The organism is Polaromonas sp. P1_G1 (genome assembly GCF_056405595.1).
The window spans coordinates 1-56,499 of record NZ_JBFUBU010000023.1; the positions used below are offsets into that span (position 1 = coordinate 1).

Annotated in this window: 51 protein-coding genes (1 of these 51 only partly in view); 31 read left to right on the forward strand and 20 right to left on the reverse strand. The window is 64.1% G+C overall.

Features of this window, described 5'->3' with window-relative positions; all coding sequences use genetic code 11:
* Window positions 1-211: 211 nt before the first annotated feature.
* On the reverse strand, window positions 212-1,168 hold the full coding sequence (locus AC1D1Y_RS13055) for a DMT family transporter (RefSeq protein WP_477682696.1): 957 nt from the start codon (window positions 1,166-1,168) through the stop codon (window positions 212-214).
* Between the two features lie 127 nt (window positions 1,169-1,295).
* On the opposite strand from AC1D1Y_RS13055, the gene AC1D1Y_RS13060 reads away from it, so the two are divergent.
* From AC1D1Y_RS13060 to AC1D1Y_RS13075, 4 genes are all read left to right on the forward strand, one after another.
* The gene (locus AC1D1Y_RS13060; RefSeq protein WP_477682697.1) at window positions 1,296-2,222 is read left to right on the forward strand and encodes a LysR family transcriptional regulator; all 927 of its coding nucleotides are present in this window, start codon (window positions 1,296-1,298) and stop codon (window positions 2,220-2,222) included.
* A gap of 88 nt (window positions 2,223-2,310) precedes the next feature.
* A complete protein-coding gene (locus tag AC1D1Y_RS13065) occupies window positions 2,311-5,268 on the forward strand; it encodes a DUF2339 domain-containing protein (protein WP_477682698.1) in 2,958 nt (985 codons plus the stop codon).
* Entirely contained in the window at window positions 5,265-6,707 is a 1,443-nt protein-coding gene (locus AC1D1Y_RS13070) for a DUF3999 domain-containing protein (protein ID WP_477682699.1), read from the forward strand. The genes AC1D1Y_RS13065 and AC1D1Y_RS13070 overlap by 4 nt, the downstream gene beginning before the upstream one ends.
* 28 nt (window positions 6,708-6,735) lie before the next feature.
* Entirely contained in the window at window positions 6,736-7,392 is a 657-nt protein-coding gene (locus tag AC1D1Y_RS13075; RefSeq protein ID WP_477682700.1) for an FABP family protein, read from the forward strand.
* Here the strand turns inward: AC1D1Y_RS13075 and AC1D1Y_RS13080 are convergent.
* Window positions 7,389-7,874: an Lrp/AsnC family transcriptional regulator gene (locus tag AC1D1Y_RS13080; protein WP_477682701.1), complete on the reverse strand. Its 486-nt coding sequence runs from the start codon at window positions 7,872-7,874 to the stop codon at window positions 7,389-7,391. The two genes, AC1D1Y_RS13075 and AC1D1Y_RS13080, sit on opposite strands and share 4 nt — an antisense overlap.
* Window positions 7,875-8,007: 133 nt before the next feature.
* Between AC1D1Y_RS13080 and glmS the strand changes: the two genes are divergently transcribed.
* Window positions 8,008-9,858 (forward strand): glutamine--fructose-6-phosphate transaminase (isomerizing), encoded by a 1,851-nt coding sequence (gene glmS, locus AC1D1Y_RS13085; RefSeq protein WP_477682702.1) that lies wholly within the window; start codon window positions 8,008-8,010, stop codon window positions 9,856-9,858.
* Window positions 9,859-10,156: 298 nt separating this feature from the next.
* On the opposite strand, the gene AC1D1Y_RS13090 is transcribed toward glmS, so the two are convergent.
* Window positions 10,157-11,062: a LysR family transcriptional regulator gene (locus AC1D1Y_RS13090; protein WP_477676438.1), complete on the reverse strand. Its 906-nt coding sequence runs from the start codon at window positions 11,060-11,062 to the stop codon at window positions 10,157-10,159.
* 87 nt (window positions 11,063-11,149) lie between these two features.
* Between AC1D1Y_RS13090 and mdlC the strand changes: the two genes are divergently transcribed.
* From mdlC to AC1D1Y_RS13130, 8 genes are all read left to right on the forward strand, one after another.
* Window positions 11,150-12,781: a benzoylformate decarboxylase gene (gene mdlC / locus AC1D1Y_RS13095; protein ID WP_477682703.1), complete on the forward strand. Its 1,632-nt coding sequence runs from the start codon at window positions 11,150-11,152 to the stop codon at window positions 12,779-12,781.
* A gap of 43 nt (window positions 12,782-12,824) precedes the next feature.
* Entirely contained in the window at window positions 12,825-14,276 is a 1,452-nt protein-coding gene (locus tag AC1D1Y_RS13100) for an aldehyde dehydrogenase (RefSeq protein WP_477682704.1), read from the forward strand.
* A gap of 17 nt (window positions 14,277-14,293) precedes the next feature.
* Window positions 14,294-15,259, forward strand: a complete 966-nt coding sequence (locus AC1D1Y_RS13105) for a Bug family tripartite tricarboxylate transporter substrate binding protein (RefSeq protein WP_477682705.1) — start codon at window positions 14,294-14,296, stop codon at window positions 15,257-15,259.
* Window positions 15,260-15,389: 130 nt separating this feature from the next.
* Window positions 15,390-17,060, forward strand: coding sequence for an FAD-dependent oxidoreductase (locus tag AC1D1Y_RS13110; RefSeq protein WP_477682706.1), 1,671 nt, complete (start codon window positions 15,390-15,392; stop codon window positions 17,058-17,060).
* A gap of 34 nt (window positions 17,061-17,094) precedes the next feature.
* Entirely contained in the window at window positions 17,095-18,060 is a 966-nt protein-coding gene (locus tag AC1D1Y_RS13115; RefSeq protein WP_477682707.1) for a Bug family tripartite tricarboxylate transporter substrate binding protein, read from the forward strand.
* Window positions 18,061-18,077: 17 nt separating this feature from the next.
* Window positions 18,078-18,947 carry an intradiol ring-cleavage dioxygenase gene (locus tag AC1D1Y_RS13120; protein WP_477682708.1) on the forward strand — a complete coding sequence of 290 codons (870 nt, stop codon included), beginning with the start codon at window positions 18,078-18,080 and terminating at the stop codon, window positions 18,945-18,947.
* 10 nt (window positions 18,948-18,957) lie between these two features.
* Window positions 18,958-19,275, forward strand: a complete 318-nt coding sequence (locus AC1D1Y_RS13125) for a Dabb family protein (protein WP_477682709.1) — start codon at window positions 18,958-18,960, stop codon at window positions 19,273-19,275.
* Window positions 19,272-20,360 (forward strand): maleylacetate reductase, encoded by a 1,089-nt coding sequence (locus AC1D1Y_RS13130; protein ID WP_477682710.1) that lies wholly within the window; start codon window positions 19,272-19,274, stop codon window positions 20,358-20,360. The genes AC1D1Y_RS13125 and AC1D1Y_RS13130 overlap by 4 nt, the downstream gene beginning before the upstream one ends.
* 62 nt (window positions 20,361-20,422) lie before the next feature.
* Here the strand turns inward: AC1D1Y_RS13130 and AC1D1Y_RS13135 are convergent, their stop codons facing one another.
* Window positions 20,423-21,796, reverse strand: a complete 1,374-nt coding sequence (locus AC1D1Y_RS13135; RefSeq protein ID WP_477682711.1) for a sigma-54 interaction domain-containing protein — start codon at window positions 21,794-21,796, stop codon at window positions 20,423-20,425.
* Between the two features lie 214 nt (window positions 21,797-22,010).
* On the opposite strand from AC1D1Y_RS13135, the gene AC1D1Y_RS13140 reads away from it, so the two are divergent.
* From AC1D1Y_RS13140 to AC1D1Y_RS13170, 7 genes are all read left to right on the forward strand, one after another.
* On the forward strand, window positions 22,011-22,802 hold the full coding sequence (locus AC1D1Y_RS13140; protein ID WP_477682712.1) for an alpha/beta fold hydrolase: 792 nt from the start codon (window positions 22,011-22,013) through the stop codon (window positions 22,800-22,802).
* A 30-nt stretch (window positions 22,803-22,832) separates the two neighbouring features.
* Entirely contained in the window at window positions 22,833-24,521 is a 1,689-nt protein-coding gene (locus tag AC1D1Y_RS13145; RefSeq protein WP_477682713.1) for an MFS transporter, read from the forward strand.
* A complete protein-coding gene (locus AC1D1Y_RS13150; protein WP_477682714.1) occupies window positions 24,518-25,495 on the forward strand; it encodes a CobW family GTP-binding protein in 978 nt (325 codons plus the stop codon). The genes AC1D1Y_RS13145 and AC1D1Y_RS13150 overlap by 4 nt, the downstream gene beginning before the upstream one ends.
* Window positions 25,492-26,235 (forward strand): nitrile hydratase subunit beta, encoded by a 744-nt coding sequence (gene nthB, locus AC1D1Y_RS13155; protein ID WP_477678489.1) that lies wholly within the window; start codon window positions 25,492-25,494, stop codon window positions 26,233-26,235. The genes AC1D1Y_RS13150 and nthB overlap by 4 nt, the downstream gene beginning before the upstream one ends.
* Window positions 26,232-26,861: a nitrile hydratase subunit alpha gene (gene nthA / locus AC1D1Y_RS13160; RefSeq protein WP_477678490.1), complete on the forward strand. Its 630-nt coding sequence runs from the start codon at window positions 26,232-26,234 to the stop codon at window positions 26,859-26,861. The genes nthB and nthA overlap by 4 nt, the downstream gene beginning before the upstream one ends.
* A gap of 10 nt (window positions 26,862-26,871) precedes the next feature.
* Complete coding sequence (locus AC1D1Y_RS13165; protein WP_477682715.1) at window positions 26,872-27,198, forward strand: nitrile hydratase accessory protein; 327 nt, start codon at window positions 26,872-26,874, stop codon at window positions 27,196-27,198.
* Window positions 27,199-27,419: 221 nt separating this feature from the next.
* Window positions 27,420-28,097, forward strand: a complete 678-nt coding sequence (locus tag AC1D1Y_RS13170) for an energy-coupling factor ABC transporter permease (RefSeq protein ID WP_477682716.1) — start codon at window positions 27,420-27,422, stop codon at window positions 28,095-28,097.
* Between the two features lie 378 nt (window positions 28,098-28,475).
* Here the strand turns inward: AC1D1Y_RS13170 and AC1D1Y_RS13175 are convergent, their stop codons facing one another.
* On the reverse strand, window positions 28,476-29,135 hold the full coding sequence (locus tag AC1D1Y_RS13175; RefSeq protein WP_477682717.1) for an O-methyltransferase: 660 nt from the start codon (window positions 29,133-29,135) through the stop codon (window positions 28,476-28,478).
* A 129-nt stretch (window positions 29,136-29,264) separates the two neighbouring features.
* Between AC1D1Y_RS13175 and AC1D1Y_RS13180 the strand changes: the two genes are divergently transcribed.
* On the forward strand, window positions 29,265-29,909 hold the full coding sequence (locus AC1D1Y_RS13180) for a TetR/AcrR family transcriptional regulator (protein WP_477682718.1): 645 nt from the start codon (window positions 29,265-29,267) through the stop codon (window positions 29,907-29,909).
* Here AC1D1Y_RS13180 and AC1D1Y_RS13185 read toward each other — a convergent pair.
* Complete coding sequence (locus AC1D1Y_RS13185) at window positions 29,902-30,339, reverse strand: hypothetical protein (RefSeq protein ID WP_477682719.1); 438 nt, start codon at window positions 30,337-30,339, stop codon at window positions 29,902-29,904. The genes AC1D1Y_RS13180 and AC1D1Y_RS13185 overlap by 8 nt on opposite strands.
* Before the next feature lie 136 nt (window positions 30,340-30,475).
* Window positions 30,476-31,369: a sigma-70 family RNA polymerase sigma factor gene (locus AC1D1Y_RS13190; protein ID WP_477682720.1), complete on the reverse strand. Its 894-nt coding sequence runs from the start codon at window positions 31,367-31,369 to the stop codon at window positions 30,476-30,478.
* Between the two features lie 163 nt (window positions 31,370-31,532).
* On the opposite strand from AC1D1Y_RS13190, the gene AC1D1Y_RS13195 reads away from it, so the two are divergent.
* The 3 genes from AC1D1Y_RS13195 to AC1D1Y_RS13205 all read left to right on the forward strand — a co-directional run bounded on the left by AC1D1Y_RS13195 (window position 31,533) and on the right by AC1D1Y_RS13205 (window position 33,867).
* Entirely contained in the window at window positions 31,533-32,957 is a 1,425-nt protein-coding gene (locus AC1D1Y_RS13195; RefSeq protein ID WP_477682721.1) for an MFS transporter, read from the forward strand.
* Window positions 32,954-33,277: a hypothetical protein gene (locus tag AC1D1Y_RS13200; RefSeq protein WP_477682722.1), complete on the forward strand. Its 324-nt coding sequence runs from the start codon at window positions 32,954-32,956 to the stop codon at window positions 33,275-33,277. Before AC1D1Y_RS13195 ends, AC1D1Y_RS13200 begins: the two co-directional genes overlap by 4 nt.
* Window positions 33,278-33,426: 149 nt before the next feature.
* Complete coding sequence (locus AC1D1Y_RS13205; protein WP_477682723.1) at window positions 33,427-33,867, forward strand: nuclear transport factor 2 family protein; 441 nt, start codon at window positions 33,427-33,429, stop codon at window positions 33,865-33,867.
* Here AC1D1Y_RS13205 and AC1D1Y_RS13210 read toward each other — a convergent pair.
* Entirely contained in the window at window positions 33,824-34,399 is a 576-nt protein-coding gene (locus AC1D1Y_RS13210; RefSeq protein ID WP_477682724.1) for an RBBP9/YdeN family alpha/beta hydrolase, read from the reverse strand. The genes AC1D1Y_RS13205 and AC1D1Y_RS13210 overlap by 44 nt on opposite strands.
* 120 nt (window positions 34,400-34,519) lie before the next feature.
* Between AC1D1Y_RS13210 and AC1D1Y_RS13215 the strand changes: the two genes are divergently transcribed.
* Window positions 34,520-34,978 carry an Lrp/AsnC family transcriptional regulator gene (locus AC1D1Y_RS13215; protein ID WP_477655386.1) on the forward strand — a complete coding sequence of 153 codons (459 nt, stop codon included), beginning with the start codon at window positions 34,520-34,522 and terminating at the stop codon, window positions 34,976-34,978.
* A gap of 125 nt (window positions 34,979-35,103) precedes the next feature.
* Window positions 35,104-36,165 carry a GlxA family transcriptional regulator gene (locus tag AC1D1Y_RS13220; RefSeq protein ID WP_477682725.1) on the forward strand — a complete coding sequence of 354 codons (1,062 nt, stop codon included), beginning with the start codon at window positions 35,104-35,106 and terminating at the stop codon, window positions 36,163-36,165.
* Between the two features lie 36 nt (window positions 36,166-36,201).
* Here AC1D1Y_RS13220 and AC1D1Y_RS13225 read toward each other — a convergent pair whose 3' ends face one another.
* From AC1D1Y_RS13225 to AC1D1Y_RS13280, 12 genes are all read right to left on the reverse strand, one after another.
* Window positions 36,202-37,290 (reverse strand): GlxA family transcriptional regulator, encoded by a 1,089-nt coding sequence (locus tag AC1D1Y_RS13225; RefSeq protein ID WP_477682726.1) that lies wholly within the window; start codon window positions 37,288-37,290, stop codon window positions 36,202-36,204.
* Between the two features lie 15 nt (window positions 37,291-37,305).
* Complete coding sequence (locus tag AC1D1Y_RS13230) at window positions 37,306-38,136, reverse strand: ABC transporter permease (protein ID WP_477682747.1); 831 nt, start codon at window positions 38,134-38,136, stop codon at window positions 37,306-37,308.
* A 34-nt stretch (window positions 38,137-38,170) separates the two neighbouring features.
* Window positions 38,171-39,208, reverse strand: a complete 1,038-nt coding sequence (locus AC1D1Y_RS13235) for a quaternary amine ABC transporter ATP-binding protein (protein ID WP_477682727.1) — start codon at window positions 39,206-39,208, stop codon at window positions 38,171-38,173.
* A 217-nt stretch (window positions 39,209-39,425) separates the two neighbouring features.
* A complete protein-coding gene (locus AC1D1Y_RS13240; protein ID WP_477682728.1) occupies window positions 39,426-40,556 on the reverse strand; it encodes an FAD-binding oxidoreductase in 1,131 nt (376 codons plus the stop codon).
* Window positions 40,557-40,587: 31 nt separating this feature from the next.
* On the reverse strand, window positions 40,588-41,844 hold the full coding sequence (locus tag AC1D1Y_RS13245; RefSeq protein WP_477682729.1) for an aromatic ring-hydroxylating oxygenase subunit alpha: 1,257 nt from the start codon (window positions 41,842-41,844) through the stop codon (window positions 40,588-40,590).
* A gap of 10 nt (window positions 41,845-41,854) precedes the next feature.
* Window positions 41,855-42,631 carry an electron transfer flavoprotein subunit beta/FixA family protein gene (locus tag AC1D1Y_RS13250; protein WP_477682730.1) on the reverse strand — a complete coding sequence of 259 codons (777 nt, stop codon included), beginning with the start codon at window positions 42,629-42,631 and terminating at the stop codon, window positions 41,855-41,857.
* The gene (locus tag AC1D1Y_RS13255) at window positions 42,628-43,743 is read right to left on the reverse strand and encodes an electron transfer flavoprotein subunit alpha/FixB family protein (protein WP_477682731.1); all 1,116 of its coding nucleotides are present in this window, start codon (window positions 43,741-43,743) and stop codon (window positions 42,628-42,630) included. Before AC1D1Y_RS13255 ends, AC1D1Y_RS13250 begins: the two co-directional genes overlap by 4 nt.
* The gene (locus AC1D1Y_RS13260; protein ID WP_477682732.1) at window positions 43,740-45,623 is read right to left on the reverse strand and encodes a (Fe-S)-binding protein; all 1,884 of its coding nucleotides are present in this window, start codon (window positions 45,621-45,623) and stop codon (window positions 43,740-43,742) included. Before AC1D1Y_RS13260 ends, AC1D1Y_RS13255 begins: the two co-directional genes overlap by 4 nt.
* Before the next feature lies 1 nt (window position 45,624).
* Window positions 45,625-47,685: an oxidoreductase gene (locus tag AC1D1Y_RS13265; protein WP_477682733.1), complete on the reverse strand. Its 2,061-nt coding sequence runs from the start codon at window positions 47,683-47,685 to the stop codon at window positions 45,625-45,627.
* 28 nt (window positions 47,686-47,713) lie between these two features.
* Window positions 47,714-48,247 (reverse strand): DUF5943 domain-containing protein, encoded by a 534-nt coding sequence (locus AC1D1Y_RS13270; protein WP_477682734.1) that lies wholly within the window; start codon window positions 48,245-48,247, stop codon window positions 47,714-47,716.
* 37 nt (window positions 48,248-48,284) lie between these two features.
* Complete coding sequence (locus tag AC1D1Y_RS13275; protein ID WP_477655397.1) at window positions 48,285-49,154, reverse strand: glycine betaine ABC transporter substrate-binding protein; 870 nt, start codon at window positions 49,152-49,154, stop codon at window positions 48,285-48,287.
* An 89-nt stretch (window positions 49,155-49,243) separates the two neighbouring features.
* On the reverse strand, window positions 49,244-50,215 hold the full coding sequence (locus tag AC1D1Y_RS13280; protein ID WP_477655398.1) for a dipeptidase: 972 nt from the start codon (window positions 50,213-50,215) through the stop codon (window positions 49,244-49,246).
* A gap of 495 nt (window positions 50,216-50,710) precedes the next feature.
* Between AC1D1Y_RS13280 and fdhA the strand changes: the two genes are divergently transcribed.
* The 5 genes from fdhA to AC1D1Y_RS13305 form a co-directional block, all read left to right on the forward strand.
* Entirely contained in the window at window positions 50,711-51,910 is a 1,200-nt protein-coding gene (gene fdhA, locus AC1D1Y_RS13285) for a formaldehyde dehydrogenase, glutathione-independent (protein ID WP_477655399.1), read from the forward strand.
* Window positions 51,911-51,998: 88 nt separating this feature from the next.
* Complete coding sequence (locus AC1D1Y_RS13290; RefSeq protein ID WP_477682735.1) at window positions 51,999-52,763, forward strand: substrate-binding periplasmic protein; 765 nt, start codon at window positions 51,999-52,001, stop codon at window positions 52,761-52,763.
* Between the two features lie 188 nt (window positions 52,764-52,951).
* Entirely contained in the window at window positions 52,952-54,211 is a 1,260-nt protein-coding gene (gene glyA, locus AC1D1Y_RS13295; RefSeq protein WP_477682736.1) for a serine hydroxymethyltransferase, read from the forward strand.
* Window positions 54,212-54,225: 14 nt separating this feature from the next.
* Window positions 54,226-55,602: an L-serine ammonia-lyase gene (locus AC1D1Y_RS13300; RefSeq protein ID WP_477682737.1), complete on the forward strand. Its 1,377-nt coding sequence runs from the start codon at window positions 54,226-54,228 to the stop codon at window positions 55,600-55,602.
* A 148-nt stretch (window positions 55,603-55,750) separates the two neighbouring features.
* A protein-coding gene (locus AC1D1Y_RS13305; RefSeq protein ID WP_477655403.1) for a sarcosine oxidase subunit beta family protein crosses the window boundary here: on the forward strand, window positions 55,751-56,499 show its 5' portion. Its footprint extends 496 nt past the window's final position; 749 of the gene's 1,245 nt are visible here — the first part of the coding sequence; the start codon lies at window positions 55,751-55,753; its stop codon lies beyond the right edge, outside the window.

Below are 56,499 nucleotides of genomic sequence, written 5' to 3' on the forward strand. Positions count from 1 at the left end.
TATAGCGAGACCCCGTCTGGACCGAGCACCGCAGGTTGCCCGCAGCGAAGCGGAGGGACGCAGCAACCAGGGTCGCCTTTTCTTTTGCTTACTTTTCTTTTGGCGAAGCAAAAGAAAAGTGAGTAGCCGCCGGGCTACCCCCGGCCAGCAGAACATAGAAGAGAGAACAGAGGAAGCGCGGACAGCCGGCGCAAGACCCGGCGAGAAAACCCTACTTAACCCGATTCACCAAAAACACCCCAAATATCGCCAACCCCCCACCCGCCAGCAGGCTGACGCTCAAAGGCTCACCCAGAATCAACCACCCCAACAGCACCCCAAAAACCGGCACCAGGTTGTTGAACACCACAGTCCGCGCAGCGCCCAGCTGTCGCAGGCCCTCGTAGTACCAGACAAAGGCCACGGCCGTGCCGAGCACGCCCAGGAACACCAGGCCGGCCCAGACTTCGGGAGTGAACGACGCGGCATTCACGTGGGGGAGGTCGCGCAGCGCCAGCAGGCCTAAAAACAACGTGCCCCAGATCGCGGCCCACAGCGTGGCCAGCACAGGTGACAAGCCTTGCAGCAGCTTGCGGCCCACCAGGGTGTAGACGGCCCAGGCGCAGACCGCGCCGAACATCGCGAGTTCGCCCTTGCCCAGCGACTGCATGATCTGCGAGAGGTCGCCGCGGGTCACCACTACCCAGACGCCGAGCAGGGCCAGCGCCACGCCCAGCCAGCGTGTGGCCGACAGCCGGTCGCCCAGCAGCGCGGCGGCGATCAGCAGCGTGACCACCGGGTTGAGGGCGATGATCAGTGAGGTGCGGCCGGCCGGCAGCACCGACAGCGCGGTGAAGAACAGCAGGTTGTAGGCAAAGATGCCGGTCGCGCCCAGCGCCATGGTGCCCAGCAACTGGCGCCGCGTGATGCGCGTGATGGCGCGCAGGCCTTCGGTGAAATGCAGGGCCGCCAGCAGCGCCAGCGTGGCGAACACAAAGCGGATAAAACCCGCCGTGGCCGGCGGCAGATGGGCCGAGATCACGCGCCCCGCGATGAAGGTGCCGCCCCAGAGCACCGGCACGCAGGTCAGGCGCAGGTAAAGGCCCCAGAGCTTGCCGCCTGAGGGGCTGGGGGTATGCGAGAGGGATGTGGCGGAAGCCAGGGAGGCGGATGGGGTGGCAGTCGTCATTGGAGGCTAGGCGGGTGTTGGAAGGAAACCCGTAAATAAGGTAGATTGATGCATGAGATTAGTTGTTAAATCACTCACTATCAAATGAGTGTTTGCTCATGAATATCTGTAAAAGGATTGACACATCATGACCCTGGCCCAGCTCGAAGTGCTGATCACCCTGGACGAATGCCGCAGCTTTTCGCGCGCGGCCATGCGCCTGGGCACCACCCAGTCGGCCGTCAGCCATGCGCTGCGCGCGCTGGAAACCGAATTCGGCGTCAAGCTCGCGCTGCGCGATGCCTCGGGTGTTTCCATGACCGATGCCGGCGAGCGCCTGCTGCTGCGCGCCCGCGAAATGACGGCCCTGGCCGCCACCATGGCGCAGGAGCTCGGCGACGCCCGGGAACTGAAGACCGGCACGCTGCGCATAGGCTCCTTCGGCCCCACCTCCACCGTCAACCTGCTGCCGCCTTTGCTGGCCGCCTTCAAGCAAGGCCATCCCGGCGCGCAGGTGCGCATCGAGGAGGAAAGCGATGAGGTCGTCGACGACTGGCTGCTGCAAAAGCGCGTGGAGCTCGGTTTCGTCGTGGTGCCCGACGAGCGCTTTGAAGTGCTGCCGCTGGTGCAGGACGAGTTCGTCGCCATCCTGCCGGCCGGCCACGCGCTGGCCGCGCACGCCGCCGTGCCCATCAGCGCGCTCACCGGCCTGGACTTCGTGCTGACCGAGGCCGGCTGCGGCCCCGTCATCGTGCCCATCCTGCAAAAAAACATCACGCGGCCCAAGGTGCTGTACCACTTCACGCAAATCATCTCCATCCTGCAGTTCGTGCAGCGTGGCCTGGCGGTCTCCGTCGCCGCGCGGCTGGCGCTGCCCGATGCGCCCGAAGGCGTGGTCTACCGGCCGCTGCTGCCCGCGCAGCCGCGCACCGTCGGCCTGGCCTGCCTGGACGTGGCCAAACTTTCGCCGCTGGCGCGGGCCTTCTGGGAAACCGCGCGGGAGCAGGGCAGGTCAAAAACCGCGGCGGCCGGCAAGGTCCCGGCCAGGCCGCGCGCCGTGCCTGTCGTCGCCTGACACGCGCATACAGCCTTCTTCCCTCGGACGTCGTCACCAACCCCATCAAGTACTATCAGCCCATTCATAAAAGAGGGGGGCTGAAGCCATGATCGTCTGGAGCATTGTGTGGGGCATCGTTCTGGGATGGTTGTGGCCGGGCCATGGCGACGCCGGTCCTTTTGTGGGAGGCTTCCTCGGCTTCTTTGCCGGCCTGTCGCTGCGCTGGGCGGTGCGGGCCGAAGTGGAGGCCATGCGGAAAAAAGCGCCGCAACCGGTGACGCCCGCCGCTCGCCAGGCGACGGTCGCGCCTGTCGCTGCAAGTGCGCCAAACGCCGCCGCACCCAGGGATTTCGAAGACACCAGCCCGCTGCCCGTTGCCTCAGCACCGGCCAGCGCCGCCGACAACGAAGCGGCACCGGCGCCGGCGCAAGTGCCTGACCTGACCCCCAACGGCCTGCCGCGCACGCAGCCCGCCACAATTGCCGCTACGCCCGCCAGGCCCGCCACCACCACCCGGTCCGCCTACAAACCGGCCGAACCCAATCCGGTGGAGCTGGCCCTGCTCGCCGCCAAAAACTGGTTCCTGGGCGGCAACACCATCGTGCGCGTGGGCCTGGTCATCCTGTTCATAGGCCTGTCTTTCCTGGCGCGTTATGCCGCATCGGCCGGCCTGTTCCCGGTCGAGTTCCGGCTCGCGGCCATAGGCGCGGCGGCCATCGCGCTGCTGGCCGTGGGATTTCGCAAGCGGGCCGACAAGCCCGGCTTCGCGCTCGCGCTGCAGGGCGCCGGCGTCGCGGTGATGTACCTCACGGTGTTCGCGGCTTTCCGCCTCTACGGCCTGCTGGATCCGCTGCCGGCCTTCGCGCTGATGATCATCGTCTGCGGCCTGAGCTGCGCACTGGCGCTGCTGCAGAATTCGCGAGCGCTCGCGGTGGCGGCCTTCGCCGGCGGCTTTGCCGTGCCGCTGTTGCTGTCGACAGGGCAGGGCAGCCACGTTGGGCTCTTCAGTTATTACACGCTGCTCAACCTGGCGATTCTGTTCATCGCGTACAAGCGTTCCTGGCGCATCCTCAATGTGGTCGGTTTCATCGCCACCTTCGGCGTGGCCACGGCCTGGGGAATTCTCAAGTACGTACCCGAGAACTACGCCAGCGCCCAGCCTTTCCTCATCGGTTTCGTATTGATCTACCTGTTCACCGCCATCCTGTATGCGCGCAACACGCCGACCCGGCTGGGCAATGCGGTGGATTCCATGCTGGTCTTCGGCACGCCGCTCGTGGGCTTCGGCCTGCAGGCTGGGCTGGTGCGCGGCATGGAACTGGGCGCGGCCTTCTCGGCGCTGGGCTTTGCCGCGCTCTACCTGTTCACGGCCATGCTGCTGGCGCGGCGCGCGCTGGCCAGCTACCGCCTGCTGATTGAATGCTTTATTGCCGTGGGCGTGGGTTTTGCCACGCTGGCCGTGCCGCTGGCGCTCGATGCGCAGTGGACCTCGGCCGTCTGGGCGCTCGAAGGCGCGGGCGCTTTCTGGRTCGGCATGCGCCAGGCGCGCTGGATGCCGCGCGCCTTCGGTCTGCTGCTGCAGGGTGTCGCGGCCATGGCTTTCCTGGGCGGGCTGGACAACGCCACCGGCGGCCTGGGCAGCCACGTGTATGCCATTCCTTTCGGCAACCCGGCCTTCATAGGCGCGATGCTGATCGCCTTGCCCGCGCTGCAACTGGCCTGGTGGCTGCGCCGGCCCCTGCCGCACAGCGAGTCTTCGTGGGCCAAGGCCTATGCGGGCGTGGAGTCCTGGCTTTCCGTTCCCGTGTACCTCTACGGCTTTTCCTTCTGGTGCCTGGGTTGGCTGCTCGAAATCGCGCGCCGCGTGCCGGCGCTGGAAGCCGACGCCATGCCCCGGCATGTCTTCAGCGATCGCACCACCGGCCTCCTCATGATGCTGGCCGTCGTCGCCAGCATGGCCCTGTCCATGCTGCTGGGCCTGAAGAAGCAGTGGCCGGTCGCGACCTGGCCCGCGCGCATCAGCGTCGCCGTGCTGGCACTGGGCTACCTTGCGCAAACCGGCGAAGGCTACCGCGTGCTGGCCACACCGGCCTGGGCCGTCTGGCCGGTGGTGTTGGTGCTGCACTACTGGATGCTGCGGCAGACCGACCGCCTGGCCCAGGCCCCGGTTATGGCGGGCGGCGCGGGCCGCGTGTCGCCCTTCGGCTTCCTGCATGCGGCGGGCGCCTGGCTGGTCACGGTGCTGCTGGCCGACTGCCTGTGGTCCGGCATTGGCAAGGCCGAACTCTGGCGCACCTCCTGGGCCGGCGTGGTGCTGCTGGTCAGCGCCATCGCCGTGCTCATGCTGCTGGCCACCTGGGCCGGCAAGGCCAACCGGCAGGCGCAGCGCCAGGCCTTCGCCTGGCCGCTGAACCCGCATGCGCAGGCCTACTACTGGCTGGCGGCCCTGCCGCTGGCGGTGCTGGTCTTCTGGGGGACGCTGGCCGCTGCCATCCATTCCTCGGGCCACACCGCGCCCCTGCCTTACATCCCGCTGCTCAACCCGACCGACCTGACCCTGGCGCTCGCGCTGGGTGGGCTGGTGTTCTGGCGCCGTGTGCTGGTGACGGCCGTACCGGCGCCTGCCGGCTCGGCCTGGGCCACCGGCCGCAATGCGCTGGTGGCGCTGGCCCTGCTGGTGTTCATCGCGGTCAACACCGTGTGGCTGCGCGTCGCCCACCATTTCTTCGGTGTGCGCTGGGATGCCGACGCGTTGTTCGCCAGCTTTGTGGTGCAGACCGGCTACGCGATCCTGTGGACGCTGCTGGCGCTGAGCCTGATGGTGCTGGCGCACCGCCGCGTGCAGCGGCCGCTGTGGCTGGTGGGCGCGGGCCTGCTGGGCCTGGTGGTCGTCAAGCTGCTGCTGATTGATTTGTCGAACGCCGGCGGCGCCGAACGCATCATCGCCTTCATCGTGGTCGGCGTGCTGATGCTGGTGGTCGGCTACTTCGCGCCGCTGCCGCCCAAGGCGCAGGCCGCCGCGGCCCCCAATGCCCCTGACCTGAAAGAAGAGGCCCTGCCATGAAAAAGTTCGAGTACGCCCGGTTCTTGATGCTCGCGCTGTCGGCCGGCCTGGCCGCGCCGCTGCCGGTGCTGGCCGCCGATGCGCCAGACGCCGCCAACGCCAAGTCCTATGCCGTGCGCATCCCCGTCACGCCCGCGCCCGACGCGCCGCTGCAGCGCCTGCTGCTGCCGGCCGAGGCGCTGGTGCGGTTGCAAAGCCCGGCCTATGCCGACCTGCGAATCTTCAACGCGGCAGGCCAGCCCGTGCCCATGGCGCTGGCCAGCGTGCCCACGCCGACCTCCACGCAGGAGCACAGCGTCAAGCTGCCCGCCTATCCCATCCTGGGCGCGGAAGGCGCCGCCGCGGGGCTCGAAGGCCTGTCGCTGCGCATCGAAGAGCGCCAGGGTAAACGTGTGGTGCAACTCAACACCACTGGCACCAGCACCACCGCTTCGGCGGCCGCGCCGCAAAAAGTGCTGGGCGCGCTGCTCGATGCGCGCAAGCTCAAGGAGCCTGTGGCCAGCATGACGCTGGACGCCGACCTCCCGGTCGGCCAGCCCGTCACCTTCAATGTGCAAGCCAGCAAGGACCTCAAGAACTGGCGCCCGCTGGCTGACACCGTGCTCTACCGCGCGGACGCTTCGGCCTCGGCGGCCAGCCTGGGCGATACCCGCCTGGATCTGTCCATGGCCGACCTCAAGGACCACTACCTGCGCATCAGCTGGGGCAGCGCCGCCGTCACCGTGCGCGGCGCGACGCTGCTCACCACGCAAAGCACGGTCGTGCGCCAGCGCGTCAGCGCGACCATGGCCACGCCCGCACTGACCAATGCGCATGAACTGAGTTTTTCCTTGCCGTTTGCTACACCGGTGGCCGCGCTCCGGATCACGCCGCAGGGCAGCAACGTGCTGGTGCCTATCCGCGTGCTGGGCCGCAACCATCGCGAGCAACCCTGGGCCTTGTTGGCCAGCTCGGTGGTCTACCGCCTGGGCGCGGCCGGCAAGGAGCAGTCCAGCGGCCCGGTCGACCTGCAGGGCGCTTCGGTGCGCGAAGTGAAGATAGAAGCCGATGCCAAGACACCGGGCTTTGCCGCCGCACCCGAGATCACGCTGCAGTTCGAGCCCGCGCAACTCGTGTTCCTGGCCAGCGGACAGGGCCCGTTCACGCTGGCGGCCGGACTGACGGGCCCGGCGAGCGCCGCCGCTGCCTTTTTGCCCATGGCCAGCCTGATCCCCAACTACCAGGCCTCACAAGAAAACGCGCTGCCCCTGGCGCAGGCCGATGTGGCCAAAGCCGACGTCACCGGCGGCGGCCTGGCCGGCCCGCTGGTGGCCGGCTCGCCGCAGGGCGACGGCTTGCCCACGCGCAGCCTGGTGCTCTGGGGCATCCTGCTGCTCGGTGTGCTGGCGCTGGCCGGCATGGCATGGGGCCTGCTTAAACAAACCAAAAAAGCGGACTGATTCACCTTCGATTGGCTGGAATGACATCATGAGCACCGAGACCTTCCCCCAAGACATCTATACCGAGCCCGAGGTCGACCCCGACACCCTCGCCAATCTGGGCCCCTTGCGCGCCATGGCCGGCATCTGGGAAGGCGCGCGCGGCGCCGACGTCAAACCCGTGGTTACCGGCACCAAGACGCAGGCCTATATCGAGCGCTATGAGTTGCACCCCATAGACGCGCAAACCAATGGCCCGCAGGCGCTGTACGGTTTGCGCTACCACACCTTCATCCACAAACCCGGCTTCACCAAGACCTATCACGACCAGGTCGGCTACTGGCTGTGGGAGCCGGCCACCAGCACCATCTATCACACGCTCGCGATCCCGCGCGGCCAGGTCGCCATGGCCAGCGGCAAGGTCGCCGCCGATGCGACGCAGTTCGAGCTGGTTTCTGAGCGCGGCAGCCTGACCAATGGCATCGTGTCCAACCCGTTCATCGAGCATGCTTTCACGACGCTGTCCTGGCGCATAGCGGTCACGCTCAATGCCGACGGCAGCTGGTCCTACTTCCAGACCACGGTGCTGCAGATAGAGGGCCGCGACCAGCCCTTCGACCACACCGACCGCAACACGCTGGTCAAGGTCGGCGAGCCCGCGCTTAACCCCAAGGCGCTGGCAAAGCAGCAGGGCACTACAGCCTAAGCTGTCAGCAACACCCGCGGCTCAAACTTCGCGCGCCGCGTGCTGAAGAAGGCCTTCACGTTGCGCACGTTCGCATCGCTGGTGAACAGCCGCTGCGCCAGCGCCAGGTAGCGCGGCATGTCGGCGACGTGCACTACCAGCATGAAGTCCGGCCCGGGCGAGACGCGGTAGCACTGTTGCACGGCCTCGTCGGTGATCACGCGCGCCTCAAACGCTTCCTGCTGTTCAGCGCCTTGCCGCTCCAGCGTGATCTCGACCAGCGCCGTGAGCCCGTGGCCGGTAACGGCGGCCAGCTTGTCGACATTGAGCAGCGCCACGTCGCGCTCCACCAGCCCCGCATCACGCAGGCGCTTGACGCGGCGCAAACAGGTCGGCGGCGAGATGTGGACGCGCTCGGCCAGCGCCTGATTGCTCAGCGAGGCATCGGTCTGCAGGCTGTCGAGCAGCTTGAGGTCGGTTTCATCAAGGGCTATTTGTTCCATAAACTGACTTTAAATGAAATTAGATTCAATCATTAAAGATTAATGAAATTAAATTCCATTAATCATGAAAAATCAATCACATAACAAAATAGCAAGCACGTAGCATCCACTCATTGTTTTTCAGGAGACCTCCATGTGTGGCATCGTTGCTTCCGTTTCGACCCGAAATATCGTTCCCATCCTGGTGCAGGGTTTGCAGCGCCTCGAATACCGCGGCTATGACTCCTGCGGCGTCGCCGTCTACAACGGCGGCCTCAAGCGCGCACGCAGCACCTCACGCGTGGCCGAACTGCAGGAACAGGTCGCCCACGACAAGCTCGAAGGCGCCACCGGCATTGCCCACACGCGCTGGGCCACCCATGGCGCACCCGTCGTGCACAACGCGCATCCCCACTTCAGCCACGGCAGCGGCGCCGCATCGCAAGCCAAGCCCGGCAAGATGGCACTGGTGCACAACGGCATCATCGAGAACTACGAAGAGCTGCGCGCCGGCCTCAAGGCCAAGGGCTACGTCTTTGAAAGCCAGACCGACACCGAGGTCATCGTGCACCTGATGGACAGCCTGTATGACGGCGATTTGTTCGAAGCCCTCAAGGCCACCGTCGCGCAGCTGCACGGCGCGTATGCCATCGCCGCCTTCTGCAAGGACGAACCGCACCGCGTCGTCGGCGCGCGCGCAGGCTCGCCGCTGATCCTGGGCGTCGGCAAGGACAAGTCCGAGAACTTCCTGGCCAGCGACGCCATGGCCCTGGCCGGCGTGACCGACCAGATCGTCTACCTTGAAGAAGGCGACATGGTCGACATCCAGCTCGGCAAATACTGGATCGCCGGCAAGGACGGCAAACCCGCGCAGCGCGAGGTCAAGACCGTGCAGGCCCACAGCGGCGCCGCCGAACTCGGCCCTTACCGCCACTACATGCAGAAAGAAATTTTTGAGCAGCCGCGCGCGATTGCCGACACGCTCGAAGGCGTCGAAGGCATAGTGCCCGAGCTGTTCGGCGACCAGGCCTTCCGTGTGTTCAAGGAGATCGACTCCGTCCTCATCCTGGCCTGCGGCACCAGCTACTACAGCGGCTGCGCCGCCAAGTACTGGCTTGAAGCGATCGCCGGCATCCCCACGCAAGTCGAGGTCGCCAGCGAATACCGCTACCGCAGCTCCGTGCCCAACCCGAAAACGCTGGTCGTCACCATCACCCAGAGCGGCGAAACCGCCGACACCCTGGCCGCGCTGCGCCACGCGCAAAGCCTGGGCATGACGCAGACCCTGACCATCTGCAACGTCTCCACCTCGGCCATGGTGCGCGAATGCAAGCTCGCCTACATCACGCGCGCCGGCGTCGAGATCGGTGTCGCCTCCACCAAGGCCTTCACCACCCAGCTCGCGGGCCTGTTCCTGCTCACGCTGGCCTTGGCCCAAAGCAAAGGCAAGCTCAGCGAGGAAGAAGAAGCTGGCCACCTCAAGGCCATGCGCCACTTGCCCGCCGCCCTGCAAGCCGTGCTGGCGCTGGAGCCGCAAGTCATCAGCTGGGCCGAAGACTTCGCCAAAATGGAAAACGCGCTCTTCCTCGGCCGCGGCCTGCATTACCCCATCGCGCTCGAAGGCGCGCTCAAGCTCAAGGAAATCAGCTACATCCACGCAGAGGCCTACCCCGCCGGTGAACTCAAACACGGCCCCCTGGCCCTGGTCACCAGCGAGATGCCCGTCGTCACCGTCGCGCCCAACGACGCGCTGCTCGAAAAACTCAAAAGCAACATGCAGGAAGTCCGCGCCCGCGGCGGCGTCCTCTACGTCCTCGCCGACGCCGACAGCCACATCGAAAGCGGCGAAGGCCTGCACGTGATCCGCATGCCCGAACACTACGGCGCACTGAGTCCGCTGCTGCATGTGGTGCCGCTGCAGCTGCTGGCGTATCACACGGCTGTGGCGCGGGGGACGGATGTGGACAAACCTCGCAACTTGGCAAAGTCTGTGACCGTCGAATGACGGTCACAGGTGCGCGCTAGCGCACTGCGAGGTTTGGTGGACGCTCACTTCGCGTAGCGAAGTTACGTGGCCACACACGCCAAGAAACTTGGCTAAATTCGTCACTGTCGAGTGACGGATTTGGGCGGCATGCAATACCGCCGGCGAAGCAGCCAGGTTTATCGGTTTGGGGTGTTGAATTTCATCGAAATCTGACCCGCCTATGAAGTGGACCCCATGGACTGGACCAGAGGGGGAGGATGAGCTGATACGCTTTGACGTCCAGCAGGTAGCTTGCCACCGCGCGAGACTAAATATTTCATGGCGGATCGCCTGTGAAGAGCTCCACAAACAGACGCCGCAGCCATTGATGAGCCGGATCGAGGTTGAACCGGCGGCTCCAGTGCAGTGATACGGTGAAGGTGCTGCGCGGCAAGGTGTTCGACAGCAAGGCGTAGCGTTCGGTATTTACGAATCTCAGCGCGATGGCGCGCGGCATCACCACCGCGAGGTCCGTGCGCTCAATGATCGCGGGCAGTGCTAGAAAGTGTTCGGACGTCAACACTAGCCTGCTGTCCAACCCGAGTTCCTGGAGGATGCGGAAAGTCTCGGCGTGCGAGCGCACGGCGACGAACTCCAGCCGGCGCAGGTCCTTCACCTTGGGTGGTTTTTGCTTCGCCGCGAGCAGCGGATGACCCGCGCGCACCAGGACTGCGTAGCGGTCGGTTAGCAATTCCATCCGCTCCGTCCCGCTGACGGAGGGCAGGAACCCCAAGGCAAAGTGGATGGCGCCGGTCTCGAGCGCATCGGCGATCTGGGCGTGGGGCAGCGGTGCTGTCTGTACGCGTATGCCCGGCGCTTCACGGTGCAGCGCGGCCACCAGCTCGGGCAGCAGCCGGGCCTCGCCGATGTCGCTCATGTGCAGGCGCAGCGTCATGGTCGAGCGGGAGGGATTGAATGCATCGTCATCCCTGAGTACGTCCTGGATAGACGCGATCGCCGGCTGGACCACGCTGGCCAGGCGTTCGGCGCGCAGCGTCGGACGCATGCTTCCGCCGGTGCGGACAAACAAGGCGTCGCCGAGCGCGAGCCGCAGTCGCGTCAAGCCCTGGCTGGCCGCGGGTTGCGAGAGGCCCAGGGCATCCGCCGCGCGGCTGACGCTGCCCAGCCGATAAACCGCTTCGAAGAGCCGAAGGAGGTTCATGTCGAGCTGGTCAATATGCATTCTGTGGATTTTACGGTATACGGTTCATTGCATTGACGCATGTAACCGCCCTTGCGAGACTTGGCTTCTTTCAAGTTGGAGACATCGATGGATCAACGTGTCGCGCCTGCTGTGCCAGGCCAGGACGAAGTGACGGAGCGGGTGACGGTTCGCGAGGCGGTGTTCCGCTTGCTGCGCTCGTTCGGCATGACGTCCATCTTCGGAAATCCCGGTTCGACTGAGCTTCCCATGTTCATGGACTTCCCGGACGACTTCCACTACGTGCTGGCGTTGCAGGAATGCGTCGTGCTGGGCATGGCCGACGGCTATGCGCAGGCGACGCGCAACGCGGCCTTCGTGAACCTGCACTCGGCCGCGGGTGTAGGCCACGCGATGGGCAATATCTTCACCGCCTTTCGCAACCGCACGCCACTGGTGATCACAGCTGGCCAGCAGGCGCGCTCCATCCTGCCCTTCGATCCTTTTCTCGGGTCCATGCAGGCCGCCGAGCTTCCGAAGCCGTACGTGAAGTGGAGTGTTGAGCCCGCACGCGCAGAGGATGTGCCCCTGGCGATCGCGCGCGCTTATTACATCGCCATGACGCCGCCATGCGGGCCGGTGCTGGTGTCGGTCCCCTCGGATGACTGGGCCGTGAAGACACTGCCGGTCGACGCGCGCGAAGTCAGCCGTTACCTGCGCCCCGAGCCCGGTCTCCTAGCCAAAATTGGCGACGCGCTGGACGCCGCCCGTGCGCCGGCGATTGTGGTCGGCGCGTCGGTCGACCGCGACGGCGCCTGGAACGAGGCGGTCAAGCTGGCGGAGCGCCACAACGCGCGCGTGTATGTCGCACCCATGTCCGGGCGTTGCAGCTTCCCGGAAGATCATCCGCTGTGGGCCGGTTTCCTGTCGGCGATGCGTGAGCGAATCGTTGAGCGGCTGGCCAGCCACGACCTGGTGTTCGCCCTTGGAGCGCCGGCATTCACCTATCACATCGAGGGAGCCGGGGGCGCGCACTTGCCCGACGGAGCCCGGCTTGTGCAGTTGACCGAAGACCCCCAGGTCGCCGCCTGGGCGCCGACGGGAACCTCGGTGGTCGGCAGCATCCGGCTTGGCTTGCTGGATCTGCTGGACCGCCCCGCGCCCGCGCCCAGGGCCGCGCCACCGGTGCATGCGCGGCCCGCGCGCGTGCCCGAGCCTTCGCCGGGCGAGCGCCTGCCGGTGGCCTGGGTGTTGCAGACGCTCACCGATGTGCGTCCGCGCGACAGCATCATCGTTGAAGAGGCGCCCAGTGCGCGGCCCGTCATGCACGGTCATCTGCCGATTTTCGAGTCGGAAACTTTTTACACCATGTGCAGCGGAGGCTTGGGCTGGGGCTTGCCCGCGTCGGTCGGCATTGCCATGGGCAAGCCGGGCGCCCGCGTCATCGCGCTGGTGGGGGACGGCTCCGCGATGTACGCGATCCAGGCGCTGTGGAGCGCCGCGCAGCTCGGCCTGGCCATGACCATCGTGATCCTGAATAACCGCCGTTATGCCGCGCTGCACGACTTCGCGCGCATCTTCGGCTACCGGGCCGATGAACCCGTGCCGGGAACCGAGCTTCCCGATCTCGACTTTGTTGGCCTGGCCGCGGCCCAGGGCGTTCGCGGGCTTCGCGTAGCGCGCGCCGACCAGCTTCGCCGGGCACTCGAACAGGCTTTGCAGTCCAGCGAGACTATGCTGGTCGAAGTCGAAATTGCCTGAGACAAACAACAAACACAATTCCAGAAACAAGGAGACAAAAGACATGAGCAAGATATCAATGCTGATCAACGGCGAGGCGCGGCAGGCAAGCAGCGGCGCCACATTCGAGCGCCGCAATCCGCTCGACGGCACGGTGGCGACCACTGCACCTGCGGCCACGGCGGCTGACGCGACCGCGGCGGTTGACGCCGCCGCCACCGCGTTCCAGACCTGGTCGCGCACCGGCCCCGGCGAGCGCCGCGCACTGCTGCTGAAGGCGGCGCACGCGCTCGAAGCCAAAGCGCAGCAACTGATGGCGGTCATGGCCGCGGAAACCGGTGCGGCCGCCCCCTGGGCAGGCTTTAACGTGCACCTGGCCGTGGGCATGCTGCAGGAAGCGGCCGGCCTCACCACGCAGATCAGCGGGGAAGTCATCCCCTCCGACGTGCCCGGCAGCCTGGCGCTGGCCGTGCGCCGTCCGGCCGGCGTGGTGCTGGGCATCGCGCCCTGGAACGCACCGGTCATCCTGGGCGTGCGCGCCATCGCGACGCCACTGGCCTGCGGCAACACGGTGGTATTCAAGGGCTCGGAACTGAGCCCCGCCACACACGGCCTGATTGTTGAGGTGTTCAAGGATGCGGGTTTTCCTCCGGGCGTCGTCAACTTCATCACCAACGCACCGGCTGATGCGCCGGCGGTGGTGGAAGCCATCATTGCCCATCCGGCCTTGCGCCGCGTGAATTTCACCGGGTCGACGCGGGTAGGCAAGATGATTGCGGCGACCTGCGCCAAATACCTCAAGCCGGCGGTTCTCGAGCTGGGGGGCAAAGCCCCGCTGGTGATTCTGGACGACGCCGACCTCGATGCCGCAGTCAACGCCGCGGCCTTCGGCGCCTTTGCCAACAGCGGCCAGATCTGCATGAGCACCGAGCGCATCGTGGTCGACAAGCGCATCGCCGGTGCCTTTGTGGAACGGCTTGCCGCGAAGGCGGTGAAGCTGCCGCTGGGGGACCCTCGCAAGGGGCCGGTGGTGCTGGGTTCGGTCGTCGACGCCAGCACGGTGGAACGCTGTAATGCGTTGATCGACGATGCCCTCGCGAAAGGCGCCACACTGGTCTGCGGCGGCAAGGCGGAGAACACCTTGATGCCCGCGACCCTGCTTGACCATGTGACGTCCGAGATGCGCATCTACCACGACGAGAGCTTTGGTCCGGTGAAACCCATCGTGCGTGTCGATGGCGTGGAAGAAGCCGTGCGGGTGGCCAATGACAACCCCTACGGCCTGTCGGCCGCAGTGTTCGGGCGTGACATCGCGCGCGCCTGGGAGGTGGCCAACCGTATCGACTCGGGTATCTGCCACGTCAACGGGCCCACCGTGCACGACGAGGCCCAAATGCCCTTCGGCGGTGTCAAGGATTCGGGTTACGGCCGTTTTGGCGGCCGCGCCGGCATCGATGCGTTCACCGAGCTGCGTTGGATTACGGTGCAAACCATCGCCCGCCACTACCCGTTTTGATGCAGGAGACACCCACAATGAAAACACTGCTCACAACCCTCGTGTTGGCGACCAGCCTGTGTATGGGCTCGCTCGCACACGCCCAGAACTGGCCAAACAAACCGATCAAGATCGTCGTTAACTTTGCGCCTGGCGGCGCGGCCGACCAGCTGGCCAGGCTGATCGCGCCGCCGCTGCACGAAGCGCTGGGCCAGCCGGTCCTGGTAGAGAACAAGGGCGGCGCGGGCGGCAACCTGGGCGCCGAGTCCGTCGTCAGGTCGCCGGCCGACGGCTACACCCTGCTCATGGCTTCCGGCGGCACGGTGTCCATCAATCCGCACCTGTACGCCAAGATGACCTTCGATCCGGCCAAGGACCTGGTGCCAGTGGCCTCGGTAGCCCGTGTTCCCTTCTATCTCGTGGTGCGTGCCGACAGCCCGGTCAAGGATTTCAAAGGTTTGATCGCCGACCTCAAATCCCACCCCGGCCAACGCGCCTTTGGCTCGCCTGGCAATGGCAGCTCGCCGCACCTGGCCACCGAGATGATGAAGAGCGAGACCGGGACATTCGCCGTGCACGTTCCCTACCGCGGTGCGGCACCGGCATTGACCGATCTCTTGGGCGGGCAGATCGACTTTCTGTTTGACCCTGGTATCGCGTTGCAGCATGTCAAGACCGGCAAGCTGCGCATGCTGGCGGTCGGCAGTCCGCAGCGCGCGCCCCAGGTGCCCGAGGTGCCCACCCTCAACGAACTGGGGCTCAAGGGTTTTGATGCCGATGCGGTGTTCGGCCTCTACGCACCCACAGGCACGCCGCAGTCCGTGATCGACCGTGTCAATACCGAAGTCAATCGAGTGCTGAACCAGGCGGCGACCAAGGAGCGCATCCTCGCGATCGGCAACGTGGCGTTGCCGCTCAAGCCTGCGGAGTTCGGGCGCAAGGGCGCTGAGGACTCCAAGCGCTTCGGCAAGCTGATCCGCGACCGGAAGATACAGGGCGACTGACAGCGGCGGCCCTTGCCGCCTGTCTATTGAGCTTTGCCTGTCGCATGGGCCGGTCACCCCGGCCATTGCGGCGTCGCCATGGCTGAGGACAAGGTCTTCAGCAAAAACCAACACAAAGGAATAAAACGCCATGCCTCTCCCATCCGAGCCGCACGTGCTAGAGACAGATGTTCTGGTCGCCGGCGGCGGCCCCTGCGGCCTCATGCTTGCGAATGAACTGGGCCGCCGCGGCGTGCGTTGCCTGGTGGTCGATGCCAAGCCCGACACCGCCTTCAACCCGCAAGCCAACGCCACCCAGGCCCGCACGATGGAGCACTTCCGGCGCCTGGGCTTTGCCCACGAGATTCGCGCGCTTGGGCTGCCCGCCGACCATCCGACCGATATCGCCTACTTCACGCGCTACGCGCGGCACGAACTCTCGCGCATCAGCCTGCCCACCGCGACCGAGGCACAGGTCAAGATCAAATCCATGACCGGCTCGTGGAGCGCGGCCGAACTGCCGCACCGTGTGTCGCAGAAATTCGTCGAGCAGGCCCTGCGCCGCCATGCCGAATCCTGGCCTTCGGCCGAACTGCGTTATGGCTGGTCGCTGGAGCGTTTCGCCGAAGAAGAAAACAGCGTGAACGCGACGGTTCGTCCCACCGCCGGTGGCCCGGCGCAGGAAGTGAAGGCTAGGTATCTGGTCGGCGCCGACGGCGCGCGCAGCTTCGTGCGCCGCCAGCTGGGCATCGAATGGGGCGGCGTCACCGGCATACAGCGCGAGTTTATGGGCGGAAAGATGTTCGCCGTCTACCTGCGCGCGCCGGGCTTTCTGTCAGTGCTTCAGCATCCCAAGGCCTGGATGTATGTCGCGGTCAACCACCAGCGGCGCGCCTTCATGGCCTCGGTAGACGGCGTGTCGGAATATGCCTTCCATGCGGCGCTGCGGCCCGGGGAAGACGCCGACAACTGGACCGAGGACGACGCCCGCCGCGTCTTCGCCGAAGCCGTCGGCATGGAACTGCCCGTCGAGATACTGTCGATGGGGACTTGGCTAGCCGGCCACGCCCTCGTCGCCCAGCGTTTCCAGCAGGGCCGGGTGTTTATCGCCGGCGATGCGGCCCACCTGTTCACGCCGACCGGCGGCCTGGGCTACAACACCGCGATTGAGGACGCGGTGAACCTGGGCTGGAAGCTCGCCAGCGTTGTGCGCGACCAGGCGCCCGCGGCGCTGCTGGACAGCTATGCAGCCGAGCGCAAGCCGCTGGCCGAACGCAATACCGGTTATGCACGGCGCTTTGCCGACTCGGTGGGCTTGTTTGTTGCCAAGGCCGAGCTCGACGAAGCTTCGCCGAAGGGCGATGCAGAGCGTGAACTTGCGGCCCGCTACTTCGGCGAGCACGCCAGGCTCGAATTCAACATTCCCGGCGTCACCTTCGGCGGCCGCTACGACGGATCGCCCATCGTCGCCGGCGACGGCGCGGCGCTGCCGCCCGATGAGCCCAACCGCTACATCGCTACTGCGAGCCCGGGAGGGCGTCCGCCGCATGCGTGGCTGGACGACGGCCGCTCGCTGTTTGATTGTTTCCACAGTGAATGGACGCTGCTCGCGCTGGGCCCGGATGTGCCTTCCACGGCCGCTTTCGAAGCCGCCGCGCGGGCGCTTTCAGTCGACCTGCGAGTGGTGCGGCTGCCGCAGGCCTCGCTGCGCGAGCTGTATGAAGCGCCGCTGGCACTCATACGCCCCGACCAGATTGTTGCCTGGCGCGGTTTGGCGGCGAGCGACGCGACGGCCGTGCTGATGCGCGTCACGGGCCGATGACAACACCGATAACAACACCCAGAAGGAGACTTGAATGAAAGCCCTCATCCGCCAACTTTTCCCGCTACAGGCTATTGCAACGGCTTTGGCGCTGCTGGCACCAGCGCAGGCCCAGACCTGGCCTACCAAGCCCGTGCGCATAGTGGCCTCCTTTCCTCCCGGAACACCGGGCGATGTGATTGCCAGGCTGATCCAGCCCGCCCTGCAGGCGGCGTGGAAACAGCCCGTCATTGTCGACAACAAGCCCGGGGCGGGCGGCAATATCGCGGCCGGGGAAGTGGCCCAGGCCAGGGATGAGCACACTCTGCTGGTCGGCCCCGACACCGTGCTCACGATTAACCCGCATCTTTATAAAAAGCTCGGCTTCGACCTGCGGCAGTCGCTCAAGCCGGTGACCTACTTCGCGAGCTTTAACCAGATGCTAGTCTGCAACCCGGCTTCCGGCGTCAATACACTCGCCAAGTTCACCCGGCTTCCCGCCACCAACACCTACGCCTCCGGCGGGCCCGGCACGCCCAGCCACATGGCCATGGAAATGCTGCTGGCGGCTACTGGCACCAAGCGGACTCATGTGCCCTACAAGGGGCCAGGGCCGGCCGCGCAGGACGTGCTCGCGGGCCATGTGGACTGCGGTTTTATCGTCTCTTCCGTGGTGCTACCGCATGTGCAGAGTAATCGGCTCCTGGCGGTCGCCGTCTCCAGCAAGGAACGCTCGGTACTCTTGCCCGCGGTGCCCACGGTGGCCGAGAGCGGCCACGCCGGCTTCGATGCGACCTTCTTCGAAACCTTGCTGGCGCCCGCAAGCCTGCCTGCCCCGGTCGCGGAGAAAATCCAGCGCGACGTGCGCGCCGCGCTGATGGCGCCGGCCATCAAGGCACGGCTGGCGGAAATGGACCTGCGCGTGGAGGCCGGCACGCCGCAGGAATCCGAGAAGCGCAGCCGCGAGGATTTCGCCAAGTGGGGGATGATTGCGCGGCAGACACAGCTCCAACTGGACTGAAAAAAAGGAAAGCCACCATGCGCAACCTTGACCGCAATACCATCACCGAAGCCGTGCTCGCGCGCCATGCCGCAGCGGAGGATCCGCGCTTCAAACACATCATGACCAGCCTGGTCAATCACCTGCATGCCTTCGCGCGCGAGGTTGAGCTTACCGAAGAGGAGTGGTTCAAGGGCATTGAATTCCTCACGCGCTGTGGCCATATCACCGACGACAGGCGTCAGGAGTTCATCCTGTTGTCCGACGTGCTGGGCCTGTCGATGTTGACGGTGGCGATGAACAACGACAAACCCCAGGGCTGCACCGAAGCCACGGTATTCGGCCCCTTCCATGTGGAGGGCGCGCCGCACTACGAACTCGGTGAGGACATCGCAAACGGTGCACGCGGAATTCCTTGCCTGGTTCGCGGCACGGTTCGCGGCGCGGCAGGGGAGGCTGTGCCGGGCGCCCACATCGATGTCTGGCAGTCCGACGAAGAGGGCCTGTATGACGTGCAGCACACTGAGATCGACCATGCGCAGGCACGCGGAACCTTCAATGCCGATGCGAAAGGGACCTACCACTTCCGCTCCATCCTGGCCGTTCCCTATGCGATACCGCATGACGGCCCGGTGGGCGACCTGCTCAAAGCCGCAGGCCGCCATCCGTGGCGGCCGGCCCATCTGCATTTCATGATCAAGGCCGATGGCTATGAAACACTGATCACCCATGTTTTCCGGGGCGATGACCCTTACCTCGACTCGGATGCCGTATTCGGCGTGCGCCAGTCCCTGGTGGCCGACTGGAAACCTCAGCCCGACGGTAGCTATCTCGTCGAGTACGACTTCGTGCTCAATCCTGTCAAACCAAGCCGTCCCATGCTCCTGCGTGGCGGCCTCGCGAACTGAGAGGCAGGAAATGATCCGTCATATCGTGATGTGGAAGGTACGCGCAGGCACACTCGAAGAGAAGCACGCCAACATCGAACGCGTGCGCCGCGAATTTCACGGATTGAAGGGACGCATTCCTGGGTTGATTCATCTGGAGATTGGCATCGATGTCAGCCAGGTTGACTACGCGTGCGACCTTGTGCTGTACAGCGAATTCGAGTCGCAGGCGGCGTTGGACGCGTATGCGAATCATCACGAGCATCTGCGGGTCAGGGACGAGCTGGTGGGAATCCGTATTGAGCGGCACCAGGTGGATTATGAAGCGGCTGGCGGGAGATACCCATGAAGGAATTCATCTACAGCGGTCATTCCTCGCGGGTGGTGTTTGGCGCCGGTTCCCTGAAACACCTCGAACGGGAGATCGAGTTGCTGGGAGCACGGAGAGCGCTGGTACTGTCGACACCCGAGCAGCGGAACCAGGCGCAGATGGTGGCGGATCGTATTGGACATCGCGCTGTCGGCATCTTCCCGAGAGCCATGATGCATGTACCGATGGAGACAGCACGCGAAGCGCGGGAGGAAGCGCGCCGACTGGGGGCAGATTGCGCGATTGCCATTGGCGGCGGCTCCACCACTGGCCTGGGCAAGGCAATCGCGCTGGATTCAGGTCTGCCCATTTTGGCCATCCCCACTACTTATGCCGGTAGCGAGATGACGCCGATCTACGGTATCACCGAGGCCGGATTGAAGAAGACCGGGAAAGATTTGCGCGCGCTGCCGCGCACGGTGATTTACGATCCGGAGCTGACCCTAACTTTGCCCGTGGCACTGAGTGTGACCAGCGGCATGAATGCGATTGCGCATGCCGTCGAAGGCCTATATGCACAGGACAGCAATCCGATAATGGACCTGATGGCCGAGGAAGGCATACGCGCTATCGCGCAGGCCTTGCCCGCTATCAGCCGGCGTGCCGATGATCTAGGTGCGCGTGGCGAGGCGCTGTACGGTGCCTGGCTCTGCGGCGTGGTGCTTGGCAATGTGGGGATGGCCTTGCACCACAAGCTGTGCCACACATTGGGCGGCAGCTTCAATCTGCCGCATGCCGAGGTGCACACCGTCGTATTGTCCCAAGCCGTGGCATTCAACGCGCAAGCCGCGCCAACGGCCATGGCCCGCATCTGCCGCGCCCTCGGAACCGCGGGCCGCGACAGCGCCGCGGCGGGGTTGTTCGACTTGGCCCGCGACAACGGGGCACCTGTGGCGCTAAAAGACATCGGCATGCAAGCAGTGGATCTAGATCACGCGGCCGACCTTGCGGTCCGCAATCCATACTGGAACCCGCGCCCGATCGGCCCAGCGCAGCGCGACGAAATCCGACAATTGCTGCAACGCGCCTATGAAGGCGTGCGGCCGGGGATGACCACTTACTAGGACAGTCTCTATTCCCGCGGAAAATCTTTGATTACCATGGATAACTACCTACACTAATTTCGTTATGTTGATGCCGGCGCGCGCCGAAGTTCGCGATACAAAGTTGCCCGGCTTATGCCGAGCCGGCGCGCAGCCTCGTCCTTGTCCCCCGCGGTCTCCGCGAGCGCCTTTCGTATATAGGCATCGCGCTCGCGATCCAAATGTGCCTGCAAAGTGGTCGTTATCGAGGTTCCACCCATTTCAGCGTCATCCCCCAGTCGTCTTGCTGGTCGCCCAGCCGGAAGGTCGGTATCGCCGGAAATCAGGAAGCGCAACACAGCTGCTTCTAACTGGCGCACGTTGCCCGGCCAGTCAAAGGCCAGCCATCGCGAGCGAACTGTTGGTGGCACCCGGCGACTTGGCAGACCCTCTCGCCGCGCCATGCGATCAAGCAGTTGCTCGATCATCCATTCAAGGTCATCGCGCTCACGTAAAGCAGGCATACGCACACCGAGTACGTTCAGTCGGTAATACAGATCAGCTCTAAACTGGCCGGCATCTACGCGGGCCTGTAGGTCGCGATGGGTGGCGCAAACAACTCGCGTATCGATCGGAATCGGTGAAACGCCACCGACTCGAACGATCTCCTGATTCTGAACAGCATGCAGAAGACTGGCCTGCAGGCTCAATGGCATGTCACCGATCTCATCGAGGAATAGCGTGCCCCCGCTCGCCAGTTCGAACTTGCCCGGTTTTCCGCGAGTTCGGGCTCCGGTGAAGGCGCCGCCTTCGTAGCCGAAAAGTTCCGCATCAATCAGCGACTCCGGAATCGAGGCGCAGTTGACCCATACGAATGGTCGCCGAGCTCGCGGTGACAGGGCGTGGATGGCGCTGGCTGCCAGTTCTTTTCCGCTTCCAGTCTCGCCCTGCACTAGCACCGGCAACGACAGCGGCGCAGCCTGTTCAATGGCTGCCCGCACAGCATGCATTCTTGCTCCGCGTCCCAAGATGTCCGCGAGCTTGTGCCGCGCGGTCCACGGTGTCGGCGAGCTGTGAATGGCACGGTCGCCGTCCGCAGCAACGGCAACCGCCTTTTTCAGCGCAGCCATATCGGAGAACAGAGCGAGGCCCACTGCGCCGATGATCCGTTCGTCCTGGTAGACAGGCACCTGGCGCGCCAGCAGCTGGTGGCCGTGGACTTCCAGCGTCATCATGGTCACGGTTGTGTCGCCCCGCGCAACATGATGGAGCCGAGTCTTTGGCGACACGACATCGGTGATGTGCCGGCCAATGAAATCCCCCGGTGAACCGCCCAGCAGGCGGCAATACGGCGCGTTGATCAGCACGACGCGCCCTTCGGTATCCACCGCGACGAGACAGTCGGACACGTGATCCAGCACGCGGCGCAGTAGCTCGGCTTCATTCTGGCCAGAGCCAAACCATTCTGGAAAAGGCATAACTTGTATCAATAATGAGATTTAGAGACTCAATTATGAGATTACAGCCAATATTCTGCTGCGTCAAGCAGGACTGGAAGGGGAATTTCTTCCAACAAATCAACAGCTTGCGCGTTCATGTCGACGGGAAACGCGCCTTGGCATCAGGTTTGCTGAGTAAGCCCGCCTCGCGCTCGACAACGCGGGGCGTTCGATTCCCCAACTGGAAATGCACATGGACAATAATTTTTCTATCGGAGACATGCATGTGCGGGTGGCGGGCCAAGGCCCGACGCTCGTGTTTTGTCACGGCTTCACCACAACGGGTGAGTTCTGGCGCGAGCAAATCGGCGAGTTCGCGCGCGATCACCGACTGGTGATACTGGACTTGCCTGGGCATGGTCGCTCGGCGCATCCGCAGACTCGCCGTTACACCATCGACGCCTTCGTGGCCGATTTGGTGTTGCTGTTTGACAAGTTAGACCTCAAAGACGTGATTCTCGTGGGGCTCTCGATGGGCGGCACGATTTCCCAACGGTTCGCACTCACGCACGGAGACCGCCTGCGCGCCCTGGTGCTAGTGGGTGCAACGCCACACGGACTCGGTCCTGACGTCCGCGTGAAGAATGTGCTGGAGGCGATCGATCGCCTCGGTATCGTCGCCGCAAGCCAGGCGGTGATCGATCGCTCGTTCGGCTCAGCTGCATCGCCCGAACTGGTGGCGTTCGCTCGCGAACAGGTCGCACAGACTCCAAACTTCGTCGCGCGCGAAGCCATCGTTTCACTCAACGAGGCCGACAGCCGTGAGGAGCTTGAGCATCTGACTTTGCCGACGCTCGTCGTCTGCGGCGAAGAGGATGCCATCACGCCACCTGCGCAATCCCAGGCACTCGCGGCCGGTATTCCTGGTGCCATACTGCAGTTGGTCCCCGCCGCTGCGCACTTCCCGATGCTGGAGCAACCCGAGCGTTTTAACGCCATCCTGCGCGACTTCATTGCGCGTGTCGACAAGCGGAGCGGTGCCTGACGGCATCGCCATACATCTAGGAGTATGGACATGACAACAAACATAAACGCATCCCCCGCATCCCCCGCAACGCCAGGGAACCCCCGCGAAACGCGCCGCGTGGTCTTCGCCGCCGCACTCGGCACCGTGTTCGAGTGGTATGACTTCTTCATCTACGGTAGCCTCGCAGTGTTCTTCAGCGGATTGTTCTTTCCCAAGGGCAACGAATCCGCAGCCATTCTCGCGTCGCTCGCGACCTTTGGCGCAGGCTTCGTGCTGAGGCCCTTCGGTGCAATCGTCTTCGGACGCTTGGGCGATCTAGTTGGACGCAAGAAAACCTTTCTTGTGACAATGATGATCATGGGCCTGGCCACCGCGACCATCGGCTTCCTCCCCACGTTCGAGACCATCGGCTGGGCCGCTCCGGCGATTTTGGTCCTGCTGCGGCTGGTGCAGGGCCTGGCGATCGGCGGAGAGTTCGGCGGCGCTGTCACTTACATCGCAGAGCACGCAGATCCGCGGCATCGCGGCTTCACGACGAGTTGGCTGCAGATCACTGGAACCCTCGGGCTGCTCGCCTCCCTGACTGTGATCCTGATACTGCGATCGTCGTTGTCCGCGGAGTCCTTTGCCTCTTGGGGATGGCGTGTGCCGTTCGTGCTGTCGTTGGGGTTGCTCGCGTATTCGCTTTATGTGCGGATGCGGCTGGAGGAGTCGCCGATATTTCTCGAGATGAAGGCGCACGGAAAGGGCTCGCGAAACCCGATCAAAGACATTTTCGGAAATGCGCGCACTCTGCGCATTGTGCTGGTGACGATTTTCGGTGCAGTGGCAGGACAAGCCGTCATCTGGTATACGGCGCACTTCTACAGCCTGCAGTTCCTCACCACCATGCTGAAGCTGCCCGCTCAATCTGCCTATGGCTACCTCACGATCGCTCTCGTGCTGGCCACACCGTTCTTCGTGCTTTTCGGCTGGCTTTCAGATCTGGTTGGTCGAAAGTGGATCATGCTGACGGGCTGTCTGCTGTCTGCATTGCTGTTCGTGCCTCTCTTCCAGGGCATGGCCAAATACGGGAATCCCGCGCTGGAAGAGTTCCGCGCTCGGACTCATGTCGTCATTGAGGGTAGCGACTGCCGTGAGGAACAATCATTTGTCGGTCAGCTCTTTCAGCCAAAGGCGACCAAGCCGTGCACGCGCGCCCGCTCATTCCTGGCCGCGCAAGGTATTCCATATACGCTGCAGCAGCAGCAAGGCGAACTGCGGCTCGTGATTGGCGAGGTCACATTGCCCGGTTTTGACGAAGCCGTGGTACGTCGCGTGCTGGTTGAGCGCGGCATGCCGCTGGTCGCCGATCCAGCCCGCGTGAATGCGCCCATGATTGTGCTGATGCTGTTCGGGCTGATTTTCCTCTCGACCATGGTGTACGGCCCGATGGGTGCGTTCCTCGTTGAACAGTTTCCAACACAGGTTCGCTATAGCGGCGTCTCGGTGGCACTGCAATTCGGGAATGGCTGGATCGGTGGCTTCGCGCCTTTCGTGGCGACGGCAATGGTGGTAGGCAGTGGCGACATCTTCCACGGCCTTCTCTACACGGTTGCTGTGTCGGTGATCACTTTGGCTGTGGGGGCGATTTTCATTCGTGATCGCCACGGACTGGACATGCGCGAGCCGGTTACATCGGCGGAAAATCCCCATCCTGCCTCCGCTCTGGCAGCTTCGAAACGTCACAGCGGATGATTCCCGTCACGATCATCACCGGCTTTCTGGGTGCCGGTAAGACGACACTCGTAAACCACCTGCTAGATCAGTGCCATGACGCTTTCATCGGCGTCATCGTCAACGAGTTTGGCGAGGTTGGCATCGACGGTGAACTGATCGTCGCCGATGAGCGGCCGCTTATCGAGATCACCAATGGCTGCATCTGCTGCACGGTGCGCAAAGACCTGGCAGTGGCGGTCAGCGAGCTGCTCCAGCGTGCCGGCCGGCCGGTCGATCGCCTGATCATCGAAACCTCCGGGCTGGCCGACCCGGCTCCGGTATTGCAGAGTTTTCTCGCCGATGCGGCCATGTTGGAGCGCGTGGAACTTGAATCGGTCATTACCGTTGCCGATGCACACCATCTTCTACTCCATCTCGGCGACGATGTTGTGCGCGAGCAAATAGCCTTTGCTGACGTCATCATGCTCAACAAGATCGAGACGGTCGATGATGAAGCAGTGAAGAGGCTTGAGCGAGAGTTACGTCGGCTAAACCCGGCTGCGCACCTAGTTCAGGCTGAACACGCGCGGATCCCGGTGGGTGAGCTGCTCGGCACGAAGCGGTTTTCCCTGGCGAACGTGCTGTCGGTCGAGCCCGATCTCCTGGAAGACGAACACGACCACGAGCACGACACCTCGATCGGCTCATACAGCATCGAGACCGATGAGGCCGTTGACGCAGAGCGGTTCAATCGCTGGATGAACCAGCTGGTCCAACAGTCGGGTGCCCGGTTGATGCGAAGCAAGGGCGTGCTGAACCTGCGAGGCGAGGCACGGCAGTTCCACTTTCACAGCGTTCACATGCTGCTCGATGCCCGGCCGGGTCGCGGCTGGCGACCTAGAGAGCCGCGCCGCAGTCGGCTGGTGTTCATTGGACGGAATCTGGACGTGGATTCGCTGCGCGACGGATTCCTCGGTTGCGTTGCCTCTAGCCAAAATGGTGCCACACCATGAAACTTCAACACACTCTGGGCGGCCTCGAAAACCTCGGGCCTGTCAGCCTAGAAATCCGCGTTTTTGTGCAGGAATGGGAAAAGCGGATTTTCGGCATCCACACCGTAATGATGGCCGAAAGTGCACATCTTGCAGACGCATTGCCGAAGTACCCGGTGGCTGCATTGCCGACCACGTTCAAGGAAACGTGGACCTGGGCGTCGCTGCGCTCCGGTGCCGAGGCGATGCAGCCTTTCGAGTACTTTAAGTTCCGCTATTACGAGAAGTGGCTGATGGGCATCACCCAGTTCTTCGTCGATAAAGGCTACTTCAACAGCGACGAGCTGGCGCGTGCGACAGCGCATTACAGCGCCGAGCCAGGCGCACCGCTGCCCGATAGGCCCAGCGAGCCCATCAAGCAACAGATCGTCGACTACCTGCTGCGCGGCGATTCTCCCCTTCGAACGCTGCCCGACGCACCGCGGTTCGTCCAGCGCCAGCTGGTTCGGGTGGGCGACCCGCCGGCAGTGGAACATACCCGGCTACCCGGCTACCTGCGCAACAAGCGGGGTACCGTCATGGAGGTGTATTCAGGGGCTTTCGGGTACTTCTGCTCGACAGGGCCCGACGGGATTGGCGCACCCATGCCGGTGTACCGCGTAGCGTTTGCTGCTGAGGACATCTGGGGGCCCGGTATGTCCGAGCCAAACACGACGATTTATGCGGACCTCTTCGAGGCTTACCTGAGAGAAGGACTATGAGCGACGACCTGTTCAAGTACAACGAGGAACGCGAAGCGGCGAACGCCGCAAAGGTCCGCGCACTGGAGACCCTTCTGATCGAAAAAGGCGTGATCGGCAGCGACTCAGTCGATGCCGTGCTCGAGCACTTCGAGAAGGTCGCCGGCCCCTTCAACGGCGCGCGCGTCGTCGCACGGGCGTGGACCGACCCCACTTACAAGGAGCGCTTGCTCGCCGATACGCCCAAGGCTATCGCCGAGCTGCAACTGCCGCAGGGCATGACGGGAGCCGAGGGCGAACACATGGCAGCGGTGGCGAACGTCCCCGGCGTGCACAACCTCATCATTTGCACGCTTTGCTCTTGCTACCCGTGGCCCCTGCTCGGTTTGCCGCCCTACTGGTACAAGGATCCGGTTTTCCGCGCCCGTGGCGTGCGCGAGCCACGTGCCGTCTTGCGCGAGTTCGGCGTTCCGGTGAATGAAGGCGCTGAAGTGCGGGTGTGGGACAGCAGCGCGCAAATTCGCTGGTTCGTCATACCGGAACGGCCGGCCAATACCGAAGGCTTAAGCGAGGAAGCGCTGGCTGCGCTGGTCACTCCCGAGTCGATGATGGGTGTCGCACTGGTACAAGCGCCCAAGACAATCTGAGGCTCACGCGATGTTTACCCGCTTCGAAGAATACGCCGCATCCCGCATGCTTGGGCAAGCTGATGCACCACCTCATAGCAATGGCAAGTTGCACTTCAGCCAGGAGTGGCAACGCCAGCTTTTTGGATTGGCGCTTGCGGTGTCCAAGGAGGGCCATTTCGAATGGGAGGATTTTCGCCAGCAGCTGATTCACTCGATCGGAAACTGGGAACAACTCGATTGTTCAGCGCAGCCACCGTGGGATTACTACGAGCGGTTTCTCGAAGCGCTGCTCAATGTTCTTCAGCTACAACGGTTGACATCCATAGGCGAGGTTACCAAAGCACTGGATAGATAGCAGGCACCGGCCCAAAGGTTGTAACGCAACGATGGCCGTTGGCCTTTGATCGTGACTCATAGTTTTGAACACGAGCCTGGGAAGGCGATGGAAGTTTGTTCCGTCAGCCCGGATACCGGCCAACAAGGTGAACGCGCGGCCTGCAACGGCCGCGCGATCGTAATGCTCAGGCGCTGGCGGGGATGCTGGCGCGAGTCTTTAGCTAGTTGAGGAAATACACCATGCACATCGAACCCGGTCTCGTTGACGGCACCAAAATACTTATGAGCTACGGGACTGCAGCGGCAGCGCTCGCTTACACCGCCAAGCTCGCGCTGGATATGTTGAAGAATGAGGGCATTGCCGCCTTGCTGCTGCGCTCTGCGATTGCCGCGGCGCTGGTGTTCAGCTTTTTTGAGCTACTGCCTCATCATCCTGTCGGGGTTTCCGAAGTGCATTTGATTCTGGGTACCACGTTGATGCTGGTTTTTGGTGTGGCGCCTGCCTGCATCAGCCTCGCGGCCGGCTTGTTGATCCAAGGCCTGTTCTTCGAACCTCAGGACATTCCCCAATACGGCATGAATGTCACTACCCTGCTGGTGCCTTTGTTTGCCACTGCTGCCTTGGCGCGCCGTATCATTCCGGAAGAGCTGGCTTATGTTGACATCGGATACATGCAAGCGTTCAAGCTCTCCGTCGCCTATCAAGGCGGTATTGTGGTCTGGGTCGGCTTCTGGGCGTTGTATGGCCGCGGTGTCGGTATTGAAAACCTGAACCAAATTGCCAGCTTTGGCGCGGCGTACATGGCCGTCGTGCTTGTTGAGCCTCTGGTAGACCTCGGCGTGTTAGCAGCAGCCAAGGCTTGGCGTCGGCTGCAAGGCACGGTGTTGGTGGAAAAGCGGTTGTACCGCGCAATCTGATCAAAGTTTGTTGAATACCGCTGAAGTCTGACCAGAGGGGGATGCGGACAATAACTTGGACTGGTATGTGCCGTAAGTCCAAGATTCTCTCGGCTGACCACCGAAAATCGCCACCCGAATGCAAGTAAAGGCGTATCAATGCGATGTGCTCGACGTACTTCATTTAGTTGTCGAAAATTCTTGCGCAGCCCGGAAAACTTCGACGGACTTTGCTAGGTTAAAAACGGCAGGAAAAGTAATCGAAAGGCATTGCTCTTAGAGGAATTCTCCGACGGACTTTATTCATGACAATCAAGCGTGTTCCGTGGGAATAAGGTCTGTCGGAGATTCGGCAGCTCGATGGTGCCATTGCGAGGATTCCCACTACGCGTTGTTGACTTAGCCCAGCCGCATCGACAACTCCACGTCCTCGCCGAACGACACGGACAGGTAGCCACTGCCGGGCGACCGCATCCGGCTTAGGTAGTCCGGGCTCTGGTCGGCGTTGTCGGCCACGATCAGTGCACCCGGCAAAAGGCGGCTCCCCACCAGATCCAGGATGTCGCTGTAAAGCGCCTTGGCTCCGTCGAGCAGCAGCAGATCGATGTTTTCGGGGAGATCGGTCGCGAGGGTATTCAGTGCGTCGCCCTCGCGGATTTCCACCAAGTCGGCCAGGCCGCCCTCGGCGAGATGTTCCCGCGCCCGCGCCACTTTAGAGGGCTCAAATTCAGTGCTGATCAGGTTGCCGCCGCCGTTGTCACGCAGTGCCGCAGCCAGGTGCAGAGTTGAAATACCAAACGAGGTGCCAAACTCGACGATGTTTGCAGCATTGGCATTGCGCGCCAGCATATAAAGCAGTGCGCCGGTTTCGCGCGAGACCGGAAGCCATAAATCTTTCAGAAGCCCATACAAACTCAAATATTCCGTCTTGCTTTGCATCAGGCGTTCTCGCTCTTCACGCGAAACGCCTGCCATTGCCGGGCTGGTGGCGGCATCGGCCTGCGCGAACAGTCTGTCCAACAACGGGGCGAGCGGGGGAGAGGTAAGTGTTGCAATCATTGAAGTGTCCAATCTGGGGGTGAGCGTTACGTAACGCGCGATAAAATGCGATCAATTCGTCGCATTCATAGAATACGATGAATTCCTCGCATTTGCTATTCGCATTATTTTTGGACACGCCACGCCGCCATGACTGACCGCCAGATCCCTCAGATTTCCTCGAGAAAACAGCCCAAGCAGGCCCGCTCGACTGAACTCGTCGCTGCAATTCTGGAGGCAGCCACTCAGGTTCTGGCCAAGGAAGGAGCACATCGATTCACGACAGCGCGCGTCGCGGAAAAAGCCGGAGTTAGTGTCGGCTCGGTGTACCAGTACTTCCCAAATAAGGCGGCAATCCTATTCCGGCTGCAAAGCGACGAATGGCAGCAGACGACAGACATTCTGCGCAGCATCCTGAAGGATGTTCAGAAGGCGCCGCTTGAAAGGTTGCGGGCACTGGTTCACGCCTTCATTCGATCGGAGTGTGACGAGGCTGGAATGCGGGTGGCGCTCAATGACGCTGCACCGCTCTACCGCGAGGCACCTGAAGCACACGCGGCGAAGGCGTCGGGAGACCGAATTATTCAAGCCTTCATGCGGGAGGCGTTGCCCAAGGCGCCGCAGGTAACTCGTGTACTGGCCGGCGACCTGATTACCGCCACTCTCAGCGCTGCCGGAAAGGACTTTTCGGAAAGCAACCGCACAAACGCAGAGATCAAAGTCTACGCGGACGCAATGGCCGATATGTTCTGCGCCTACCTCAAGCATTTGCGTGCCGGCGTTTCCTTTATTTAGAGACCGGGTCGCAACACATGCGGCGAGGCTGTCTTTTTTTCCTTAATGCATTGATGACATACAACCAGGGCAGCAGCCACATGGCAGAAAAAACCATGAATGCCCACGGGATTGGGTCAGACGATGCAAGACTGGGTCCAAGGTAAGACGTATAGAGATCGACACTCCAAAGTGCGTTCAGCACACCGAGGAGCGGAGCCAACGCAACCACCCACGCCCCGGACACCTTTGCCCCTTTCACAAATAAGAGCAGAGCGATGGGTGCTGCCGCGCCAACAATGGGAGCCCAGAGTAAAAGTGAATCCACAGCGCGCAGGGGAGACCCCCATCCACCCAGTGCTAATGCTGCCGGCCAACTCACGAGTCCAATACCAATCGCCAACACGATTCCGACAATTCGCATAACGCTCGCCCCCTTCAGTTGGGGCATGGTATCGCACCTGATATCCCCGTCGGGATGCCAATTCGAAGCGGCCGGCCCCGGTCAAAAGAGCGGTCTTGATGCTGGCAATCCCTAGAATCCGTCCCCTTCAAGCGGGGAGCGCATGTCGCGGCACCGCAGAATATCAGTGCAAGGTTTCTCCCACCCATCGCGCATATCGAAAATCCCGGATCCCCATCACTTTCCCCTCCTCAAATTCCAGCACCACCAGGTACCCCGGCGCCCCTGCACCTTCGTCCGCCTCGGTGTCCACCCACAGTCCCGGCCGGCCCTCCACGTTGATGGGCGTTATGCGCAACCCGTAGGTCTTGGCTGCGTAATTCGTGAAGTACTCGCCGCCGCGCGCCTGCATCGGCTTGCGGCGTGCCACCAGGTCCAGCTTCACGTCCTGGCCCAGCATCTCGCGCAGGCCATCGAAGTCCCTGGCGTTGAAGCGCTCGGCATAGGCGGCCAGCAGGGCCTGGTCTTGCGGTGACAGGCTGGGCGGCGAAGCCGCGTCGTCGGGCTGCCCGGCCAGTTCGCGCAAGCGCGCGCGGCCGCGGTGCAGCGCCGCCTTGACGCCCGGCACGGTAGTGCCCATCACGCCGGCCGCTTCTTCAAGGGCGTAACCGAGCACGTCGGCCAGTATGACGGTGCTGCGCTGCGCGGGCGCAAGGCGCATGAAGGTGCGCAAGGCCGCGGTGGCCACATGGCGGCGGTCGGCGGACTCGGCCTGCTTGTCGGCGATTGCGTCCACGTCTTCGTCGGCAAACATCGCCTGCTCGCGCGATTTGCGCCGCAGGAAATCCATGGCTGCGTTGTGCGCGATGCGAAACAGCCACGCTTCCACGTTCTGCACGGCCCGCGCGTCGTAGCTCCCGTTGGCCTTGATCAGCGTTTCCTGCACCACGTCTTCGCCGTCCAGCATCGAACCCGTCATTCGTGYGCAGTAGCGGTGCAGGCGCGCGCGCAGCTGGGTCATCAGCTGGGGAAAGTCAGGGTCGGGGATAGGCGGGTCGGGAAGCTTGGTGGGGAGCATAGGAGCCTTTGGTGAGGGGGACATGGCGGGCCAAGCCCGCATGGCGATCAAGGAAGACGTTTGGCAAAGGTCAAAGGATGCGATGCGGGCGAAAAATATTTCCGGATCGTTGCGGCCCCGCCCTTCGTCTTTACAGCCATGCAACACGAAAGGATACAAGCAGATGCAAGACACCCCTCAACCTGCGGGATTCACGGGCACCCAGCGCTGGGTGCTGGCGCTGGCCGCGGCCGGTTCCTTCATGGCGGCGCTGGACGCCATGGTGGTGACCACGGCGCTGGACACGCTGCGGCACGAGCTGTCGGCGTCGGTGGAGGCGCTGGAGTGGATGGTCAATGCCTACACCTTCAGCTTTGCCGCGCTGCTGATGACAGGCGCGGCGCTGGGCGACCGGTTCGGGCGGCGCCGCATGTACGTGGCGGGGTTGGCGCTGTTCGCGCTGGCATCGGCCGCCTGCGCGCTGGCGCCCAGCACCGGCTGGTTGATTGCCGCGCGGGCAGTGCAGGGCCTTGGCGCGGCGCTGCTGATGCCGATTGGCATGGCGCTGCTGGGCGCGACCTTCCCGCCGGCGCAGCGGGCCAGGGCGCTGGGCTTGTTCAGCGGCATCACCGGGCTGGCGGTGCTGTCGGGGCCGCTCATCGGCGGCGCCATCGTGCACGGGCTTGCATGGCAGTGGATCTTCTGGATCAACCTGCCGGTGGCGCTGGTGGTGGCTTGCCTGATGCTGGCAAAGGTACCCGAGGGCAAGGCCGCAGCGTCGCAGCTGGACATCCTGGGCGCCGCGCTGATGACGGCGTCATTGCTCGGCCTGGTGTGGGGCGGGGTGCGCGGCAATCGCGATGGCTGGGGCAGCACGCAGGTGCTGCTGTCCTTGGGGGCTGGGGTGGTGCTGGGTGCATTGTTCGTGGCGTCGCAACGATTGCGCGCGTGGGATGCGATGGTGCCGCCGCGCCTGTTCCGCTCGCCGGTGTTGGCGGCGGGGCTCACGATCGCTTTCTTGTTGACGGCCTCGCTGATGGGCACGCTGTTCTTCATGGCGCAGTACTTCCAGGTCGTGTGGCACCGCTCGCCGCTGGCCGCCGGCGCGAGCATGCTGCCCTGGACGGCGACTTTGTTCCTGGTGGCGCCGGTGGCGGGTGCTATGGTCAAGCGCGTCGGCGAAAAGGCATTGGTCGTCGTCGGACTGGGCCTGCAGGCAGTCGGCATGGTGTGGCTGGCGGCGCTGGTGCGCGCCGACGCCGGCTACTGGATGTGGATGCTGCCGCTTGCGCTTGCCGGCGGCGGCATCTCGATGGCCATGCCCGCAGTTCAAAGCGCGGTGCTGGGCGCGGTCGAGCCGCCCGACATAGGCAAGGCGGCGGGTTTGTTCAACACCCTGCGGCAACTGGGCGGCGTGTTCGGCGTCGCGGTGGTCGTGGCGGTGTTTACGCGCGCAGGCGGCTACGCCAGCCCGCAGGAGTTCGGCGCCGGCTTTGCCGTGGCGCTGTGGGTTACCGCGGCGCTTTCGCTGGCCGGCGCGGTGGTGGGTTTGCGGCTGAAGCCGCGCGCAACCCATGTTGATACGGCGATACAAGGAGTGAAATCATGAAGACAGTGGTGGTGCGCTACAAGGTGATGCCGGAGTTCGCCGACGAAAATCAGCGGCTCATCGAACAGGTATTCGCTCAACTGGCGCGCGAGAAGCCCAGTGGCCTGCAATACCAATCGTTCCGTATGGGCGACGGGTTGAGCTTCATGCACGTCGCCACGCGCGAAGGCGGGCCGGACGACAGTCCCCTGATGAAGCTGGACACGTTCAAAACTTTCCTGGCGGGGATCAAAGACAGGTGTTCGGAACCGCCGGTACAGATGGAGGTGAAGCCGGTCGGACGGTACGACGGACTCGAGGACCTTGCAGCCCCTTCCTGAACGGATATGGCGTTTCACCCACATGTTTTTTTGTAAATCGCGTTTTAAAACCAATTCAAGCGAGATAAATTACGCCAATCGGCATCACAACTTATTTGAAGTAGGACACCCGGAGGTTCCAAATGGCTCTCACTCTGTCTGCATCCGACATGGCCACACGCCTGGCAGCCGAGGACGCCGTCGTCCAGATGTTCGTCGCCACCGACGAACGAGACTGGCCGGCGCTGGAGAATTGCTTTACCAGCCCCTTTACGCTCGACATGAGCTCCATGGTCGGTGGAACGCCGGCCGAAATGACGCCAAACCAGGTGGCCCAGGCATGGGCTGCCGGATTCAAGCCGCTCGACCACGTTCACCATCAGATTGGCAACCTTCGAACCGAGCTCAGTGGTAATCAGGCGCTTGTCAGATGCCACGGCGTGGCCCTCCACCACCGGAGCAAAGCCATCGGCCTGAAGACCCGCATCTTTGTGGGCACCTACGAGTTGCAGTTGCAGCCGTTCCCGGACAGGTGGCGCATCTCCCGGCTTGTCTTCAAGCTCAAGTTCATCGATGGCAACCTGGAACTTGAGAAGTCGGCGTCGCTGTGAGGACGGCAGCGAATCGCTCAAGCAAGCTGGTTCCGGCAGGCCAGTCACCAAGGCCGCTTTCGGAATTCAAGTGCCCGCGCGATTCCACTTCGACATAGTTGCTTCCCCAGGCCTTCGAACAGGCGTTTGCGTACGACGTGCTTCCATACGGATCATTCGTGCTTGCAACAACCGTACTGGGGAAAGGCAAGTTCTTCAATGGCAGGGGTGAGAAGCCGACCGCTGATACAGGGAAAACTTGCGAGGCAGGATCAGGCACGGCTACCAGTAGCGCACCCCTGATCTTTTTTTCTTCTCGTGCCGCCCAGTGAATCACTGCCAGGCAGCCCAGACTGTGAGCCACGATGAGGGTGTCGGGCCCCAGAGACGCGACTTGCCGGCTGATGGCCGAAACCCAGTCATCGCACACAACGTGATCCCAGTCTTTGACGTGTAGTCGATGCCACTCAGGTCCCTTTTCCTGCCAGAGACTCTGCCAGTGTGAGGGGCCGGAATTTCCAATCCCGGGAACGATCAGAACAGGAGACGTCATTTTTTTAGCACCTATGTAAAAGCACCCAGTCTAGAAATGAATGAGATATGTCACCATAGACAATCCAAGGAAATGAGTCCTTCAATTTTCTAAACCATTTGAATTTTCACTCCCATGCCAATGAAACCAAAGCAGGCAGATCTCGACAAGCTGGACTGGAAGATTCTGGAGGCGTTGCAGCTCAATGCGCGCATCACGAACACCGAACTCGGCATGCAGGTCGGACTGTCGCAGCCGGCCGTCACTGCACGCATTCGGCGTCTCGAGGAGGCTGGGGTGATTGAAGGATATTCCGCGAGGATCAACCTGCGCCTGTCGGGATACCCGACCTCCGCCGTCATCCGCATCCGTACCACGCACGCTCAAATACCGGTCTGCCTGAAGGCTTTTGCAGCCATGCCGGAGGTGATTGATGCGCACCGCATTACGGGGGAAGACTGCTTCGTCGTGCGCGTGGTGGCCTCGGAAATGCAGGAACTGGAACAAACGATTGACGCACTCGCGGCGCTTGGCGCCGTGTCCACGGCCGTCGTGCTTGCGAGCTATCCCATGAAGATAGTTCGGGCTCCCAAGGTTTGATTACAAATGAGGGGCCAAAGCGTGTGATACCAGCCATGGCCCGGTCACATACTGCGGTTGAAAAAAAGCAGGGCAGAAGCCGGCACTGAGGATTGGTGTTAGTGTTGGTGCTGATGGGAGCATCCATGGCAAAGCAGCGGGGAAAATTGCAGGCGCAGGGCGCGGTTGCGCCTTCGGCGAAACAGGACGCGCCCCTGGTGCGTGTCGGCCTGATGCTGACCCCCCGTTTCACGCTGACCGCCTTCGCGGGCTTTGTGGATGCATTGCGCCTGGCGGCGGATGAAGGGGACCGCAGCCGCCCCAGGCTGTGCCGCTGGGACATCCTCAGCGCCTCCGGCGATGCCTGTGTGTCCAGTTGCGGGGCGAGCATCCTCGCCACCGCGAAGATGGCGTCGCCTGAATCCTATGACTACCTGGTCGTCGTGGGCGGTTTGCTGCATGGCGGGCAACGGGTGCCGGAGCCCGCCTATGCCTTTCTGCGGGAGGCCGCAGCGAAACAGGTGAAGCTGGTCGGCTTGTGCACCGGCTCCTTCGTGCTGGCGCGTGCCGGCCTGCTGGACGGGCATCTCACCTGCGTCAGCTGGTTTCATCGCGAAGCCTTCGCGGCCGAGTTCCCGAAGCTGCGCATCGCATCCGATCAGATGTTTGTCGTGGATCGCGACCGGCTCACCTGCGCCGGCGGCACCAGCGTGGTCCATCTGGCGGCCTACATCATCGAAAAGAAGATCGGGCGCGCCAGTGCCGTGAAGGCGCTGCGCATCATGCTCGAGGAGCAGCCCTTGCCTTCGAGGACCTTGCAGCCGGAGGAGGTGGTGTCCGAACGCTCCACGGACACGGTGGTTCGCAAGGTCATGCTGCTGCTGGAGCAGCAACTGCAAACCTCCCAACCGATCGAGCAGCTGTGCGAGCCCCTGGGCATAGGCCGGCGGCAGCTTGAGCGGCGCTTTCAGCGCGACATCGGCTTGAGCCCGGCGGAGTATCGCCAACGCCTTCGCGTGGAACGCGCGCGCTGGCTTTTGCAGAACACCGATCTTGAGGTCACCGAGGTGGGTTTTGAGTGCGGGTTCCAGGACAGCACACACTTTTCCCGCGTGATCCGGCAATTGCTCGGCGCCAGCCCGCGCCAGATACGCGCGGCCGGCAAGGATGTCCCGGTCCGGAACCAGGAAGAGGAAAAGGAAGGCTGATCCCGCCGATATCGTCCGGCACGGCGCTGGGCGAAGTCAGGCCACGCTTGCGGCTTTCCTTGCCGCGGCGAGAGGCGCGAGGCGCTTGGGTGCCAGGCGCTGGCCGCGCCGCGCGGCCTGGCCGGCATGGACCAGCCTCTCCTGGCTTGGCGCATAGCCAAACAGGCCCCGGTAGGCTTTGCTGAAATGTGAAGAGGACTGAAAGCCGCAGGCCACGGTGACTTCCATGACGGGCATGGTGGTGTGCGTCAGCAGTTCCTGCGCGCGGCGCAAACGCAGGTTCAGGTAGTACTGCGCGGGGGTGATGCTGAAGTAGCGGTGAAACAGGCGCTCGAGCTGGCGAAGCGACAGCGCGGTGGCGTCCGCCAGCTCCAGCAGCGACAGCGGCTCTTCAATATTGGCCGCCATGATCTGCGCCACTTCGGTCAGGTGCTGGTAGCCCGGGCCTATGCATTCGGGCTGCGGTATGCGCTGGCGGTCGCTGCTGGCGCGTATCCGCTCGACGATGAACTGCTCGGAGATGTCCATCACCAGCTGGGTCCCATGCTGGCCGCGCACGAGATGCAGCATCATGTGCAGGGGAGCGGTGCCACCCGAGCAGGTGATCCGTTTGCCGTCGACGATGAACACCTCGGTGCAGAACTTGATCTTGGGAAATTCTTCGCTGATCGCCGCCAGGTTTTCCCAGTGGATGGCGCAACGGAAGCCGTCCAGCAGGCCCGCGCTGGCCAATGCGAAGGAGCCCGTGCACAGGGCGCCTATGGTCATGCCGCGCCCCGCCAGCTGGCGCAGGGTGTGGCGCAGGGTGTCGTCGGTGTTGGCGCGGACGTTGACGCCGCCGCAGACGAACAGCATGTCGCAGTCGCTGAGCGCGGGCATGTCCCCGGTCGGCGCCAGGCTCAGGCCGTTGCTGGCCGACATGGAGGATGGGGAGCTTGCGACCACCGTCCACCGGTATAGCGGGCGGCGGCTGATGTAGTTCGCCATGCGCAGGGTTTCCACGGCATTGGCAAAAGCGATCATCGAATAGTCGGGCATCAGGATGAAGCCGACATGGGTCGTCGTCGTGGGGACCGACTCCTGGCTGATGGCGGCTGCTGCGCCTTTGGCTGTAGAGGGTGGCACGGACAAGTTCTAAGGTTAGGTTTCGCGCGCCTTGCGGGCCACGCCAAAGCTTTCAGTCAACCGGTCCAGGATGATGGCCAGCAGAACGACGGCCAGGCCGCTTTCGAAGCCCAGGCCCACGTCCAGGCGCTGGATGCTGGCCAGCACGTCGTTGCCCAGGCCGCCGGCCCCCACCATGGAGGCGATGATGACCATGGACAGGGCCATCATGATGGTCTGGTTGACGCCGGCCATGATGGTCGGCAGGGCGATCGGCAGTTGCACCTTGAAGAGCAGCTGCGTGGAGGTGCAGCCGAAAGCGTTGCCGGCCTCGACCTGTTCGGAGCTGACCTGGCGAATGCCCAGGCTGGTCAGGCGCACCACGGGCGGCATGGCGAAGATCACGGTCGCGATGGTCCCCGGCACGCGGCCCAGGCCGAACAGCATCGCCGCGGGAATCAAATACACAAAGGCTGGCATGGTTTGCATGAAGTCGAGCACGGGCCGCACGCAGGCATTGATGTGGTTGTTGCGGGCACACAAGATGCCCAGGGGGATTCCAAAGATCAGGCTGATGATGGTGGCCGACAGCGTCAACGCCAGGGTCACGATAGTCTGCGGCCAGAAGCCGGTCACCACTATCAGGATTAACGCTAACGCAACAAATGTGCCAAACCCCCAGCCCACGCGCCGGATTCCGACCACGGTGGCCACCAGAATCACCAGCCAGAACGGAATGGCCAGCAGGCCATGCTCGATGGATTGGGCAAAACCTTCCACCACGACGCCGATGGAGTCGAACACCTTGGCGCCGTGGTCCAGCAAATGCCGCACGCCGGCATTGACCCACTTGCCCAGGGGCAGCATGTTGCGCGAGGCTTCGGTAACTTGGGTGAGTAAATCAGACATGGCGGGCTTCCTCGGACATTTTCACAAGCAGGCTTCGGGCGGAGATGCATCCCAGCAATTGGTCCGTCGCGTCAAACACGCCGACCGGCTGGTCACCGCCGAGCACGATCTTCATCGCTTCGGACAATGTGGTGGATGAGGGCAGGCGAGGGCCGCCGGTGTAAGAGTGGCCGTTGAGGCAGGGGTCCAGCAGGTCGGCCGCCGTCAGGTAGCGCGAAGTGTCCACGCCCTTGAAGAACTGGCGCACATAATCGTTGGCGGGCCGGGTGATGATCTCGTGGGCCGTGCCTTCCTGCACCAGGTTGCCGCCTTCCATGATGGCAATGCGGGTGCCGATGCGCAGGGCTTCCTCCAGGTCGTGCGAGACAAACAGCACGGTGCGCTGCTGCTCGCGCTGCAGGTCCAGCATCAGGCCTTGCATCTCCACCCGTTTGAGCGGGTCAAGCGCGGAGAAAGCCTCGTCCATCAGCAGGATGGCCGGATCGACCGCCAGCGCGCGGGCCAGTCCCACCCGCTGCTGCATGCCGCCGGACAACTGCGACGGATACTTTGCGGCATACGTTTGCAAGCCGACCTGGCTGAGCACCTGCATGGCGCGCTCTTCCCGCACTTTGCGCGGAGTGCCCGCCATTTCGAGGCCGAAGGCGGCGTTGTCGAGCACGTTCCGGTGCGGCATCAAGGCAAAGGACTGGAACACCATGGCCACCCGCTTGCGCCGCCATTTCACCAGTTCGGGCTGGGGCAGCTTTGCGATGTCCATCCCGTCGATGTTGATCGATCCGGAAGAGGGCTCCACCAGGCGGTTGATGAGCCGGATCAGGGTGGACTTGCCGGAGCCGGACAGGCCCATCAACACGTAAATCTCGCCGGGCATCACGTTGAAGCTGACTTTGTTGACCCCGACGACATGTCCTGTCTTGGCAAATACCTCGTCTTTGGTATGCCCCGCGTCCAAGAGCTTTTGCGCTTCCGAGATGTTGTTGCCAAATATCTTGTACAGATTTTTGACGCTGATTTTTGGGTTCGACATCGTGAGGTCTCCTGAAATTGACTACCCGCAGCCACAAGCAGCGGTATTTTTTATAAGCAAACGACGCGCCACTTTAAAGGCCAATGCATCCATAAAAGAACCGCATGAGGCGCATGCGGCAGCCGCACCTTGCGGATGCCGCACCAGAATGGTTGAAGGAACTGCGGCCGGGTTTTTCACTCGCCTTATTGCAATGGTTGCGTGCACATTTTCAACCCTATCTTTCAAGTGCGATATCGCTCGAGGGCCTGCTGCAGCAGGGCAGAATCCAGCCCTGGTCTATTTCACGCTGGCGAATACCGCCGGCATGTTTCATTTCCACCTGGCCGGAGATTTTCCGGGTTTTGCAGGTGCCGCACGCGCCGCTGCTGCAGGACGACGGAAGCCGCACCCCGGCCGCCGCCGCGGCCTGCAAAATGGTCTGGCCGCCCTGGCAGGGAAATGAGGTGCCCATTTTTTCCAGGCTGATCTGGAAGGTGGGCGCGGTGGCCGCCGGAAACAGCTCCGGATTGTCCTGGGGGACGGGAATATCCTGCACCACCTGGGCGGGAAGCGACTCAAAGGAAAAACTTTCTTCGCGGTAGCGTTCCATCGCATAGCCGGCGCCGGCCATCAGCGCCCGCACCACGCCCATGAAGGGAGCCGGGCCGCAGGTATAGACATCGCGCGTCAGGAAGTCGGGCGCGATGTGCGCCAGGCGCGCCGCGTCCATCCGGCCCAGGTGGCCGGCATAGGCGCTGCCCGGCGTGTGCTGGTCGCAGACCATGGCCAGCCGCAGGTGGGCCATGTTGCGCGCCGCCAGGGTGAGTTCTTCGGGAAACAGCAGGTCGGCCGGCGTGCGTGCGCAGTGCACGAACACGATGTCGGCGTCGCTGCCCAGGTCGTGCAGCGCGCGCGYCATCGACATCAGCGGCGTGATGCCGCTCCCGCCGGAGATGAACAGGTAGCGCTGCGCCGGTTCCCTGAAGCAGCTGAATTCACCTGAAGGGCCCATCGCGCCCAGTGCCATGCCGGGCTGAAGGTTGTCATGCAACCAGTTGGAGACCACGCCGCCGGGCACGCGCTTGACCGTGATACTGACCAGGTCCGGGCGCGTCGGTGTGCTCGACAGGGTGTAGCAGCGGTTGATTTTTTCGCCGCCGATCTCCAGCTCCAGGGTGATGAACTGGCCGGGCAGGTAGCGGAAATTGCGCGGCGCGTCCGCCGCCAGCACAAAGGTCTTGACGTCATGGGTCTCCTGGCGCACGTGCACGCAACGCAGGAATTCATCGGTGTCCGAGGACCAGGATGGCGACACCGCGCCGGAAAAATCGGGCGAGTGCGCGGGAACGGAGGAAGAGGTGGCCATGGGAAATGGAAAAAACGGTTGCTGTTTGGCCTTAAGGAATGAGCGCGCTGAGCCGCTTCACGTACCAGCTGCAGAATTTCTCGACCAGGCCTTCGGTGAAAGGCGAATACGGGCCGGGTTCGTAGGCGCCGGTGGCGATGCCGATCTGGGACTCTTCTACCAGGCGGCGGTCCTGGTCGTTGGTGGCGTTCCAGACGGCCGTCAGGTTCTCCTTGGTGTAGTCCTTGCCTTCGACGGCATCCTTGTGCACGCACCAGGTGGTGCGCACCAGGGTCTTGSYGGCSGAGATSGGCAGCACSGTGAAGCTGATGATGTGGTCGCTCATGAAATGGTGCCAGGAGTTGGGCTGGGTCCAGAAGGAAAGGCCGCCCAATGCCGGGTCCACAAAGTCGGCCAGCAGCTTTTTGGAGGCCACCTCGGCGTTCAGCGTCTGCGACTGGCCCGAGCGGTCTATGGGCAGGCGCTGGGTGCGAAACCCGGTGACGCGGTCGTCCAGGGTGTCGATCTCGCGCGACGGCAGGCCCATGGCTTCCCATCGCTTGTGGCTGGCGGCCATGATGTCCTGGAAGCGCTGCAGGCCTTCCTTGTTGTGCTCGTCCGGCTGGTAGCCGAAGCCGTATTCATACAGCGAGATGGTCAGCTCGGGATGGTTGCTCACGCAGTGGTAGCACTCGCGGTTGTTCTCCATCGTCAGCTTCCAGTTGCAGTCTTCCACGATGTCGACCTGGGCCGCCACCTTGCACTGGCTGAGCTGGTGCGGTGCGATGTAGGGCGTCATGTCCGCCGCCATCTGTTCGAAGTCTTCAGGCGGATTCTCGGCCAGGCAGATGAAGATCAGCCCCGCCATGTTGCGCACATGCACTTTTTTGAGGCTGTGGAGGCTGGGGTCGAAGTCGTCGCCCATGTGCTTGGCATGGATCAGCTTGCCGGTCAGGTCGTAAGTCCACTGGTGGTAGGGGCAGACGATGTTGCCGACCACGCCCTGCTGGCTGGCGCAGAGGCGCGAACCGCGGTGGCGGCAGACATTGTGGAAGGCCTGCACCTGGTTGTCGTCGTCGCGCACGATCAGGATCGAATTGATGCCGAAGTCCACGGTGATGTAATCCCCGGCTTCGGGGACCTGCGGCTCCACGGCGACGAAGATCCAGTGTTTGCCGAAGATGTGCTCCATGTCGGCCTTGAGAACCGTGTCGCTCAGGTAGAACGGCGCCTCCAGGCTGTAGCCGGGGCGGCGGCGTGCCAGCAACTCGCGGGTGAGCAGGGACTGCGCGGAGATGGTTTTGGTCATGGGGTGGTTTTCAGAATTGCACGAGTGAATGGGCTTGCAGGTAGTCCAGCACGGCCTGCGCCTTGGCTTGAGGGGTGCCCGTTTGCAGCACGGCTCCGCCGGTGGAGGGGGATTCGATGGCGCCCAGCATGCGGGCATGGCCGCTCTGCACGATGCGGGCTTCGAGCAGCTTGCGGCGTTTGCCGCGCGGCACCCGCTGGCCCATGGCGGAAAGATCCGCTGCGGCCGCAGCCGTGGCCGGCATGGGGGTACGCACAAGAGTCCCCGCCATCGCATCGGCCAGGGAGTGGCGCAGCACCACCGGCGCCGCGGCGCTGACGGCCAGCACGGCGGGCGCGCTGACGCGCAGCCGGCGGCGCGCGCCCTTGGGCAGTGCCTGTGTCACGATCCAGTCGCTCCCGTCGGCTTGCACGGCCACCACATCGGTGACCACCGGGCGGCCGAGCGCGGCGCCCAGGGCAAACGGCAGTACGCCGCTGCCTGGCTCGGATTCGCCGCGGGTTCCGGTCAGGATCCAGCGCGTGTCGCGCAGCAAGGGCAGCAGCATGGCTGCCACGTCGCCCTCCGTGCCCGAGTCCAGCACGTCGATCAGCGGGGCGCCCAGCGCCAGGTAGTCGCGGGCGACGGCGTCGGGCATGGCGCCGGCGCTCAGCAAGCGGACATCGCCGGGCAGGCCCACTGCCAGTGCCAGTGCCAGCGCCACGGCCGTGGCATCGGCGCGGCTGCGGGCGGGCCGGCCGCTGACGGCATGCGCCTGCGCGGCGACCAATACAGTGATATCGCTCATGCGTCCACCTTCTGTTGGCGCACCAGGTCCAGCAGGGCCGTCATCAGTGCGGCACTGTCTTCCACCACCGTGAGGTCGGCGCGGCGGGCAATGGGCGCCGAAGCGTCCAGGTTTACCGCGATCACATGGCGGCAGTCCTTGATGCCTTGCAGGTGCTGGACCGCGCCGGAAATGCCCAGGGCCAGGTAGGCCGAAGCCGACACCGTCTTGCCGGTGGCCCCGACTTGCTGGGCGCGTGTGAAGCGGCCGTCGTCCACCGCGACCCGCGAGGCGCCCACCGCGGCGCCCAGCGCGCGTGCCAGCGAATGGAACAGCGGCAGTTCGGTGACGCCGTTGCCGGCGGCCAGGATGAAATCGGCTTCTTCGAGCGCCAGGGTCTGCGGGTCGCCCGCCTGCACGCCCAGGTCTTCAATGCCCGGGTCTGCCGCCGCTGGCAGCCGCGGCGCCGCTTCCTTCAATCCCAGGCCCACAAACGGCAGCTTGGTGCTGGCCACGTTCCTGGCCAGCAGCATCACCGAAGCGTGTGGCCGCATCCAGTCTTCATGGTTTGTGGCCGGCACGCGCAACTGCTCGGCGCCCAGCTCGGCCACACCGCAGGCCAGGCCCAGGCCGGCGCCCAGCGCGAAGCGGCGGCCCAGCTGGCCGTCGGCGCCGCTGTCGGCAAGCCACCAACGGGCGGGCTTGAGCGCCGTCTGCAGCTCCCGCAGCCAGGCCACGGTGGCGCCCGGCTGGTAGCGGCTGCTGTCGAAGTCGTCCAGCACCAGCAGGCGGTCCACGCCCAGTGCGGCGGCATCGTCCTTGCAGGCGCCCAGCACCGCTACCACCACTTCCACGTGGGGCGATGCGAGGATGGCGGCGGCGGCAATCGCCTGGCGGGCGCCGTCGGTCAGCGCGCCGCGTTCGGCATGGCTCACCACCAGGCTGACCTGGCTGAACGGGCCCTTGCTGCGCACGGGTTTTGGCGCGCTGTCATGGGACGAGCGGGCGCCGGCCAGGCGTTCACCCTCGCTGCTGCCCAGCACGATGCGGCGCAGGCCGAGGGGCGTGATGACGGCCGGGCGGCGCGGGTCGATCCGCTTGACGGGGGAATGGAAATGCACGGGGGCGTTCATGCGAGCTCCAGCGCATGGGCCATTAGCTCGGCCACGTCCAGCACCTCGGGGCGCGGGCCGACCACGCCTTCCAGCATGGCGGTGCAGTTGGGGCAGGCCACGGCCACGATGCCGGCGCCGGTGCTTTTCGCGTCGCCGATGCGAATGTCCGGAATGCGGGTGCTGCCGGGTATGTCGGTGAATGGCGCGCCGCCGCCGCCGCCGCAGCAGCGGCCGCGTTCACGGCTGCGCTCCATCTCTACCACCTTGATGCCGATGCCCTTGAGCACCGCGCGCGGGGCATCCACCTCGCGGCCGTAGCGGCCCAGGTAGCAGGGGTCGTGGTAAGTCACGGTTTCCAGGCTGCCGGCGCGGGTCGGCGTGAGCCGGCCTTTGGCCAGCAGGTCGGCCATCAGCTGCGTGTGGTGCCACACGTCAAAACTGCCGCCGAGCGCGGGGTATTCGTTCTTCAGCGAATGGAAGATATGCGGATCGGGCGTGACGATGTGGGCAAACTTGCGTGCCTTCAGCGTGGCGATCAGCTGCCCGGCCAGGCGCTGGAAGCCGGCTTCATCACCGAGGCGGCGCGCCAGGTCGCCGCAATCGATCTCCGCCTCGCCCAGCATCGCGATCTTCAGCCCGGCCTTTTGCAATGTCTTGATGAAGGCGCGCAGCGTGCGCTGGTAGCGCATGTCGAACGCGCCTTCACCCACCAGCACCAGCCAGTCGGTCTCGGCGCCGCTGTCGAGCACCGGCACGTTCAGGTCGGCCGCCCAGTGATGGCGGGCGGCCAGCGGAAAGCCGCCGACGGTATCGGTGTCGCGGAGTTGCTCCAGGGCCTCCATGCCCTTGTTGGGCACCACGCCGCCGACCAGCGTCATGTGGCGGCGCATGTCGACGATGGCGTCCACATGCTCGATCAGCATGGGGCATTCCTGCACGCAGGCGCGGCAGGTGGTGCAGGCCCAGAGCGTGTTGCTGTCGATCAAGCCGTCGACGATGGGCAACTGCGGCGCGCCTGCATGTTCGCCCACCGGCTGGCCGGGGTAGGGGCTGCCGGCGTAACCGGCGTCGCTCCTGGCGCTCATGCCCACCACCAGGTCCTGGATCAGCTTCTTGGGGTTCAGCGGCTGGCCGGCGGCAAAAGCCGGGCAGGCGGCTTCGCACTTGCCGCACTGCACGCAGGCGTCGAAGGACAGCAGCTTGTTCCAGGCGAAGTCGGCCGGCTTGCCCACGCCCATGTCGTCGGCGGTGAGGCGCAGCGGCTTGAGCGCGGTGGCAAAACGTTTGTCGCCAAAGCGCTCGGGCCGGGGATGCAGGCCCAGGTGCAGCAGGCCGGCGACGGCGTGTTTCATCGGCCCGGCCAAGCCCACGCCCAGGGCCAGTTCGGCGGCGCCGGCGGCAAAGGCGAGCGCGACCACGCCGGCCAGCCAGGGGGCCAGGGCGGTGCCGGTGTAGGCCAGCGCACCGACGAAAGCCGCGGCCGACGCAAACAGTGCCAGCGAATAGGGAAGGCGGCTCCAGGGCCCTTTTGACAGGCGCTGCGGCGCGTTGCGGCGGCGCCAGGCCATTGCGCCGGCGCCGGCAAGCATCATCAGGCCGGCCAGCAGCAGCGCCGCATCCAGTACCCGCAGGTACAGGCCCAGGCCGTAGTTCAGCGCCACCAAGGCCAGCGCCAAAATGGCGCCGCCGGCCACGCCGACGTGGGCCCGCGCCACAAAGGGCTCGCGAGCCACCACGTCGTGCAGGTCGACGAAATAGCGTTTCGGAATTTGCAGCAGCCCGCGCATGTCCACGGCGCTGGCGCGGCCCGTCTTCCAGATGAGCGCGCGGCGCGCCGTGCCCCAGGCCAGGCCCAGGACGGCCAGCCAGAACACCGCGCTTACCAGGTAGGCCAGCATCTTAAAAATCCTTGCACAGGCGCAGCGAGTCGTAGATCGCGGCGTGGATGTTGTGCATGGAGACGCAGTCACCCACGCGGTAGAGCAGGAAGTCGCCGTTGCCGGTGGCCTGGCTCAGGCCCGGCTGGGGCAGCGCGTCGTACAGGGCATCGATATCGGTCTGGCCCTTGTTCAAGGACAGGGGCTTGAGCTGCCAGTAGAGGCCGTCGTTGGGCAGGATGCCGTTCTCGACCACGACCTGGTCCACCGCGCGTTCTTCCAACGCTTCGGTGTATTCGTTCTTCAGCACGGCAATCAGCTTGTCGCCTTCCCGGTAGACCTTTTCCAGCCAGTGGTTGGGTGTCTGGATCACGCCGTTGGCATAGAGCTGGCGGTAAAAAATAGGGAAGGTGGTGCCGCCCACGTCGTCGGCTACCTTGACGTCGGGCGTGACGATCTCCACCAGCTTGCCGCGTGCGGCAATGAAGTCGGCCACGCCGGTGCCGGCATGGGTGCTGATGCTGTCATAGACCAGCACGTTTTCGCCCGGCGCCMCCGCGCCGGAGAGGATGTCCCAGCCGCTCACGCACAGGCCCTCGGCCGCGCCCCAGGCCGGCGTCTGGCCGGTGTGCGGAACGCCGCCCGTGGCCAGCACCACGATGTCGGGCTTTTCGGCCAGGATCATTTCCTGCGTGGCCGCCACGCCCAGACGGCGTTGCACACCCAGGCGCTGGGTCTCCATGTCGAACCAGCGGATGATGCCGGCCATCTGTTCGCGCTTGGGCGGCTTGGCGGCGAGGTTCACCTGGCCGCCTACCACGGAATTCTTTTCGAACAGCACCACGTCGTGGCCGCGCTCGCGCGCCACGCGGGCGGCTTCCAGGCCCGCCGGGCCGGCGCCGACCACCACCACCTTGCGCCGGGCACCCGTGGTTTTTTCGATCACGTGCGGCATGGTTTCTTCGCGGCTGGTAGCCGCGTTCTGGATGCACAGCACATCCAGGCCGTTGTACTGGCGATCGATGCAGTAGTTGGCACCGACGCATTGCTTGATCTGGTCTTCGCGTCCGTCGCGGATCTTGATGACCATGTGCGGATCGGCAATCTGCGCGCGGGTCATGCCCACCATGTCCACCATGCCGGTGGCCAGGATGCGCTCGGCCTGCGAGGCGTCGCGAATGCTTTGCGCGTGCATCACCGGCACCCTGGACACCGACTTGATGCCGGCGGCCAGGTGCACAAAAGGCTCGGGCGGCAGCGCCATCGGCGGCATGCAATTGACGAGCGTGTTGTGCGTATCCGCACCGGAGCCGACCACGCTCAGGAAGTCGATCAAGCCGCTTTCCGACATGGCCTGGGCAATCTCCTTGGCCATCTCGTGGCTGATGCCGTCTTCATGGAATTCGTCGCCGCACATGCGCATGCCGACGCAAAAATCGGCACCGACCTGCTCGCGGATGGCCTGCAGGACTTCCATGCCGAAGCGCAGGCGGTTCTCCAGGCTGCCGCCATATTCGTCGGTGCGGTGGTTGACGCGCGGGCTCCAGAACTGGTCGATCAGCTGCTGGTGCGCGGCGGAGACTTCGATGCCGTCCAGGCCGGCGTCCTTCACGCGTTTGGCGGCGCGGCCGTAGTCGGCCACGATGCGGCGGATTTCTTCGATCTCGATGGTCTTGGCGTTGCCGCGGTGCACCGGCTCGCGGATGCCCGAGGGGCTGACCAGGTGCGGCCAGTCAAAGCCGTGCCAGGCATTGCGCCGGCCCATGTGGGTGGCCTGGATCATGATCTTCGCGCCATGCTTGTGCATGGTTTCGGCCAGCCGGCTCAGGGGCTCGATCACCGAGCCCTTGGCCAGGTTGATGGAACTCCACCATGACCAGGGGCTGTCCCGCGAGACCGGGCTGGAGCCGCCGCAGATCGCCAGGCCGACGCCGCCCTTGGCTTTTTCTTCGTAATAACGGATGTAGCGCTCGTTCGGGTTGCCGCCCTCGGCGTACACCTCGGCATGCGCGGTGCTGACGATGCGGTTGCGCAGCAGCACCTGGTTCAGGCGTATCGGTTCAAACAAATGCGGGTAGCGCATGGTGGGGCTCGGTTTTTCTCTTTGTCTCTTAAAGGGGGCTGACGGTGAACACGCAGTGGCCATGGCCTTCGGCGGCGCACTGGCTCTCGCTGCTGGTGGTGCGCACCGCCGAGCCTGCGCTCTCCATCACCCAGTCCATGGCGCCCGAGAACCAGCCCGCGAACAGGTAGCAGACCTTGCTGCGGTCCACCGGCACACCGGCGATGCCCTGCGCCAGCACAAAGACCGAATGGTCCAGCTGGATGCTCGCATGGCCGGTGGCGGCATCGGCACTGATGAACTTGAACAAACCCCAGCCGCGTTGCGACAAGCGCTTGAGGTAGTGCTCGTACACCGCCATGCCGGCCAGGCCGTGCGTGGCCGCTTCCTGCTGGCACCAGAAGTAAGCGGAGCGGTAGCCTGCCTTGTACAGCGCAGGTGCATACACCTCGCGCCCCACCACGGCTTCGGTTTCGACATGGTTGTTGACGAAGAAGTGCCGGGGCACGTAAATCATCGGCAAGCCGTCGGTGGTCCAGACGCCGGTGCCGGCGTTGACGTCAATGGGGAGCTGGGGTTGCATCTGTGCTGTTCCTAGTCTTGTCTTGTCTGAAGAAAACTCAGGCAAGCCAGCTCGCCACACGGGCGGGGTTGTCGTTGACCCATTTTTCGGCGGCATCGGCCGGCTTGGAGCCGCCTTCGACCGCCAGCATCACGGCGCCGATTTCTTCCGGCTTCCAGGACAGCTTCTTCAGGAAGGCCACCACCGTGGGCGCCTTGGCATTGAGGTTGGGGTTGATCACGCTGTCGACGTGCTCTTCGAGGCCGTAGATGTTCTTCGGGTCGGCCAGGAAGCGCAGCTTGTATTTGGCGAACATCCAGTGCGGAATCCATCCGGTGACGGCGATGGCCTTGTTGGCGCGGTAGGCGCGGTCCAGTTCGGCGGCCATGGCCGGGCCGGAGCTCGGCTGCAGGCGCATGTCCAGGCCATAGGCCTTGATGGCTTCCTCGGTCTTCTTCATCACGCCGGCACCGGCGTCGATGCCGACGATGCGGTTGTCGAAGTCGGCACGGTAGGTGTTCAGGTCGGCCAGGCTGGTGGCCTTGACGTAGTCCGGCACGATCAGGCCGATCTTGGCGCCGGGGTAGTTCGAGCCGACGATTTGCACCTTGTCCTTGAAGTTGGCCAGGTAGGCCTCGTGCGTGACCGGCAGCCAGGCCGACAGCGTGGCATCGATGTCGCCGCGCGCCACGCCCTGCCACATGATGCCGGCGGCCAGCGGCACCAGCTCCACGTTCATGCCCAGCTTGCCGCGGATGATGGCGGCCGCCAGGTTGGTGGTCGCAACGCTGTCCGACCAGCCGTCGACAAAGCCGATCTTGATGGTGGGTTTGGCTTGCGCCAGGGCGCCGGTGCCGGCGAGGGCGATGGCCGACAGGCTCAGGGTCTGGGCCAGGAACTGGCGGCGTGGGGTGGTGTTGACGGTCATCGAAAATACTCCAGGTTGAAGGAACGGACAGAAAGACAGGGGTGGCAGGGGTGGGTTGAGTGTGAGTTGAGGGTGAGTTGAGAGTGGGCTTAGACGTTCCAGACTTCGCCGAATACGCGCAGCCAGTTGCGGCCCATGACCTTGATGATCTTGCCCGCGGGCCAGCCTGCGCGTTCCATGGCGGCGGTGAGATTGGGCATCTCGCCGATGGTGCGGATACCCAGCGGGTTCTGCACGGTGCCGAAATTGGTGAGGCGGCGGAACCGCCCCTTGTCGTGGGTAAGCATTTCGAAGAACTCCTGGCCGTAGCCCTGGGTGTGGTCGGTGCCCACCCCCACGCAGTCTTCGCCCACCAGGTTGATCACATAGTCCAGCGCTTCCACATAGTCGTCCACCGTGGCATCGACGCCGCGCTTGAGGAAAGGGGGGAACATGGTCACGCCGATGAAGCCGCCGCGGTCGGCGATGAACTTGAGCTGCTCGTCGCTCTTGTTGCGCGGGTGCTCCTTCAGGCCGGCGGGCAGGCAGTGGCTGTAGGTGACCGGCTTTTTCGATTCGAGAATGGCCTCCTCGGAGGTCTTGGCGCCCACATGCGAGAGGTCCACCATGATGCCGACGCGGTTCATCTCGCCGATGACTTCACGGCCGTAGCCCGACAGGCCGCCGTCGCGTTCATAGCAGCCGGTGCCGATCAGGTTCTGCGTGTTGTAGCAGAGCTGCACAACGCGCACACCCATGTCGGCAAAGGCCTCGACGTAGCCGAGCTGGTCTTCAAAGGCATGCGCGTTCTGGAAGCCCAGGATGATGCCGGTCTTGCCGTCCTTCTTGGCCTGCTCGATGTCGGCCGTGGTGCGAACCAGCGACAGCAGGTCGCTGTTGGCGCGGATCTGGTTCTTCATCTCGGCGATGTTGTGGACGGTGCTTTTGAAATCGTCCCAGACCGAGACCGTGCAGTTGGCGGCGCTCAGGCCGCCCTTCTTCATGTCCTCGAATACCGAACGGCTCCATTTGGAGATGATCAGGCCGTCGATGATGAGGGAGTCTTGGTGCAGGGCGCTCATAGAGAAATCCTTCGAGGATAGAGGAGGGAAACCGTGAAGTCGGGGTGTGGATGCACGCGGGGATGCCTGCCGGCGGCGCGGCGCTCGCTCAGGCTTGCGAAAGGGTGCGGGTGGCTGTGCATGAATCGGTCGTGAGGGGCTTGGTTTGCCGGATTGTTTTGCATCGTCGATGCCTTACCTTGTGTTACCCGGACGCGGACTTGTCCAAATGCGACATACGCACCGCAAGGGCTTGCCCCGCGCGGTTTGCGCGCCAACACGGTGCGTCGAAAGGGTGGGTTTTCCCGTAGTTCGTGCATTGCGAATGCTCCCGGAAGGGCCGCTGCGGCCTCGCTCGCGGCAAGTGCCCTGCCCGCGGCCATGGCGCATTTCAGCGCAAGCGTGTCGCGAGGCCGCAAGTGCCGGGGCCGCCAAGCCACAACACTGCGCAGGCAGACCCGGCTCGCGATGCACGCGCAGCGGGCCTGCGCATCCCCAACAACACCGGAGACACATATGCAAGGAAACCGCGGCGTCGTTTACGTCGAACAGGGAAGGGTCGAAGTGCGGTCCATTCCCTTTCCCAAACTGGAAAACCCCAACGGCAAAAAGATCGGCCATGGCGTGATCCTGAAAGTCCTGTCGACCAACATCTGCGGCTCGGACCAGCACATGGTCAGGGGCCGCACCACCGCGCAGGCCGGCCTGGTGCTGGGCCATGAAATCACGGGCGAGGTGATCGAGGTCGGCACCGATGTGGAGACCCTCAAGAAGGGCGACCTGGTCTCGGTTCCTTTCAACGTCGCCTGCGGCCGCTGCCGCACCTGCAAGGAGCAGCACACCGGCGTCTGCCTCAGCGTCAATCCCGCGCGCGCGGGCGGCGCCTATGGCTATGTGGACATGGGTGGCTGGATAGGCGGCCAGGCCGAGTACGTGATGGTGCCCTATGCCGACTTCAACTTGCTGCGCTTTCCCGACAAGGACCGCGCCATGGCCAAGATACGCGACCTGACCTGCCTGTCCGACATCCTGCCCACCGGCTACCACGGCGCCGTATCCGCCGGCGTGGGGCCGGGCGCCACGGTCTACGTCGCGGGTGCGGGTCCGGTCGGCCTGGCCGCCGCCGCGTCGGCACGGCTGCTGGGCGCGGCCGTGATCATCGTCGGCGACGTCAATCCGGCGCGCCTGGTGCATGCGCGCCAGGTCGGCTTCGAGACGGTGGACCTGTCCCAGGACGCCACGCTGGCGGAGCAGATCGCGGCCATCCTGGGCGAGGCGGAAGTCGACTGCGCCATCGATTGCGTCGGTTTTGAAGCGCGCGGCCACGGCCATGACGGCTCGCGCGAAGAGGCGCCGGCCACGGTGCTCAATTCGCTGATGGAGATCACGCGCGCGGCGGGCCGCATCGGTGTTCCCGGCCTCTATGTGACCGATGACCCGGGCGCGGCCGACAGCGCCGCCAGGCGCGGCAGCCTGAGCATCCGCCTCGGCCTGGGCTGGGCCAAGTCGCACAGTTTCGTCACCGGCCAGACACCGGTCATGAAATACAACCGCCAGCTGATGCAAGCCATCCTGTGGGACCGCATCAAGATCGCCGAGATCGTGGGTGTGCAGGTGATCACGCTGGACGATGCGCCTTCAGGCTATGCCCAGTTCGATGCCGGCGCGCCCAAGAAATTCGTCATCGATCCCCATCGCCTGCTGCAGGCGGCTTGAGGAAGGGGGCTTGAGGCCGTACGGCCAAAAGCCCCCTGGCCTCGGGCCGGACCGGGTCAACAGGCTGTCAATTTTTTTGGAGTATGCGATGAAACGGATGTTATTGGCCGCCACCCTGCTGCTGGCCCACGCGCTGTCACCCAGCCAGGCCCAGACGCAGCCCAAATTCATGCGGCTGGCCACGCTGGAGTGGCCGCCCTACACCGGCTTGCTGCTGCCGCAGGATGGTTTGTCCACGCGCGTGACCTCGGTGCTGGCCAAGGCGGCCGGCTACCGCCTGTTGTCGGCTTCCTTCGCCTGGTCGGAAACGGTGGACAAAGGCGAGAAGGACCCCAGCTACGACGGCTACTTTCCGGTGTACTACAGCAGCCAGCGCGACAAGAACTGCCATCTGTCCCAACCCATAGGCAGCAGCTTCCTGGGTCTGGCCACGCTCAAAAGCGCGCCCATCAACTGGACCCAGCTGTCCGAGCTGACCGCCTACCGCCTCGGCGTGGTCGAGGGTTATGCCAACGGCGCGGAGTTTGACGCGGCCGTCAAGGACAAAAGCCAGCCGGTGGAAGCCGTGGCCAGCGATGCCTTGAACCTGCGAAAGCTGCTGGACGGCAAGATACGCGGCATCGTGATCGACAAGAATGTGCTCGCCTACACGCTGATGCGCATGGGCGGCGCGCCCCAGGTGCAGGTCAGCTCGCGCCCCATAGGCCTGCTGCCAATGCATGTCTGCTTCAAGCGCAACCCGGCGGCGCTGGCCATGCGCGATGCTTTTGACCTGGCGCTCAAGAGCAACGATCCCGCGATGCTGGAAACAGAGTACTTCCAGACCTTTACCGGCGCTGCGCGCAAGCCTTAGGTCGTCAACAGGTTCGTAGCCCCGATTTCGCCTGTCGTCGGGCGCCCATGCCGAAAAGGGTGAGAAGGGCGCGAAGGGCATGTTGTCGCAATTTGCATATTGAGTGACGTAATTGGCACTGTGTCGCTTGCACTTGGAAACGAAGATTGCCCCATCGCGAATCCTCCGATCCACACAGGAGCTACCCCATGTTCAGCTACAGCAAGCAGTCCCTTAGCAACGTCGATCCCGATCTCTGGGCCATCGTCCAGCAGGAACACCAGCGCCAGGAACAGCACATCGAGCTGATCGCCAGCGAAAACTACACCTCGCCCGCGGTGATGACCGCGCAAGGCAGCCAGCTCACGAACAAGTATGCCGAGGGCTACCCCGGCCGGCGCTATTACGGCGGCTGCGAGTTTGTCGACCAGGCCGAGCAGCTTGCCATTGACCGCGTCAAGCAGCTTTTCGGCGCGGACAAACACGGCTGGGCCGCCAATGTGCAGGCGCATTCGGGCGCGCAGGCCAACGAGGCCGTGTTCATGGCCTTCCTGAAGCCGGGCGACACCTTCATGGGCATGAACCTGGCCGAAGGCGGGCACCTGTCGCACGGCATGGCGCTGAACATGAGTGGCAAGTGGTTCAACGTGGTGTCCTACGGCCTGAACGACAAGGAAGAGATCGACTACGACGCGATGGAGCGCAAGGCCCATGAGAGCCGCCCCAAGATCATCATTGCCGGCGCATCGGCTTATGCCTTGCGCATCGATTTCGAGCGCTTCGCCAAAGTCGCCAAGGACGTGGGCGCGCTGCTGATGGTGGACATGGCCCACTATGCCGGCCTGATCGCCGCGGGCGAATACCCCAGCCCGATTCCCCATGCCGACATCGTGACGAGCACGACGCACAAAAGCCTGCGCGGACCGCGCGGCGGCATCATCCTGATGCGCCCGGAGCATGAGAAGGCGATCAACAGCGCCATCTTCCCGGGTTTGCAGGGCGGGCCGCTGATGCACGTGATCGCCGCCAAGGCGGTGGCGTTCAAGGAGGCGCTGGAGCCTGAGTTCAGGACCTACCAGCAACAGGTGGTGAAGAACGCTGCGGCACTGGCCGAAACCTTGGTGCAGCGCGGCCTGCGCATCGTCTCCGGCCGCACCGAGAGCCACGTGATGCTGGTCGACCTGCGCGCCAAGGGCATGACAGGCAAAGCCGCCGAAGCCCTGCTGGGCCGCGCGCACATCACGGTCAACAAGAATGCCATCCCGAATGATCCCGAGAAGCCCATGGTGACCAGCGGCGTGCGCCTGGGCTCCCCGGCGATGACCACGCGCGGCTTCAAGGAGGGCGAAGCGCGCCAGGTCGGCCATCTGATCGCCGACCTGCTGGACCATCCGGACGACGAAGCCCAGCTTGTCCGGGTGCGTGCCGCCGTGGCCGAACTGACCGCCGCCTTCCCGGTCTACGGTTGAGCCGCGGATCCGCCATGTCACTCAGCACCTTCGACCTGTTCAAGATCGGCATCGGGCCCAGCAGCTCGCACACCGTGGGCCCTATGCGCGCGGCGCGGCTGTTCGCGGACGCGCTGCGCGACGGCGGCCTGCTTGACACGGTGCACGCCGTTCGCTGCGAACTCTACGGCTCCCTCGGGGCCACCGGCAAAGGGCACGGCAGCGACAAGGCCGTCATGCTGGGACTGGAGGGCGAGGAACCCGATGTGATCGATCCCGACGCCATCGCGCCCCGGCTGCAGGCCCTGCGCGAGACGCAAACCCTGAAGCTGCTGGGAACCCATCCCATCGCCTTCAATGAGCGCGAAGGCCTGAAGTTCCTGCGCAAGGCCTTGCCCTTCCATCCCAACGGCATGCGCCTGTACGCCTTCGATGCCGAGGGCGAGAGCTTGCTCGAGAAAACCTATTACTCCATAGGCGGCGGTTTTGTGATCAGCCAGGCCGAGGACGGCCAGCCCGCGCTGGTGCCCGACCGCAAGATCCTGCCTTATCCCTTTACCACCGGGATAGAACTGCTGCAACGCTGCCGCGAAAGCGGCCTGAGCATTGCCCAGGTGATGTGGCACAACGAGCTGGCCTGGCGGGATGCCGACGCCGTGCGGTCCGGCCTCTTGCGGATCTGGAGCGTGATGCAGGCCTGCGTGCGCCGCGGTGTCGCCACCGAAGGAGTCCTTCCGGGCGGCTTCAAGGTGAAGCGGCGGGCCTTCGAGCTTCACCGGGCCTTGACGGTGCACCCCGAAGCGGCGCTGAGGGACCCCTTGCAGGTCATGGACTGGATCAACCTGTATGCGCTGGCCGTCAATGAAGAAAACGCGGCGGGCGGCCGGGTCGTCACGGCGCCGACCAACGGCGCGGCGGGGATCGTGCCGGCCGTGCTCCATTACTACGTCAGGTTTGTTCCCGGCGCCAGCGACCAGGGCGTCACCGACTTCCTGTTGACCGCGGCGGCCATCGGCATCCTCTACAAGGAAAACGCCTCGATCTCCGGCGCCGAGGTCGGCTGCCAGGGCGAGGTCGGCGTGGCCTGCTCGATGGCCGCGGGCGCGCTGGCCCAGGTCATGGGCGGCACGCCGGAGCAGGTCGAGAACGCGGCCGAGATCGGCATGGAGCACCACCTGGGGCTCACCTGCGACCCGATAGGCGGGCTGGTGCAGATCCCCTGCATCGAACGCAATGCCATCGCCTCGGTGAAGGCCGTCAACGCCGCGCGCATGGCCTTGCGCGGCGACGGTACCCATTTCGTCAGCCTCGACAAAGTCATCAAGACCATGCGGGAAACCGGCGCCGACATGATGACGAAATACAAGGAAACCTCGCGCGGGGGCCTGGCCGTGAACATCGTTGAGTGTTGAATGAACACCCCCTGCGCCGCTTCGCGTCACCCCCCTCGAGGGGGGCGGCACTGGCCGTCCGGCAAAGCCGGCCCGGCGGTGCCCTTGACTGGACCGCTCCGGGGCCGTGACCGCTGAATAGATCGAGAGAAGAGAGAAGGAACCCGCTATGCAGAAATTTTCAATCTGGTCGCTGCTGCGCAACAGCATGTCCTACCACGAGGGCTGGGAGAAGCAGTGGCGCTCGCCCGAACCCCGGCGCGAATACGAGGTAGTGATCATCGGCGGCGGGGGACATGGCCTGGCCACGGCCTACTACCTGGCCAAGGAACACGGCGTGCGCAATATCGCGGTGGTGGAACGCGGCTACCTGGGCGGCGGCAACACGGCGCGCAACACCACCATCGTGCGCTCCAACTACCTGTGGGACGAATCCACGGCGCTGTATGAAAAGTCGATGAAGCTCTGGGAAGGCCTTTCGCAGGACATCAACTACAACGTGATGTTCAGCCAGCGCGGGGTGCTGAACCTGGGCCACAGCCTGCAGGACATGCGGGACATCGAGCGGCGCGTCAACGCCAACCGGCTCAACGGCGTGGACGGCGAGGTGGTCACGCCCGCGCAGATCAAGGAAATGATTCCCTTCATCAACCTGAACACACGCTATCCGGTGCTGGGCGCATCGCTGCAGCGGCGCGGCGGCGTGGCCCGCCACGATGCGGTGGCCTGGGGCTATGCGCGTGCCGCCGACGCGCTGGGCGTGGACCTGATCCAGAACTGCGAGGTCACCGGCATTCGCCGCGAAGGCGGCACCGTCACCGGTGTCGACACGGCCAGGGGTTTTATCAAGGCGAAGAAGGTGGCCATCGTGGCGGCGGGGCATTCCAGTGTCGTCGCCGGTATGGCCGACATCCGCCT

Excerpts from the sequence above, each read along its gene's own strand:
- fdhA (WP_477655399.1), top strand. The coding sequence starts at position 50,711 with ATGCAAGGAAACCGCGGCGTCGTTTACGTCGAACAGGGAAGGGTCGAA.
- nthB (WP_477678489.1), top strand. The coding sequence starts at position 25,492 with ATGAAACTTCAACACACTCTGGGCGGCCTCGAAAACCTCGGGCCTGTC.
- AC1D1Y_RS13220 (WP_477682725.1), top strand. The coding sequence starts at position 35,104 with ATGGCAAAGCAGCGGGGAAAATTGCAGGCGCAGGGCGCGGTTGCGCCT.
- glmS (WP_477682702.1), top strand. The coding sequence starts at position 8,008 with ATGTGTGGCATCGTTGCTTCCGTTTCGACCCGAAATATCGTTCCCATC.
- AC1D1Y_RS13195 (WP_477682721.1), top strand. The coding sequence starts at position 31,533 with ATGCAAGACACCCCTCAACCTGCGGGATTCACGGGCACCCAGCGCTGG.
- AC1D1Y_RS13250 (WP_477682730.1), bottom strand. The coding sequence starts at position 42,631 with ATGAGCGATATCACTGTATTGGTCGCCGCGCAGGCGCATGCCGTCAGC.
- AC1D1Y_RS13165 (WP_477682715.1), top strand. The coding sequence starts at position 26,872 with ATGTTTACCCGCTTCGAAGAATACGCCGCATCCCGCATGCTTGGGCAA.
- AC1D1Y_RS13255 (WP_477682731.1), bottom strand. The coding sequence starts at position 43,743 with ATGAACGCCCCCGTGCATTTCCATTCCCCCGTCAAGCGGATCGACCCG.
- AC1D1Y_RS13115 (WP_477682707.1), top strand. The coding sequence starts at position 17,095 with ATGAAAGCCCTCATCCGCCAACTTTTCCCGCTACAGGCTATTGCAACG.
- AC1D1Y_RS13180 (WP_477682718.1), top strand. The coding sequence starts at position 29,265 with ATGACTGACCGCCAGATCCCTCAGATTTCCTCGAGAAAACAGCCCAAG.
- AC1D1Y_RS13125 (WP_477682709.1), top strand. The coding sequence starts at position 18,958 with ATGATCCGTCATATCGTGATGTGGAAGGTACGCGCAGGCACACTCGAA.
- nthA (WP_477678490.1), top strand. The coding sequence starts at position 26,232 with ATGAGCGACGACCTGTTCAAGTACAACGAGGAACGCGAAGCGGCGAAC.
- AC1D1Y_RS13110 (WP_477682706.1), top strand. The coding sequence starts at position 15,390 with ATGCCTCTCCCATCCGAGCCGCACGTGCTAGAGACAGATGTTCTGGTC.
- mdlC (WP_477682703.1), top strand. The coding sequence starts at position 11,150 with ATGGATCAACGTGTCGCGCCTGCTGTGCCAGGCCAGGACGAAGTGACG.
- AC1D1Y_RS13230 (WP_477682747.1), bottom strand. The coding sequence starts at position 38,136 with ATGCTGCCCCTGGGCAAGTGGGTCAATGCCGGCGTGCGGCATTTGCTG.
- AC1D1Y_RS13060 (WP_477682697.1), top strand. The coding sequence starts at position 1,296 with ATGACCCTGGCCCAGCTCGAAGTGCTGATCACCCTGGACGAATGCCGC.
- AC1D1Y_RS13275 (WP_477655397.1), bottom strand. The coding sequence starts at position 49,154 with ATGACCGTCAACACCACCCCACGCCGCCAGTTCCTGGCCCAGACCCTG.
- AC1D1Y_RS13150 (WP_477682714.1), top strand. The coding sequence starts at position 24,518 with ATGATTCCCGTCACGATCATCACCGGCTTTCTGGGTGCCGGTAAGACG.
- AC1D1Y_RS13145 (WP_477682713.1), top strand. The coding sequence starts at position 22,833 with ATGACAACAAACATAAACGCATCCCCCGCATCCCCCGCAACGCCAGGG.
- AC1D1Y_RS13100 (WP_477682704.1), top strand. The coding sequence starts at position 12,825 with ATGAGCAAGATATCAATGCTGATCAACGGCGAGGCGCGGCAGGCAAGC.
- AC1D1Y_RS13300 (WP_477682737.1), top strand. The coding sequence starts at position 54,226 with ATGTCACTCAGCACCTTCGACCTGTTCAAGATCGGCATCGGGCCCAGC.
- AC1D1Y_RS13260 (WP_477682732.1), bottom strand. The coding sequence starts at position 45,623 with ATGCTGGCCTACCTGGTAAGCGCGGTGTTCTGGCTGGCCGTCCTGGGC.
- AC1D1Y_RS13070 (WP_477682699.1), top strand. The coding sequence starts at position 5,265 with ATGAAAAAGTTCGAGTACGCCCGGTTCTTGATGCTCGCGCTGTCGGCC.
- AC1D1Y_RS13270 (WP_477682734.1), bottom strand. The coding sequence starts at position 48,247 with ATGCAACCCCAGCTCCCCATTGACGTCAACGCCGGCACCGGCGTCTGG.
- AC1D1Y_RS13055 (WP_477682696.1), bottom strand. The coding sequence starts at position 1,168 with ATGACGACTGCCACCCCATCCGCCTCCCTGGCTTCCGCCACATCCCTC.
- glyA (WP_477682736.1), top strand. The coding sequence starts at position 52,952 with ATGTTCAGCTACAGCAAGCAGTCCCTTAGCAACGTCGATCCCGATCTC.
- AC1D1Y_RS13170 (WP_477682716.1), top strand. The coding sequence starts at position 27,420 with ATGCACATCGAACCCGGTCTCGTTGACGGCACCAAAATACTTATGAGC.
- AC1D1Y_RS13140 (WP_477682712.1), top strand. The coding sequence starts at position 22,011 with ATGGACAATAATTTTTCTATCGGAGACATGCATGTGCGGGTGGCGGGC.
- AC1D1Y_RS13215 (WP_477655386.1), top strand. The coding sequence starts at position 34,520 with ATGAAACCAAAGCAGGCAGATCTCGACAAGCTGGACTGGAAGATTCTG.
- AC1D1Y_RS13075 (WP_477682700.1), top strand. The coding sequence starts at position 6,736 with ATGAGCACCGAGACCTTCCCCCAAGACATCTATACCGAGCCCGAGGTC.
- AC1D1Y_RS13210 (WP_477682724.1), bottom strand. The coding sequence starts at position 34,399 with ATGACGTCTCCTGTTCTGATCGTTCCCGGGATTGGAAATTCCGGCCCC.
- AC1D1Y_RS13280 (WP_477655398.1), bottom strand. The coding sequence starts at position 50,215 with ATGAGCGCCCTGCACCAAGACTCCCTCATCATCGACGGCCTGATCATC.
- AC1D1Y_RS13135 (WP_477682711.1), bottom strand. The coding sequence starts at position 21,796 with ATGCCTTTTCCAGAATGGTTTGGCTCTGGCCAGAATGAAGCCGAGCTA.
- AC1D1Y_RS13090 (WP_477676438.1), bottom strand. The coding sequence starts at position 11,062 with ATGCATATTGACCAGCTCGACATGAACCTCCTTCGGCTCTTCGAAGCG.
- AC1D1Y_RS13200 (WP_477682722.1), top strand. The coding sequence starts at position 32,954 with ATGAAGACAGTGGTGGTGCGCTACAAGGTGATGCCGGAGTTCGCCGAC.
- AC1D1Y_RS13175 (WP_477682717.1), bottom strand. The coding sequence starts at position 29,135 with ATGATTGCAACACTTACCTCTCCCCCGCTCGCCCCGTTGTTGGACAGA.
- AC1D1Y_RS13080 (WP_477682701.1), bottom strand. The coding sequence starts at position 7,874 with ATGGAACAAATAGCCCTTGATGAAACCGACCTCAAGCTGCTCGACAGC.
- AC1D1Y_RS13290 (WP_477682735.1), top strand. The coding sequence starts at position 51,999 with ATGAAACGGATGTTATTGGCCGCCACCCTGCTGCTGGCCCACGCGCTG.
- AC1D1Y_RS13130 (WP_477682710.1), top strand. The coding sequence starts at position 19,272 with ATGAAGGAATTCATCTACAGCGGTCATTCCTCGCGGGTGGTGTTTGGC.
- AC1D1Y_RS13105 (WP_477682705.1), top strand. The coding sequence starts at position 14,294 with ATGAAAACACTGCTCACAACCCTCGTGTTGGCGACCAGCCTGTGTATG.
- AC1D1Y_RS13120 (WP_477682708.1), top strand. The coding sequence starts at position 18,078 with ATGCGCAACCTTGACCGCAATACCATCACCGAAGCCGTGCTCGCGCGC.
- AC1D1Y_RS13185 (WP_477682719.1), bottom strand. The coding sequence starts at position 30,339 with ATGCCCCAACTGAAGGGGGCGAGCGTTATGCGAATTGTCGGAATCGTG.
- AC1D1Y_RS13205 (WP_477682723.1), top strand. The coding sequence starts at position 33,427 with ATGGCCACACGCCTGGCAGCCGAGGACGCCGTCGTCCAGATGTTCGTC.
- AC1D1Y_RS13235 (WP_477682727.1), bottom strand. The coding sequence starts at position 39,208 with ATGTCGAACCCAAAAATCAGCGTCAAAAATCTGTACAAGATATTTGGC.